Genomic DNA, 57,671 nt, shown 5'->3' with positions numbered 1-57,671 from the left:
CTGGATCAAATTGTACACAAGAAGCTATTAAACGTACACTATACGTCCAATCTTTAAATGTAGATGCAGCATTAGTAGTTGTACCATACTATAATAGACCAAGTGATGAAGGAATATATCAACATTTTAAAGCAGTACACGACGCAACTAATATTCCTATTATTATATATAACATACCTAAAAGGACTGCTGTTGACGCAAATGATGCACTACTTGCACGAATTCTATCTTTACCAAGAATCATAGGCATTAAAGACGCAACTGGAGATATAAGCAGACCACTCAATTTAAAATCACTAATAGATAAAGAAGTTGTTTTATTCACAGGTGATGATGCTACGTGTTTGGGCTTTTATGCTCAAGGTTGTACAGCGGGATGTATCTCTGCAGTTGCAAATGTAATACCTAAAATACACTCTGATATGTACAATGCATTTTTTGCTCATAATATAAAAGAAGCAATGAATGCAAATATATCAATATTTAAGCTATCAAAAGTATTATTTTGTGAGTCAAACCCCTCTCCAGCAAAATATGCAATGAGCTTAATAAAAGGCATATCTCCAACAGTAAGATTGCCGTTAGTAGAGCTAACTCAGGAAAACAAATTAAAAGTCGAGAATGCGTTAAAAGAACTAAACTTAATTTAAAACATATGTTTTTACAATCAAATAATATTGTATTTTCAATACCTATATAGTACATTTCTGTAAACATATAATAGAGCAAGCGTTATAGCTTCATATAAATATTTTATAAAAAATCAATTAATATTTTCTATACTTCCACACTGTAACACTTGCTCTAACAATACATACTTACGTACCAAGTAATATTGTTTTTTTAACATATAATATGCTTGACATAGTATATTTTGTATAATATAATTTTGCAAGGGTCACAGCTTTACAAAATACTCCATAAAATTTACTATTATAATATCTTCTATACTTTCTATGCTGTGATACCTCCTAATGATAAATCAAACGGAGCAAACATGACAACATCAATGTTAGAAATTCAAGAATCTTTAAATAATCTTACAGCTTCATGGGAAGAGTTTAAAATTCAAAATGAAAAAAAACTATTAGATATTAGCACAAAAAGTGGAACATACCCTTCTATATTGGAAAAATTAGAAAAAACAGAAAATATATTAGACATACACAACGAAAGATTAGATCAACTAGAAATATCATCACAACGTCCTATTATTTACGATAATAAATATCACAATGAAGACCATAATTACAAGATGTTTACCCAATACCTATGTAAAGGTATTGATGAAACCAAAAGCACCACTGAAGAACCATTAGATGGATCATATTCCGTACCACATAACATCTCATCTTACATAGAAAAAAACTTAACTCAGAACTCAGTAATGCGACAACTATGTTCCATAGAAAAAATATCCGGTGATAGCTTAGATTGCTTTATCTCAGACAATAACCAAACAAACGTTAACTGGAGAGCAAGTAGTCAAGACACAGATGAAACAAAATCACCAAAAATTGATAAAATTACTATTAACTTACACGAATTATATGCTCAACCAAAAATTACAAAAAAATTATTGGAAGACTCTGCAATAGATGTGGCTAGTTGGTTAATTAATCATCTAGTTGACGCATTCAGCAGAATAGAAAACACTGCTTTTATCTCTGGTGATGGAAATAATAAACCATACGGAATCCTAACTTATGCTAAAAAAGAGAATACTATTGAATCCAAAACATTAAATAGCGATACAATTATTAAACTATATTATTCACTTGACGAATACTTTACTACAAAAGCAGCATTTATAATGCATAGAAGTGTATTGGAAGAAATTAGATCGCTAAAACTAACATCTGGACAATACATTTGGCATCCAGGACTAACTCTAGGAAATCCAGATACATTAATGGGATTACCTGTATATCAAACATCTGATATGCCTCAATTAAATAAAAAATCATTGCCAATTATAGCACTTGCAGACTTTAAGAATGCATACAAAATAGTAGAAAACCGTTCTATTAGAACATTAAGAGACCCTTTCACAAGCAAACCATTTGTTAAATTCTACACAACAAAAAGAGTAGGAGGAGCAGTAATTAATGATAATGCTATCAAGTTTCTAAAAATTACAGAATAAAATAAATAAATTTTCAAAAGATACCAACTTCTCTTTACTACTCAAATATAAAAATTACGCAACGCTTACGTTAAACTAATATAAACCGCAATTTGAATTTTAATTCAATTGATTCCATAAACAAATTATCCTTCAGTACTACAGTAATACATTATGAGTAAACTGTATTACAAATATCTTTACATTAAAATCCACACTTTAACAGATCTATTATACTAATATTTTTTATATAATAACTGCAATCTACCTGAAACATTAACAATATACAGAAATCTTTTTAATTATTATATATAACAAAGAGATTTCTGCCATATTGAAAAACATAATGTAATTACTACAATACTTATTATAAAAACCTCAACTTAACACACGCGACAAAACATCATTCTGTTCATTACTATGCATACTTGCATACCCAGCTGCAGTAGCAGCAGAAGCAGTACGAGAAACACATATTGGCCGTTTAGATTTCACATTTATTTCTATCAACACCTTCTCAATATAACTATTAACAAATCCCCATGCTCCCATATTCATTGGCTCCTCTTGACACCATACTATCTCAGCATTCTGATAATGTGTCAATTCATTTGCTAATTGTTCTTCTGGAAAAGGATAATACTGTTCTAAACGTATTACAGCTATATCATATATTTTATGTTTATCTCTAGCTTCAACAATATCAAAATAGACTTTACCACTACATATTACAACTTTTCGCACCTTATCATTACTACATAATGGATACATCTCACCAATGACAGGCAAAAAAGAACTTGTAAAATCAGATAATTTAGATACCGCCATTTTATGACGTAATAAGGATTTAGGAGTAAATACAACAAGAGGTTTACGGAAATCTCTACATATTTGTCTACGTAACACATGGAAATAATTTGCAGGAGTTGTACAGTTTACAACCTGCATATTATCTTCTGCACATAATTGTAAATATCTTTCTATTCTAGCAGAACTATGCTCTGGCCCTTGTCCCTCATATCCATGAGGAAGTAATAATACCAATCCACTACAACGTAACCATTTAGTTTCCGCAGAAGAAATAAACTGATCAACAATAATCTGCGCACCATTTGCAAAATCACCAAACTGAGCTTCCCAGATCACTAAAGTTGAAGTAGAATCAGTACTATATCCATACTCAAATCCCATAACAGCATATTCTGATAATGGACTATTAAATACTTCAAAATTTGCCTGTAGTATGCCTAAATTATTCAAAGGAATATAGGAATTTCCAGTTACCTGATCTACTAATACCGCATGTCTATGTGAGAATGTCCCCCTACCACAATCTTGACCAGACAACCTAACTTTCACATTTTCTGACAATAAAGATGCAAAAGCTAAAGCTTCACCAGTTCCCCAATCAATGTTTTCACCGGAAGACACCATATCAAAACGTGTTGACAATATTTTCAATATCTTTTTATTAACATTAAATCCCTCAGGAACATTTACTAGCGCATGAGCTAATTTTAATAATTTTCGTTCATCCACTCCAGTATCAGACAAATAATCTACAAAATTACCAGGCACAGGTCTTCTAAAGTTAGCCCAGTTACCTTTTAACCAATCAGCATCCTTGGGAGCATACTTTTCAGACTGAACAAACTCTTCATTAAGCATGCTATTAAATTTAGTTTGTAAAACTTTGCATTCCTCTTCTGTAACAACATTTTCACTAATTAACTGCTCTTTATAAAGCCTCATAGGAGTTTTATGTTTCATAATACAATCATACATTACAGGTTGAGTAAATAAAGGTTCATCACCTTCATTATGCCCATAACGACGATAACATACTATATCAATCACTACATCTTTATTGAATTTTTGTCTATATTCTACAGCCAACTCAACAGCAGCAACCATATCTTCAGGAGAATCTCCATTAACATGAAAAACTGGTGCATCTATTAACTTTGCTATATCTGAACAATAAAAAGAAGATCTAGAATCTTTTGGATTTGTTGTAAAACCTATTTGATTATTAACTATTATATGTATGACACCACGAATCCCATACCCTGTTAAATTACTTAAAGTCAATGTTTCAGCAACAACTCCCTGGCCTATTACAGAAGCATCACCATGTACTAATATTCCAACTATAGAAGGCTTATTACAATCTTGTAATACATCTTGCTTTGCTCTAATTTTGCCCATAACAACTGGATTCACAGATTCTAAGTGAGAAGGATTAGGACATAAAGATAAATGTATAACCTTATCAGTAGATAATTGACGATCAGAAGAATAACCTAAGTGATATTTCACATCACCAGAAACATCTATATCTTTTGGATATGCAATTCCACCTTTAAATTCATATATCATAGCTCTATATGGTTTCTTCATCACTTTTGTCAATACACTTAACCTACCACGATGAGACATGCCAATCACTACTTCACGAAAATTAAACACAGTAGATAAATCAATAATCTTTTCTATAGCAACAACTAAAGAGTCTCCACCTTCTATAGAGAATCTTTTATACCCTGGATACCTAGTATGAATGAACTGTTCAAAACATTCTACTTCCATTAAATGTTTTAATATTTTCTTTTTTTCATCATTTGATATCTTGTTACAAACACTTTCAACTTTATTCTGTAACCACAACCTTTCTTCATGATTTTTAATATGCATAAACTCATAACCAAGTTTACCGCAATAAATAGATTTCAAAGTATCAATGATATCATCTAAAGTAGGATTATTTAACCCTAACACAGTATTAAATGTAGTAGAAGGTTTTACATCACTTAAATCAATATACTTATTATAATCTAAATCACCAGTTACTTGTAACTTTAAAGGGTCCAAATCAGCAACAGTATGCCCATAAGATCTAAAAAAATTCAATAACTCTAAAATTTTAGCATTACAACTATCAATGATATTAACACTATTCGACTGATCAGTAGGCTTAACATTTTCCTGAACATATAAACCGCTAGAAAAAAAATTACGCCACCCAGAAGAAACAGAACTACTATCTTTCTGATAACGCTTATAAATATCCTCTATAACATCTACATTATCAGTAAATAAACAAGTCACATCTTTCATGCTTTTACCATTCTAAATTTCAACAAACTCTTTATCGTGCAAGTTCATACTATTTAAAGCACAAACAATACATAGAATTACAGAAAATAACCTCACAGTAATATATCTATCAAATTCAAAAGATAATATCTCAATCGCATTATAACAATAATTCACTAAACTACTAATCATCAACTTATTTACCAACATTATAAATGCTATAATAAACTTGAGAATTACTTATAAATCACCTTATACAACATAAAATTTTTCTTCAACTTTAGAATTAGAATACATATTACATTTCTCAATAATAAAATATGATTTTTTCTCACTCTTTAACATTATGAGCTTTCCAGTAATTATGACATTTATTATTGCTTAAATACACAATAATTCAAAGGTAAAAATTATCATATGATAACTTAATGACCAATAATTGAACATTACAAAAAATAGTTCAATACAAAAGTAAAAATTATTACGTAACAAATTTACCAGCACTATATTTCGAATTAATAAAATATGCTTGATGAAACAATACCATTCTGATATATTTTAAGTGTTCTACTTCAGAAAGTTTTAGTGCTCACTGTAGTGGTTTATTTGTTCATATATGATAAAGATTAACTTTCTAATCAAAAATCTCTCATTAGTTTTCAAAAAACAAGAAAATTCATATTATCAGCATCACGCTACATAAAATTACGCTTACTGAAAATTCTATAATTTTACCTATTACTATACCTCAAAGACATATATGAAAAACATCAATCCTAAATTACAACAACACCTATCATCTGAAATATTAACTATTGCACATTGCATACAAATTACTTTGCAAAACAAAAAAATAATAGGATTAACTAATTTTGACCAAAACTTATACATAGACAATATTACTTATGAAGCAACTTCTGAATTAATCATCGATACATTAAAATATAATTTTACCCATGGTAATAGTACAAAAATAGAAACCACAATAAACAACAATATAATAAAAAAAGAAGAAATAATATCCGGATTATATGACTCTGCTATAGTGAAAATATTTCTTGTAAATTATACAGATCTTACTCAAGGCAGTGTAACACTATTTTATGGCAATATTGATGAGATAATACTTATTAACGATAAACTAATAGCAGAACTTAGTAGCTTATATAACATTTTATCCAGAAACATTGGAGATTCTTTTTCATCCTCATGTCGAGCACAATTCTGTGATAACAAATGCAAATTAAACAAAGAAGAATTTACCAACATTTACAGTATTACCCGAGTAATAAGTAACCAAGAATTCGAATGCATTAACTTGATCAACATTGACAATTATTATACATACGGATTTATTACATTCATAGGAGGAGAAAATCACAATTCTACAGTAGAAGTCAAATCCCACAATCAAGCATATATAAAATTTTATAACACATTACCAAAAAAAATATCAGTACATGACACGTTTTCTATAGTTGCTGGTTGCGACAAAAGCTTCAGCATATGCAGCAATAGGTTTAACAATAGCAAAAATTTTAGAGGAGAACCTCATATCCCTGAAATACATTAAAAATCATAACTCTGATTCTGCTAAATACAATATCTCAGCATCTAAATAACGTTTTTTATTAATAAGAATCAAGTGTTTACACTACAAAGATAAGCATTTTTAGATTGTCACACATATTAGTTGATAAGTATTATACAACAATACTATGACAATAAATTTAAAAGAGATAAGGCAGAGTACAAACATATGTAATTAATTGATAGAGATGAATCTAATGCTTTATTTTTGAAAAAGATAAGATCAAGTAGTATTTTTAGATTTTCGCATAAGTTAGTCGATAAGTACTATACCAACAATACCATGATAATAAATTCAAACGAGATAAGGGAGAGTACAAACATGTATAACTAATTGATAGAATTTTTAGTAATATACTTGTTGCTACTAAATACAATAACGTCACAATAAATTCACACGCTTCTTACAAAATCTTGCAAAATAACTCAAATTAATAATGAAATACTAAATTAAATACTGAAACAAGAACCTCACTTAAATTGCAAATACTCAGCCTGATTCAATATTTATTACCGATACTGTAGAGTTAACTCTTATTAATAATAATACCCTGAACATACAAAACACTGGTGCGTAATAATGATATAAACTCAAGGCTAAGAAAATAGATCATATGCATAGTAAAATTAAATTTACTCATGAAATAAACTGTTAGAAAGTTTTTAAAACAATCAAATACTTAATACTGGTATTTCTGTAAATCAAAACTATCAATTACATTGATACAAAAAAATGAATACTTACCCTCTACAGGTATATTATAAAGCAATACCAACAATAAATTTCTGTTAATAAAATTATGAAAACAACTAAATCTGCTTTTCACACTACCAATATTACGTACTTAAAAAATATTTTTTCGAGTTTTTTCGGGAGTTACACCTATGTCATCAACTATATTATCAACTATTATTAATACAATCAAAGAATCTATAGCAACATTGCTCTCATCAGAGTTAAGTAATATCACAAATCAAGATATACAAACTCATATCTTAGGTAAGAATACCCAAGCTAAACACATACCAAAAATCAATCATTTAAAAATTCAAACATCTACATATGGCAAAATGATACCTATGTTATATGGAAGTATGCGTATAGCAGGAAATATAATATGGATGGACAAAATTAAAATCACTACAGATGAAGAGATAGTAATTACAAATAATCCAAACAAAAAACCTATTACTCACAGCTCTACACAATACAAATACTCTACAAACTTAGCTATAGCAATATGCAAAGGGTATGTAAAAAAAATCTCAAAAATATGGGCTAATTCACAATTATTAGACTTAAATACATTAAAATACAGATTTTATCAAGGTGCAGAAGATCAAGAGCCTGATCCACTAATGCTAAAATTAATGGGTGATACACCAGCATATCGTGGTCTTTCATACATAGTCATAGAGAATTTTCCTCTAATAGAATATAAAATACCCAATTTCACATTTGAAGTAACAGCACATCCTTTCAATGATACTTACCAAGACCATATAACACACAAAATTAAAAGTATACATATTATACCAGGATCTGGGGAATTTGCGTATGATACAAAAATACAAATGAAAGTTCTTCAACAGAAGATTGGAAATCAGTACATCCCTTACGGAGAGGCACAAAAAATTAACAATCATAGTAAACAAAAAAAAGCAGATGCTTTAATCTCATTAGATCAATTACAAGAAACTTTACCAAATGTACAGTGGATATCTGTAATCGTAAATTGGTACACAGATAGCTTAAATATTAAAGATTGCAATATTTATCCAGCTGTTGAATTCAAATTTAATGCTATTACAACGCCTGATAATTGGAATGTCGCAGGAATAAATAGAGCATCAGCAAGGCAACTCTCCTATACTCTATACAGTGTAGGTACAACTAACGATAAATCTTTAGTTAGATATATCAATGAACTAAAAACAAGAGGTTATAAAGTACTATTATATCCTATGCTATTAACAGATATTCAAGACAATCACTGGATAGGTAATTTGACAGGAGATGTAGAACATGTAAACATTTTTTTTAGCAAACAATACAACCCATTCATTAAGCACTACTGTGACTTAACTAAAGATATAATAGATGCTTTTATAATTGGTTCAGGGCTTATTGGGTTAACAAGAATAAAAAATAATCATAACCATTATCCAGCAGTAGAAGAACTTACAAAGTTAGCAAATTATGTAAAAAATAAAATGGGTAATAATACTATTGTAACATATGCAGCAGATTGGAGAGAATACCATTCCCATAATGGACATTATAATATGGATACACTTTGGTCATCAAAAGATATTGATGTAATAGGAATAAATGCATACTTCCCACTTACTGATACTCCTCAACCTACAAATGGATTTACAGAACAAGATATCATAAATGGATGGCATTCAGGAGAAGGATACGATTACTTTTTTACTGATCCAGAAAAAAAACAAGGTAAAATACCATACACTGAAAGTAATAACCAATATTCTTGGAAAAATATAGAAAAATGGTGGAATCAATACCACATTAATCCAGACAATACCATCACCTCTTGGATTCCAAAATCAAAAAAAATATGGTTTACACAATATGGATTCCAAAGTATAGATAACTGTACAAGTCAACCTAGCATATTTATAGACCATCAATATAACAAAAAGCCAATCTTTTCAAAAGGACATGTAGACTTTCGAGCACAAAAAATTGCAATAAGTGGTACTATTAAAGCATGGAATAACTCTAACATAGTAGAACAAATGTTTCTTTGGGGATGGGATATAAGGCCATACCCCTATTTCCCTCAATTACAAAACATCTGGAAAGATGCTAAAAATTGGCAAATAGGCCATTGGATACAAGAGAAACTATCACTGCTTGAAATATCTAATATAATCTATGATTTATTAAAAAACATAGGATTAGAAAATAATCAAATAAATATACAAAACTTACACAACGAAATAGATGGATATGTAATTACTGATATACAAAGTGCAAAATCCATACTTAACTCATTAAAAGACTTATATGATTTTGAAATAGTAGAACAAGATAACAAGTTATCAATCATTCAGGAAAATCAACTAATACAACACAATATACCATCAGATGACATTTTAACTAACAATAAAAACAATACACAAAAACTTACGAAAACAAAGCCATTTAATCTAGTGAATAGTATTAACTTTATGTACATTAACAAAAACAATGAATACAATATAAGCTCACAGCGAGTCAAAACACATAACTTACAAAATACAATAACACAAACTATTCAAGTTCCAGTTGTCTTAAGTGATCACCAAGCAAAAACCATAGCAGAAAATATTTTAAACAAAAAATCAAATAATAAATACAGCTTTTTTCTTGCTTTACCAATAAAATACGTTTGGCTTGATATTAATGATGTCATACAAGTACAATACAACAACACCTCATACAAAATCAAAATTATAAATATCTATATAAATAACCTGTCAATTAATATAGAAGGCATTCCCTACAATTACACATTAACTAACCACTCTTTTATCCATAGTAATGACTTAAATGATAATCCTGAAAAACAAACTATAGAAACTCCTATACAAATATTTGATCTCCCATGTATTAACAATATAGATAATGTATTATATTTCGCAATCACGAGAATTAAAGGAAATTGGGAAGGAAGTATTCTCTATTCATATGAAAATCAAAATGAACACTACAAAGATGTTTTACCTATAGATACAGAAGCAACCACTGGAATTACGCTATACAGCTTAGGTATAGGACCAATTGCTATACCAGATGAAGCAAACAAAATCACAATCTTTTTGAAAACTGGAAAACTACACTCTATCAAATCTCTATTTGAAAATAACAACAGTAACCTAGCATTAATTGGAAATGAAATAATACAATTCCAAAACGTCACACAGATTACAAAAAACACATATCAACTAAATTATATGCTCAGAGGAAGATTTGGCACAGAGAAACACATCGATAAACATAGAAAAGAAGAACCTTTTATATTATTAGATAGCCTACCCTATCTTAAAACCAATCAATCATCAATAAACAAAGCATTAATGTATAAAGTAATACTCAAAAAATCTACACCTTATATCAAAAAATTAATATATACATATCGTGCTAACAACCTGAAACCATTACCTGTAACACATGTCAAAGGAGAACGTGATATATACAACAACTTAACAATTAGCTGGGTAAGAAGAGCACGTATCAATGGAGAATGGGAAGATGACATTGTTACACCTATAGATGAAAAATTTGAAAGTTACGACATTGAAATCCTAGACAATCAAAATATAGTAAAACGTACAATTACAATAAAAGACAATTCAGTATTTATATATTCTGTTATACAACAACAACAAGATTTCAAATTCATACAAGAAAAAATTAAGATTAGAATATATCAAAACTCTAATATAATAGGTAGAGGAATAGCTTACGAAACCACTTTATAAACATAATTCAATAAGTGATAGATAATCTACTGCAAGAAAAACACTTAAAGAACTACTCACTATCAATATCTCAGACAAAAATCTTATTTTCCATAACACTGACACAAATATAGAAAATTTTTAGTAATAAGTTTTCAGTAATCTATAAACAGAAATATTAGAAGTAGATTAAAACCCTGAATAAACCAAAACACAAATACGTGATGCTATCTGCTATAACTATACTAAGCACAGCAACTTTTTATAAACATTCAACAATTTAACAGAATAAAAATTATTGTTTTGATTCATTAATCACTATATGCTTAATAGAGTACAAGAAGTCTTATCTATACGCTTAATGAAGGGTTTATATATTAAGTCATACGGCTGTCAAATGAACGTCTATGACTCTCTAATTATGGAAAATATCATCAAACCGCTTGGCTTTACTGTAGTAAGTGAACCATCAGAAGCAGATGTTGTCATATTAAATACTTGTCATATTAGAGAGAAAGCATCTGAAAAGCTATATTCAGAACTAGGTAAAATAAGAAAAATACAAGAAAATAAAGACTTAACTATAGTAGTTGCTGGATGTGTAGCACAAGCTGAAGGAGCAGAAATATTTGAGAGAAGTCCATTTGTTGATATAGTAGTAGGTCCACAAAGTATACATACACTTCCTGAACTTCTTGTAAAAGCCCACAGAATAAAAAAACAAGTTATCAATATTGATTTTCCTGTAATATCAAAATTCGACGCAATACCAGTAGAAGAATATACAAAAAATCAAGAAACTTCTGCTTTTATTTCAGTACAAGAAGGATGTAATAAGTTTTGCACATTCTGTGTAGTACCTTACACACGTGGTGAAGAATACTCAAGGACAGTAGAAGCAATATTCAATGAAGCACTTGTCCTAGCAGACTCAGGCATAAAAGAAATAACACTAATTGGACAAAATGTAAACGCATATCATGGAACATACAAAGGATGTGAATGGGATTTAGGTCAATTAATCCAACACATTGCAAAAATACCAAATATAGAACGCATAAGGTATACTACATCACATCCAAATGATATGCACCAATCTTTATATGAAGCACATAGGATTGAAGCAAAATTAATGCCATTTGTTCATTTACCAGTACAATCTGGGTCAAACAGAATTCTAAAAAAAATGAATAGAAAGCATACTGCAGAAGAGTATATAGATATCATTAATCACTTAAGAAAACAACGCCCTGACATTGCTTTTTCATCAGATTTTATAGTTGGGTTTCCAGGAGAAACAGAAGAAGATTTTGAAAACACAATAAAACTTGTAGAAAAAGTAAAATTCTCACAAGCATATAGTTTTAAATATAGTCCAAGACCAGGAACACCTAGTGCAGAGTACCCAAATCAAGTACCAGAAGAAATAAAATCTGCACGTCTTCTTAAATTACAAAAGCTATTAAGAGAACAACAACTTACTTTTAATAGAAATATGATTGGAGAAACTTGTTCTGTATTGTTCAGTGGTAAAAAAGGAAAATTTGATAATCAAATCATAGGTAAAACCCCATATATGCAATCATGTTATATTAACACAGACAATTCAAGTCAATTTTATAACAGCATATCATCTATCAAAATAATAGATGCACACCAAAACAGTTTAACTGGTGTCGTCTGCTAAATGCAGTAATAATACAGCTTTTGCACATAATTATTTGAGTGATAACATTAAAAAATTCTACTTTCAATATGCTTAAATATACACTTATAAAAAACATTCTACTATTTAACACACCAAAATATTTTATCACTATACATTGCAAGATTCAACACCTATACACTAACCAATACTTTCAAGCATTATAGCACTAGAAAATTTAAAAAATATAAGATCGTTATGAGACTAATGACAAACAATACTTCACTAAAATACACACTAAGATAACACTTTTACATTTTTAAGAAAAACTATCTAACTACAATAAAAAATATATGGCTTGATTATTAACAGCTTGATCAAACACTCATCAACAACTTTAAACACTCTATCCAAGTTTTATTCAACTTAAAAACCTTTTCTATATCAACCAACTTAATAACTTCAGTACACACCATAAATTCACATATCAAATGAAAACCATCTATTTACAGTCTATGTGAGGCATATTTAGTAACACACTACATTTTACAATAAATTTTATTAAGCAATTTATCAATAATTTCAAACTTTGTTACTAAACTTTAAAACCGGGAAAACTCCACTTAGAAAACATCTAAAAAAACAATAATCAAGTAATTTAATAAACCACAACACATTCCATATAAATTATCATTATTTATTTTCTAGACTCCTACATCAAAAATATCAAACTATAAACAAAATTTTCATATAAAGCTTACACATACAAACCACAGCATGAATTCCATTAAAAATAGCCTTACAATAACTTTAAGTATTGTATTCAAATACATAAAACATCATTTCATAGAGAAAGTATCACGACAAAAAAATAATACACCAAATGATAGAAAAATAAGTATTGGCATAAACAAGCTTATATGTACTATATCATATTTATCCTGATACTCCAGTGCAAGTCCTACTAAAAACATAATCACACCACCTACAATACACATTAATCCATTGATAATTGAACAAACAGTTCCTACTTTACTTTCATCTACAACATCTGTACTAATAGAAAAGTTTAACATATGACCACCAGATGCACACCCAAAAATAAATATTAAAAAGCACAAAAGGTAAACATTATGACTATATAGCAATAAAGTCAAACTAACACATTGTAGTAAACTAAACCCCATAAATACATATTTTCTATTTTTCAATGCATTAGAAATCTTATTTACTAAAGGACATCCAATAGCAAAACCTATCCATATTATAGAATGTATAACACCAGAATAATGGCTACTTAAATTCATAGCAATCAATAACTTTTGCCCCCATAATATAGCTATCGATAAAAAAACTCCAAACATTAAGCTACCAACTATTGTAAATAGCCATATATTTTTTACTCGTATTACTTCAACAATATGTTTAAATACTTGTAATAAAACCTTGCTTATACTCAAACTATTATCTTTTAAACATATTGATTTTTTACCATTCCCTAGAAATAAAGTTAAAATAAGTACAATAATCTCAGCATATTCTATATACCTTATTATATCTCTCCAAGCTAACCCTGATGAAGTTAAATATGTATAGGTATATTCCATTAATAAAGAAGATAAACTATATACTGTTTGAACTAGACCAAACATTATTCCTGACTTTAAAGGAGAAAAGAATTTATAGCTAATATAACCTGCACCTACAAAACCGAAAGACGCACCCAATCCTAAAAAAACCTGTGATATAAAAAAACAAATCGTATAATCTGAATAAGAAAACAAGAAAGTACCTATAGCCGTTATTACAATAGATATTGGTAGTACTTTTTTAGCATCACAATAATCCAATACTGACCCAGTAAATAGTTGAAACACAGAAAAAGACCACATATGAATTGATGCTGCTAATGCAGTTTGCGCAATATTTAAATTCAAATCTTCACTTACATATGGATGTATTACAGAATAAGCAATTTGAAAATTACTACCACAAACAAGTACTAATACACCTATAATCCAATTAAAAATAGGATAAAAACACATTATAAATATCCAACAATATTAATTAGAATATTAAGAAATATTCCTCAAAATTTATCAACAATTATTACAAATCCGATACTCATTATGATAATTCCTATGAAAACAATACAAAATAACAAATTAAAGCAAATAACATACACAGAAACCCAGACATTTATTACTTCATGTTACTGCCAAAGCAAGATCTTAGTTACAATATACACTGAAATCAAAAGAAACATAATGTAAAGACTACTTTAGCAAGCATATTAGAAAGATTCAAGACAATACATTAAAATTACCTTCATTACACAAAAATAGCCTTAAGGCTTCTTCTTTATGTTTGCTATTATAAAATTTTAAAATAACTATTTTAACTCACCAACAACTCAATATATTCAAACAATTTAAAACTCATTATCTACTAGCCAATTAATACACATATCACTAATACAGAACATCACTTACTATCAATAAAATACCAGATTATCATTAAGTACTTTGCCTATAATTACACACAATACATATAATAAATCATCCTATAATTAGTTTAATAATTAAACCTCCAGCTATTAATATCCAGATAATATCTTTTAATACCAGTTTTTGCTTTACTCAGTTCTTGATAACTACATCTAGATTTTTATCAATCTTTTTTATAACTTAACTCAGTAATTACTTCACATATTCAATAACTAACAACATAAAATTCCATTAGCTAATACCAGTTAACATACCTTCAATATCATATCTCAACTTACTATTGACTAAAATACCAATTACTATTAAGTACTTTACTTATAATTACACACAACACATATAATAAATCATCCTATAATTAGTTTAATAATTAAACCTCCAACTATTAATGCCCAAATAATATCTCTATTAATACCAGTTCCTGCTTTACTTAGTTCTTGATAATTACTAATTACATCTAAACTTTTATCAACTTTTTTCATAAATGAAGGTATATCATTTATAGTTTGACATATATAAGACTTTTTTAACTTTTGAACATACTTATTTTTCTCAATAGAATATTTTTCAATCCATAATTCAGCTATTTTCCACATATTAATTTCAGGACATAATTGCCTACATACACCTTCTACCAATACTGTAGTTTTTTGTAATAGAAAAAGCTGAGGCTGTAATTTCATTTCAAAATCACTAGTAATTTTAAATAACTGAGTCAACAACATTGAAATAGATATATTCTCTGCATTTTTACCAACTATAGGTTCACCTATGGCACGACACGCCGTAATAAAACTACTATACTTTGCATCAACATATCCCGCTCTATAATGAATATCCGCGACATATTGATAATCTCTTTTTAAAAAACCTACAAGTATTTCCGTAACATACATGCAGGTAGCCTTATCTAACCTTCCTACAATACCAAAATCTATAATTACAATTCTTCCTTTCGTATCTATCATAAGATTACCAGGATGCATATCTGCATGAAAGAATCTATCCCTATACACTTGATTACAAAAACAAAATATCAAATTCCTGACCAATATTTCGCAATTTTTCGACTTATAAACACTATATATTGGTACAGCGTCTACCCACTCTAAAGTTAAGACACGTCTAGTTGTCTTAGTCCAATCCACTTCTGGTACATAACATCCGTCATCATCTTGAATATTAGATCTCAATTCCTCAGCATTTGCAGCTTCAAAACGCAAATCTATTTCCATTTTACAGATTTCATTAAACGCTTGTACAAGTTGTAATAATTGAAATCTTCTGAATTTATTAAAGTGCTGTGCTAATTTTGCAAGCCAAAACATTAGTTTAATATCTCTTTCAAAAATTTTTTCAATTTTTGGTCTCAAAATTTTTACAGCTCTCACATTTCCATCAATATCCTTAGCTTTATGCACCTGCGCAATCGATGCAGCAGCAATTGGCTTTTGCTCAAATTCACAAAATACATCACCTATATTACATTTAAAATCTTCCTCTACAATTCTTACAACATCTGCATAAGGAAAAGCTGGTAACTTATCACATAAACACAACAAATTATTTGCTATCTCTTCTCCAATAATGTCAGCCCTAGAAGATATAGATTGACCAAATTTAATAAAAATTGGCCCAAGCTTTTGTAAAGCCATAGTTATTCTTTCCCCTCTGCATTTTCTTCTAATTGACCTGTTAGCAAAAAAATAGGTATAAGGTAATACGTTATACCTTATTAAAATACTCAATATATTAAGCAAGGAAATTATACTAGAGAAAATACTAAGCATAAGATGAAAACATTTTTAAGAACTTTTCATTTTTCACAATTTCATTTGGCGACCCTTCGCAATAAACACTTTTATTAATACATATAACACGATAGGAATTTGACATTACAAAATGCAAGTCATGAGATGTCATGATTACACTTAAGTGATATATAGAAATTAGTTTATTGATTAACTTATAAAAGCTATCTTTTGCATTAATATCCATACAACTTACAGGCTCATCTAAAATTATTAAATCAGGATTTAACATCAAACACCTTGCAAGTAAAACTAATTGTAGCTCTCCATAAGATATTTCTGACATTTGCCTATCCAATATTCTCTCAATATTAACATCCTTTAATACATCACTAACTCCTAACTTCCTTTTTCTATTAGTATAACTAGAATTCAAAAAATACTCTACTGTCATTGGAATCAGAGAATTAACACTAAAATGTTGCGGTAAATACCCTATAGTAAAATCTTTTGCATATTCCACAAGGCCTACATAATTTTTATATATCCCAACCAAGATACGAATTAATGTCGTTTTTCCCCCACCATTTGGTCCTAAAATTGTAATAATTTCACCAAATTTCACACGAAAACTAATATCATCTATCACTTTTTTTTTAGAATAAAAAAATGACAGATTTTTCACATTTATAATATAGTCGTTGACTGATTTATCATCACATGCAAGAATTTTACTTTTACTTAACAACTTATGAAACATATAGCCTTTCTCTTATTTTTTTATACATTACTACACTCTACTATAGGATATTCTGTACCAAGAATTATAGCAACCATAAACCCAATATATTCACTAGTTAATGCTGTTACTAATGGTGTAACAAAACCCATCCTCTTAATCAATGAATCAGTGTCTATACATGACTACATGTTAAAACCATCAGACAAAAGGAAATTACAAGATAGCGACATTATATTTTATGTAGACGATCACCTTGAAACTTTCATAAATAAAATACATAACAAAAAGTTAGTTAGGCTTTCAGAAGTAGTAGAACTGTTACCATCAAGATATGATGCTAATTTTTCTTATAAAATCCACACAACATCAAATGATTTACACATTTGGTTAAATCCAGAAAATGCAAAAAGTATAGTAAAGCATATAATGTTAGTTTTATGTCAAACGGACCCAGAGAATGCAGAAAAATACACTAATAACGCAAACTTAACGCTCATACAAATTACTCAACAAGCAGAAACAATAAGTAATACACTCAGTTCTATAAAAGCAAAACCTTATATAGTGACTCATGATGCATATCAATATTTCGAAAAATATTTCAGACTGAATTTTATAGCAGCACTTTCTTCAAGTCATGACACAAATATTAGTGTAAAAAGACTAATGCACATAAAAAAAATTATTACTCAAAATAAAATAAAATGCATTTTTTCTGAATCTCCAAATGATAAAGTAAAGAATTTATTTTCAAAATATCAAGTAAAATTTCAAGTACTTGACCCTATAGGTAATACATCAGAAGATAATGCATACTTCAAAATCATGCAAAACATTACAGATAATTTAGTACATTGTTTATCACAGGAATAGCTAAAATTTATAGATTATAAACACAGATCCATTATATAAGGACTTTATTAAAAAAAACAAATTTTAACTTTTAAGTAACACAATAAAGAATAATCTCGTGTTTTCTACATAATTACACAAACAAACTTTTTGATATACAAGCTATTCTAATTCAAAATAAGCTTATCCATTTCAAAGTGCTTTCACCAAAATAATCTGTTTCTCTAATTATAGATATATTACAGCTACCCTAGTTACCCTAATACTTTTAATTATTGAGTTATATTAAGCTTATCTACCTAAGACATAACATAATGGGAAGACAAAACCGCACTTAAAGCGCCTTAGTTTAAGCATTACCTATCAGGTATATCACACGATAACCCAGTTACCTTAATACTTTTAATTATTTGAGCTATAACTTATTTATCTAAGATATAACATAACGAGAAGATAAAGCCGCATTTAAAGTACCTTCATCTAAGTAATCTATTTCTCCACCCATAGGTATACCACAGGCTAACCTAGTCACTTTAATACCTAACCCCTTCACTATCTGAGTTATATAATGAGTAGTTACCTGCCCATCCATTGTATTACCTATACCTATTATTACTTCTTTTATATCGAACCTTTTTATCCTTTCTACAATATTATCTAGATTCAATTGATCAGGCCCTATACCATAAATTGCAGATAAAGTCCCCCCTAACACATGGTATACTCCTTGATATATTTTTCCTTTTTCAAATGCCCACAAATCTCCTAACTCTTCTACTATACATAATAATTGATGATTACGTTTAGAATCAGAACAGATACCACAAGGTGATTTTACATCTATATTAAAACACATAGAACACTCTTTAGTCTGAAATGCCAAATCCTGAATTGCAGAAGCCAAAGGCAACATTATCTCCTCTTTATTTCGAAGTAAATGCAGCACAATCCTTCTAGAAGAAGATGGACCAAAATTAGGTAATTTTGCAAACATATTAATTAACTTATTAATATCCATGCCACCTCCCTAGCACTCAATAGCCAAACAATCTGCGTAAATATATGCACAAACATTAGCTAATTTTATACAGATTCACAATAAATGCATATTAAAAAACCTGAAAAATAACAACACACCCTCTACCACAAAATAAAGGATCCATGATATACATAAATATAAAAAGTTAATGGCTATAAAACCTATGTGACAAATTATATCAAGAATAATCTACGCAATAAAAAATTCCACAACCCTAGCTAACGATTTGGCTCATCCTCAGTTGATGCTAACTTATTATCTTTCAGTTCTTGTTTTAAATTACGAATACCCTTGCCTAAATCACTCATAACATCTGGTAATCTACCTGCGCCAAAAAGTACTAAAATTATTAATAAAATTAAAAAAATTTGCCATGGACCTAAAGTCATAATAAAACTCCTATAAAATATAAAACTATACCTTAAATAATAAAATTTTATTTAAGTCAAGCAAGATAAATATAGTATCACCAATCTGTGGTAAAACTACATTAGCAAATCTCATCCAATATAAACAATCACCTACACAAACACAGACCATATTATTAAAAAATTTTATCTGCTTTACTACAGCTTTTATCCCATTATTCGAATGAGAAATTATTGCCTCAGGTCTTATACAAACTACTACTTCTTCCCCATTAGCGAAAGATTGCGCTGGTATTTTCCCTATTGGTAATTCTATACAATAATCTTTTACTGTACAAACAAAATGATTAATCTCACCAAAAAATTGCGCTAACATATGATCCTTAGGGTTATAATATATTTCATATGGCGTACCATGCTGAATTATATATCCATCACGCATAATATATACTGTATCAGCAACTTCAAGTGCTTCCTCTGGATCATGAGTAACAAGCAATACAGTGATTTTTTTAGACTTCAATAATGACAATACATGCCTTCTAATATTAATTCGTAATGCTGTATCAAGGCTAGAAAATGGCTCATCCAATAATATCACCTCTGGTTTTTGAGCAATCACTCTAGCAATAGTAATTAACTGCTGTTGTCCTCCAGAAAGCATATCAGGATACATATCTTTATATGCAACCATGTTAATAGACTGTAATACATTCAATGCAATATTAAACTTTTGTGTTTTTGAAGAATCTTTAACAGCAAACATTACATTTTCAATAACAGTCTGATGTGGAAATAGAGAAGGATGTTGAAATATTAAGCCAACATTACGTTTTTCAGTAGGCATACAGAAATTACTGTCAACTACAACCTTATCATTTATACATATAGACCCATATTGTAAATCTTCCAACCCAGCAATTAGTTTTAGGATTGTAGATTTACCACATCCAGAAGGACCAAGAAGACAAACAACTTCACCTTGCTTACAATTTATATTAATGTCATTTAATAAAAATTGACCTTTTTTATATTTGTAAAAGACATTTTCTAATCGTAAACCTACCATCAATAGACCTTTAACAAGCTAATGCCATATAGTGAATTATGTGACTGCAACTCATGTAATCCATGAGCACATTTCACAAAATAAATGCCAAGTACTTCATTTAGATGTTAATCTTTTTTTCCACGCTATGCAAGTAATACAAAAGCAATTATATTAAACATCCTTTACAAATACAAAAATCCCTTTGGTGCTTACAATCAATTAATATTAAAAAATGACAATAAACAAAATTAATGATTTTATACCATAATACATGTATACTAAAGAAAACAGTATAGGCTGCTTGTTATAGGTCAATAGTTTAGGAGTATCATGTTAAAATTCATCCTAACAATTCTAATAACATTATTCATAACAAATGAGTGTTACGCAACAAATGTTACACATCCAGTAAATATGAATTTATTTATAGGATCCTTAGATATGAAAAATAAGACAATTGAAGCAGCGATTAAAGTCACAATACAAAATGGCTGGCATATCTACTATCATACACCAGGAGATCTTGGGTTACCAACAGTCTTTCAGTGGCAAGATGATATATTTAAAAAAGTAGACATACATTGGCCTAAGCCATTACAACATACAGATACTGTAAACAACAATACATTTCATAGCAATATTTATAAGGACCTTGTAGTATTCCCCATATCATTAGTATTTAAAGACAGTAAAGAATTAAATACCACTTTACGTATCAGGTATGCAGTCTGTAAAGATGTATGTATTCCACAAGAAAAGGTAATCATACTAAATCAGATTTTACAAGACTATTACAATCAACAAGCCATTCAGATAATTAATTTCTGGAAAACAAAATAATAAGTGCTTGGTCAAACTTTCTTGAAAACACTTACCAAAATTAGATAAGTATAGTAGAATCACAAATAATTTTACACTAAACTACACACAATAAAAAACTAATACACCCAAAACACTCTAATATCTAGCATAAATACAAAAAACTTGCTCAGGTTTGAGTATGCAATTCATATAAACCTTCTAACAACACTGTTTAAGAATTCCTATCAAGTAAAATATAAATAACTTAAACTAAACTCTGCATACAATAAAAAAGATCAACATATATAAAATAATTGTAAAATATCAACTATAAAAATAAAACTTATTCTATTTTAGATCTTTATTTAATTGAATAGTCAACTTTTCAATTATACAATTTAAGTATTCCTACAAAGCACTGTAGTAAAATCATAAAGAACATTACATTAAACTCTATAAGTAATAAGAAAATCAACATATCCAAAAGAAAATAACTGTAATTATTGAGTAATATACAAAAAAATTTCATATTTAATTTTACAAATAATGAAGTTTAAATATTACATTGCATGAGATTACTAAGTCTGTTATAAATTAAACCACTTGTATACATGCAACTTACTATGGATACACTATACCATTTTCCACTTTGCCCATTCTCTAGAAAAGTACGTATCTTTCTTAAAGAAAAGAAATTTAATTTCCACCAAATAGAAGAAAATCCTTGGAAAAAGCGTGAAGGATTCATAAAGATCAATCCTGTATGCCAGGTTCCTGTATTAATAAGTGGACAACATGTAATAGCAGATAGTCAAGCAATTTGTGAATATATTGAAGAATTATATGACAGTGCATCACTACTTGGAAATTCACTATATACAAGGTCAATAGTACGTAAATTAATATATTGGATTGATTATAAGTTTTATCATGAAATTACAAGATACATAATAAATGAGAAAATATCAAAGTATTATATAAAAAATGCAAGTCCAGATTCTAGATTTATTCAAGCTGCAAGACAAAATTTACTTCCGCATGTTAGATACATAGAACGGTTACTTAATGCTAGTAGTTGGATTGCTTGTAATGAATTTACACTAGCAGATATAACATTAGCTGCTCACATATCAGTACTAGATTTCATGAATATTTTTCCATGGCATTTAACAGCTACATTAAAAGAATGGTACTCTGTAATAAAATCCAAACCATCATTTAGTGATATACTAAACGATAAAGTAATTGGAATGACTCCTCCAGTACATTATAATAAACTAGATTTCTGAAGCTACACATTATTTCTTTAGTTAATGAACTAAGCAAATTTAAAAGACATCAGAGTTTAGTACAGGGTTGTTATTCCTCTATTCAATATTACCGTACATCCTTAAATATTAAGCCAAAATGTTTTTTCTACAATTTAGGCAATAAAATTCACGACACATAATGTTATTAACTATATACTTGAACACAAAGTTTATAATGTACTAGAACTTTTACAATATGAAGTCAAATATTAACTTACCAAATGGATATTCCTTAGAACATCATAAAATTTTATATAGCACAAACTACGAAGCAATTAAACTTGCAGAATGTGGAGCTGAAGATGGTACAATAATTATGTCTGATGAACAAATTAAAGGACGAGGCAGATATGAACGCATATGGCACTCTCCCAAAGGCAATTTATACTTCAGTATTATCATCACAAAATTTGCAGAAATATTTCCTATAACATTTATTGCAGCATTATCTGTTGGAAAAACACTTGAAGAAGTACTAGGAGATAAAGAAATTTCAAAAGTACAATATAAATGGCCCAATGATATACTAATAAATAGTAAGAAAATATCAGGGATATTATTAGAAAGTAAAACACTAAACAATGTACCACAAAAGTGGGTAGTAGTGGGCATAGGAATTAATATGTATAAAGCACCAGAATATGCAACAACAATTAAACAACACAATATAAACTTTACTTTATCTAATTTAGAATTGCTAGAAAAAGTAATTAATCATTTTAACAACTTGAGAAAGTACTACATTAATTATGGATTTACAAAGATAAAAAATCTATGGCTTAAACAAACATGCCATTTAAATAGCAAAATTACCGTCAAAAGCTACAACAACACTTACACAGGGAAATTTGTGACAATAGACATGAAGGGCAACATGATAATGCAACAAGAAGATAAAACAATATGCATCACATCAGGCGAAATATTCAACATTACATAAAGTTAATTATAACTTACATAATACTTACCCATACCACCAATTATTAAAACCACACACCTTAAAAAATAAAAATGCTAAGCTAGTTATACTTAATATAACATAATATTATAACAAGTTCAACTAAAAACAATTAAACAGAATCACATATCATTGTTAAATAGTAATCTTTACACTAGCACAATATATTAATATTCACTTATTTCAAACAACCACAACACATAACATCACATAAAATGATATATCATATAAATAATATAAAAGCCACTAACACCATACCATGTTGAATTAACACAACTGCTTCTTATGCCATAATAAAAATAATATTGACTACAATAATATCACTGAGATATAATATGTGAGCTTATAATTTAATGAGTAAAAATACTAAACATGTTAACGTGGCGCTTTCTTTAATAACTTAGTGTTGAAATGCTAAGCTAGTTATTTGCAGGTATTTTGACTAATGGTATGTAGTAGAGTAGTGGTCCAGTAACATTCTAAAAACTTCTTTCTTGCAATAGGCCTAAGTGAAAAAAGTTGAGTTTTATACATTACTTTATTCAAACATAACATAGTATCTGCTAAATCAAAAGTATATTAGCACTACGCTTGTACCTTTTGTAACTTACATAATTCATTGCTGAATGTATGTGCACTACAAATTAAATGGTCAACTAATTAAAGAATAAACATGAGAAACAAAAAACTACTTACTAACAATCAACAAAAATTTTACGAGGCACTACTTAAACTCATAAGACAGTATCGGGCCACATTTCGAACTCTTCGACACAGTCCATTTAGATATTGTATAGATCAGATAAGGTTTCTTGCATTTAACAGGAAAAATACCTCACATGAAAGTTGTTGCATTATTACTGAAAAAACTACCGCACAAGTAATTTTAAAGTCAATAACATTTGAGGACTTTGCGGCAGCACTAGAAGCAATTGAAATTGATTATCACAATACACTAGAAGAACAAGGAGTACGCCATTTATTCACACTTTATTACAAGTTAGTAGAACATATATCAAACCAAATGCTTGAAACTGGCGAAGCAATAGGTACTTTGTCCGATATTCTAAGCATATTAACGTTACGTCCACAATTCTCAAGGACTTTTGATCCAAGCAACATTGGATGTTACGAAAGGTTTGTATCTCGTTTAATAAGACAAGAGAATTTTAATCTCGAAAGACTAGCAGAAGAAGCAAGAATTGTGTTGAGTACAGACACAGTACTTTGCATGGAAACAATACTCATGAGAGGGCTAGCACATACTATTCGCAGAATGTACAACCCTGAATCATTTGTAGATCATGGTGTACAGATTGAAGTAGAAGCCAGGACAGGTATTAGATTATCAGTAACAGCTGCATCATATGAGTACAGAGAAAGAATTGTATCTCAAGCAAACGCAGCATATGCTACAGCACATCCATATCGTTATAGAATCCTTGCAATAGCCTTATATTTCTCCGCACGTCTTGGATTTCTGGCACCAGCATATGTTGTCGGCGTACTATCAACTTTCGATACACGTGTTTTTAGTGAGTTCGCTTTTAATAGACTAATATTAGATGTAGAAGGTGCACTGAATAATAGTCTATGTAATAGTAATATCACTCTCCATTTAAATAGAAATGTAACATACAACAACACATTAAATCATCTAAATTACAACAACACATTAAATCATCTAAATTACAACAACACATTAAATTATCTAAATCACACCAACACATCAAATACTCTAAATTGCAACAACACATTAAATTTCAACAACACAAATATAAATATAACAGTTTTCGCACCTCAGCACTCTTCTGAATATTTTCCAGAATATGCAGGCATATTTAATGGTTTTCCTTCCTACATAACAACTCTTTTAGCTTTCATACAATTAGCTTGTGCATTACCTCCTACAATTATTGGTGCACATAAAAGATGTTTCATGCTTAATTATCTTGAAAACTATGTTCCAACACCAGAAGAAGCAAGAGAGAATCTTCAATTCTCAAGTATAGTACTGTTCCGCTGGTTTAGTAATGTTGCTCTGCAACCTGCTGACTGTATACTTCATCCGTACAAAGACGCATTTTTTAAATGGAGCATTTTTAGATTCTTTTCACCATGCACAGCAATAGAAGAACCTATGAAGTTTTCACGTGTACACAATACTTTAAATAGGTTCAGTTATCGTAATGAGGCAAATTTTAATCCATATTCTAGAGTTTCTTTTTTAACTGCCGCTATTATAATTTTTTGTGAATATTTTGATACAGCATATTTTCAGCACAAAAAAATTGCATTCTCACTCTTTACAAAATTCCTGAGAACTGCTTCAGTATTAAGACCACTAGTACAGAATAGAATGCATGGTAACATGCTTTACCATCCAGATTTTGAAAACTTAGTACTCTTAAACTTGAGTAGAATATTATTGGCAACACCATTACTACCACTCTATGATACTGTAGGAGATAGATTAATTTATATGAATCTACTCACAGGAATAGATGTACTCGCAACTGCAAATGTTGATACATTGTCATCACGAATACTTACTGAGGTTAATACAATAGAAGAACACCTAGCTGCAATTGAAGATATAACACAAAACGCTGTTGAAAATAGAGGAGCAATGGCATTGTTTGCTCCAGAACTCCAAAGAAGATTTACCCATACACGAACCCTCATACCACTAAGTATGATTTTAGCAGAAGATCATTATGACGCTCAACAGCAACGTGAAAATCAAGAAGAAGAAGAAGAAGAGGTATATGTACATAAACATGCACCAAAAAAGCTACTAGCAAAAGAAATGCTGCTTGACGACTCCGAAGAAGGAGTAAGATTGGTAGGTGTAAAATATCACAAATCACATCAACCCACAAGTCAAGATGTAGATCAAACTCATAAACATTTGCATCAACACATTCTTCTTCATCAAGGTCATCAAGATTTCAAATCAACACCAGAAAAAAGGAAAACACGTAAACCAATACATAAAAAACAAAAAGACTCAATATATACTCAAGAAGATGTTTCACAAACTCAACAAAAAAGCAAACAGAAAAAATCGCAAAAACCTGAAGAAAAAAATGTAACATTATTGAGTCATACACAAAGTACAGATCATTTTCAAAATGAAGATGAAACGTTTACAACGCCAACACCACCACAACCACAAGTACCTGCCCCAACACCTAGGTTACGTAGGTTTCTTGAGTTTGCACAAGCAGATTTAGACGCACTGGAACAACAGCAGCAATTCTCAACAGACGCATATCGTCGCACGCACAGAACAAGAACAACACAAAGTGTTACTGCTGCTACAGAGTACTATGACAATATCTTACAGCATAGATCAAGAATAGAATATTTGGAGTACACACGGGGGCAACAGCATAGACAACAACCATCCATGCATCACAGTACACAAGTAGCTACACATGACTCAAATAACATAACATTAACATCTAGGAGAGACCGTGGCAGTACTGAGAGCGTTCATGCTGTACCTCCTATATTTATACAACAAAGTACTGGTAGCACCGGTGGGGCTACAGAAGATGATGCTGATCCAAGTACAAGTATTACACATACAGTTGCAAGCGCTTTCGATCAAAGTCATATGCAACAACCAAAACAATAAAAAACTTGACATATCTGTAATAGTATAAAGGTAAATGCAGGTTTCACACAACCTGCATTAGTATACTGATAGTGCTCCTTTACTTCCCTGTATCTTATATCACAATAAATAGTCATTCGAATGGAATATAGGCCTAATGTCCAAATGTTTTACTTGCACAGCAACATTAGTGAAAAACATGCTCAACAGCATAAAAATACAGGTTTCACACAAACATACATTGCCTTGTAGTATAATGGTGCTCTTTTACTTTCCTGTTTATATAACAACAAGTAGTCATTCAAACGGAATATAGACCTAATGTCCAAATGTTTTACTTGCACTTACCAGCAACATTAGTGAAAACCATCCTCAACAGCATAAAAATACAGATTTCACACAACCCGCATTAGTATACTGATTGTGCTCTTTTACTTCCCTGTATCTTATATCACAACAAGTAGTCATCCGAACGGAATATAGGCCTAATATCCAAATGTTTTACTTGCACAGCAACATTAGTGAAAAACATGCTCAACAGCATAAAATAGTATAAAATGTTAGAATTGTAGCCACCATGTAGTTTTTTATATAATTTTATATAACACTTAAAGAAACTGATATATAAAAGCTTTAATGCACTTAATTATAATATACTTTTTACTTTGTTGTATCAGTATTACTTATTAAAAAATTTAAAACTTCTATTAACTAATAAAAAAAACAAAAGATCTGCATTTCAGTAATACATTACCAAATTTCATTGTAATTTTTTATTATAATACAACACCTCAACAGTAGAACAAATAATTTAAAAACACTTACGTATGGAGCGGGAGAAGGGGTTCGAACCCTCGGCCTTTACCTTGGCAAGGTAATGCTCTACCAACTGAGCTACTCCCGCACAGTATATGATCACTTGAGCTTAAGATGATAAGATAATAACCATTACAGTGCAAGAAAATTATAACAATCTTTTTTTCATAGTATACCAATAATTATCGTAAAAACACATCACTAAAAGAATGCCTAAACATCAACAATTACAAAATAAAAAATAATGCACTAAAAATACAAACTGATATACCATATAATCATAAAATATTACCAAGTGCTTGTATATCTATCACAAAAAATAATATTTAAGTACTTACGATAAAAAATTGAAATCTTGGAGATAAAAAAAATGATCAAACGTTACAGCAGACCTAAAATGTCATCAATCTGGGAAGACAACAATAAGTTTAAAATATGGATGGATATAGAATATTACGCATGTGAAGCACAAGTAAAATTAGGTACAATACCTAGCTATATACTTGATAATCTAAAAAATAAAACTGAACATTTTGATATTAATCGCATAAATGAAATAGAAGCAGTAGTAAAACACGATGTTATAGCGTTTTTAACGTACATAGCAGAATCTACTAACTCAGACATAAGATATCTACACTATGGAATGACAAGTTCTGACGTAGTAGATACATGTTTATCTGTACAATTAAAACAATCTTGTGAGTTACTATTACATAATATAGAAGTTATACTAAGTATTCTAAAGCAAAAATCCATAGAAACAAAATATATGCTGTGTATGGGACGTAGTCACGGTGTACACGCAGAACCAATAACATTTGGTTTAAAACTTGCAAGATTTTATGCAGAATTTAAACGTAATTATAACAGATTAAAAATAGCTCAAGATGAAATATCAGTATGTAAGATCTCAGGAGCTATGGGCAATTTTGCCAACATTGATCCATTCGTTGAAAATTACGTAGCAAACGCATTAAACCTTAAATCAGAATCTATATCTTCACAAGTAATACCAAGAGACCGTCACGCAATGTTTTTTGCAACTTTAGGAGTTATTGCATCTTCTATAGAAAATATAGCAATAGAAATTCGGCACCTACAAAAAACAGAAACGCTAGAAGTAACAGAATATTTTTCAAGTGGGCAAAAAGGAAGTTCTGCAATGCCTCACAAAAAAAACCCTATATTAAGTGAAAACCTAACAGGTCTTGCTAGAATGATACGCAGTTATGTAGCACCAGCATTAGAAAATGTTGCCCTATGGCATGAAAGAGATATATCACATTCTTCAGTAGAAAGATGTATTGCACCAGACGCTTGTATAATAGCAGATTTTGCACTAGCAAGGTTAGCAGATTTACTGAATAATATGATTACATACCCTAATAATATGGACAAAAACCTAAAACAATCCAAAGGTCTGGTATTTTCGCAAAGAGTATTGCTTGAACTAGTGAAACAAGGACTAAATAGAGAAACAGCTTATAAAATAATTCAAGAAAGAGCACTAAAAACATGGAATAACAATTCTAATTTCCTAGATGAACTTAAAAGAGACACACAAGTATTAAAATACATAAATAGTAAAAACTTAGAAGATTTGTTCAACTTTAGCTACTACACACAACACATAGATATGATATTTGATAAGGTTTTTCAAGATCAATAACTATTTTCAACTCAGCTTTTAATATTAATTAACATATGGTGTCATTGGGTTATTAATTTTTTAATGATAAGTAAAAGAAAATAGAGATTTTATTAAGTAAACTATTAACTGATTAAAAAAATAATTAAATAAAATATGAATAAGATAATTTTATATTAAAATAATAAATAATTATTATTGACTATTTATTATTTTTTAATTATAATCCTATTATATTAATTAAGAAGATTAATAAATACGGTCCTACCTTACTATCAATGCATAACCATTAGGTAACACACACTTTATCTTACAAAAGTAAGGCAGGGCCTCCGCCTAATTTAGACACAAACTAGTTTAACTACACACATATCTCAATTTTATACATTTCTTTAATTGATTGCAAGTGGTTTTTATACAACGATAAGTTATCATCATCAAAATTAAGTAATTGTAAATAAAGAAAAAAACATCAGTTTACTAAATATTATATAAATACTAACCAATTATTTGCAAATATTAACTACATCACTACTCATTGTTTAGCAAAATTACCACATCCCACCTAGTTTTTTACAGTTCACCAACATATATTTAACAAAATGCAACATGTAAGCTAACATAAAATTTCTGTAGTGTTAATATGCTTATCTACTTACTAAACAATAACATATTTATAATGATCTTTGTCCAAAACACTATGGCTTTTAATCAAAACTATCACATTTCTTCTAGCTTTCTCTTATTTAACACAGCACACTCATCTAAATTGATCAACAACAACAATACGCTATTGAAAGCTCTACACACTATGTGAAATAATTGCATGCACGTAAATCAGCACAATTTAACATTAAACCTTTTTATTAATATCCTGACATATAATCCCAGTAATAACATCAACATGTATCCTTTAATGAAACTATTATTCCTTTTCAATAAATAAGTTCAAGTGAATATAACACACGGCTTAGCAATGCTACTCAAATTCTGAAAAACAATGCGCAATACTAAGTTAGAAATTTCTAAAGCTCACACATCCAATAATATAAGCTTTACTCATAATACATAATTTAACATTACTTCAATGTTAGTAATGTTACTCAAATCCTGAAAAATAATGTGCAACATTGAGTTAGAAATTTTTTATTTGACCCACCGAATAATATTTCAATACTAAATAAATACCACAACCACTTAATAACTGCCCATTCACCATCTTCTTCATGATAATATTAAGTTACTAGCAGCTTAATATTACGCACCACTAGGTGAAACTATACAATACTTCATAAGTAATATAAGTTTAAAAACACAATACACATAAGACTAAAGCTTACTAATATTTCACCTCACCCTAGTAATATTATTAATAATGTAGCAGATATACTTTAAATAGAATACTATACATCCAAAACCACCAAGCTTTGATTACTTAATTACAGAAGTTAACTACAATATTAATCTTCAGCATTAAACTTATATACTAGAAAGAGTATTATTGATACACCTTGACTAAAACATTATTCATTCTTTCAGCAAAATTACTAACATCTTGAAGCTCTTCTCCTTCAAGAATACATGCTTGGCCTAACAATAAATGTAACATGTTATCTAAAATCACATTTTCCCCGACATTAGTATATTCATCTATCATTTTACTAACAATAGGATGCTTAGGATTAATTTCTAAAATCTTTGTACTTTTATAATTCAGCTGCTTCTGCTCTCTTAAAAATCTCTCCATTCTAATATCCATAGAACCATCAGCTACAGCCAAACATACTGGGCTATTTGTTAATTTCTTTGAAACTCTAACTCCACTAACTAATTTATCAAGCACTTGAATTGCATATTTCACAAATGCATCTACCTTTTCTTTAGCATCAGAATTTTCATCTTCACTTTCTTTAACTTCTTCATCTTTTTCAAGATGAGCAAGTTTCTCCAAATCTTCATCTGCCTTAATAACCGACTTTAAAGATACTTTTTGATAATCAATCACCACATTTGTCCAAAAATCATCAACAGGATCAACTAACAATATAACTTCTATACCACGACTTACAAAACCTTCCAATTGAGGACTTTTTCTGATAGAATCTAAATCATTACCAGTTAAATAATAAATATTATCCTGACCTTCTTTCATTCTTTCAATATAATCCTCAAGACTAATTAATGAATCATTGCTATAGGTACTATAAAAACGACAAGCAGACATTAATTCTTCTCTAAACTCAGTATTCATAGACTCACACAAACCTTCTTTCAATACTGACCCAAAATTTTCCCAAAATTTTTTGTAATCATTAATATCATTCTCAGCTTTCTTCTTAAGTTCTGATAAGACCCTCTTCACTATGGATTGTTTGATTTTCTCAATAATCTTATTATTTTGTAAAGTTTCACGACTAATATTTAAAGGTAGATCTGAAGAATCTATTATACCTTTTAGAAATCTTAAATATTGAGGTATAATCTGTACATTATCTTCAGTAATAAATACCTTATTAACGTATAGCTTTACTGAACATTTTCTATCAGGGTGAAACAAATCAAATGGCTTAATAGATGGTATATACAACAAATTAGTATATTCTATTACACCTTCATTCTTATTATGCAATATCATCCAAGGTTCACCGCCAACATGAGCTACACTACGGAAAAAATTCTGATGTTCTTGTGCAGATATTTCATCTTTTGACTTTGTCCAAATCGCAGCATCACTATTTAACTTTTCTTCTTCTCCTGCATCATTTAAGAAATAAACTGGGTAATTAATATGATAAGAATATGTAGTAATAATATGCTCTATACGAAATTTATCAACAAACTCAGATTCTTCAGGTTTTAATATCAAAGTAATCTTAGTACCACGAGGACATTGATCATCTTCTAGTTGAGAAATGATAAATTCACCATCCCCAGAAGATCTCCACTGGTACCCTATAGATTCTCCAGCTTTACGAGACTCAACTATAACCTCACTTGCCACCATAAACGCAGAATAAAATCCTACACCAAACTTACCTATTAATTCAACAACACCTTGAGAAGAAGTTTCACTATTTATCGCATCCAAAAATCTTTGCGTACCAGAATGTGCTATAGTACCTAAATTGTCTATTAGGTCTTGCCTATTCATTCCAATACCATTATCAGATATATACAATCTGTTTTTATCCTGATCTACACTAATCACAATCTTAAAATTAGTATCTCCATCTATTAAGTCTTGATTAGATAAAGATTCATAACGTAACTTATCACACGCATCTGAAGCATTAGATATTAATTCTCTCAAAAAAATATCTTTATTAGTATAAAGAGAGTGTATAACAAGCTTCAATACTTTGCCCACCTCGGCATCAAACTTTAATTTCTCAGAATTTACAACATCTTGCATATCAACCCTCTCAAACTACTATAAATAAATAAGTAATAACTACAGTAATAATTTTCAAGCTCCGAAATTATTAATTTTCATAAATTTGTAGCAAATCCATCGCATTTTTATATACAATAGGTTCAGAATCTGCACTAACTACTATTTCCTTTATTACTCCAATGGCACCACTTATATCATTATTCCTCAACATAGACACCGCGATTGCTTCTTTTATGGATGATGTGTAAACTTCAGATTTTTTAGATAAAAACTGTTGAATTTTGTTTTTCAATAAATCCAAATTATTTCCTTTAAGCAATGCTATTACCTCTAAATACTCTGCCAATTCTCTTAATTCAGGAGTCAGACGTTTATCAGCAGCCAAATCAGCATATATTGATTGTGCTTCTTGTGTTTTATCTTCACCATACATGCTTGCTAATTTAAATTTAGCTAAATATTGGTAGCTAGACTCATCACTTTTAGCAACATCGTTCAATATTTTTATCATTTCATCATCGCTAATTTCATTCATTAACGCATCATACATCATATCACCCATGTGTTGTGATATCTTTTCATGATGATTATTTATCCATGAAACCATTCCAGCAAATACTATTAATGACACCACTGCAACAACACATACCCATTTCAACTTTGAGAGAGTCTTAACTAAGTTTAATCTCATAAAATGTCCAACAAACTACCAAGATGGTATCACTGTAAGAAAATAAATGTACACAGTCAATCATTTTAGGCAAAAATAACAAATACTGACATACCTCTCACTATCAATTCATTCAAACACAACAACTTTTATTTCCATACTCACACAAATCTTTAACGATACACTGATCACACAATGGTTTCCTAGATTTACATATATATCTCCCATGTAATACCAACCAATGATGTGCATATAATAACCACTTCTTTGGTATGACATTTAACAATGCATATTCTGTTTTTAATACATTATTTTCATTTACCAACCCTATTCTATTACTTACTCTAAATACATGAGTATCAACAGCAATAGATGACAATTTTAACCATGTGTTTAAAAAAACATTTGCACTCTTTCTTCCTACACCTGGTAATTCAATGAGCGCATCAAAATCTAAAGGGACAGTACCATTATATCGATTGACAATAATTTCGCTTAATGCAATTATATTCTTAGATTTCGCATTATATAATCCTATTGTGTTTATATAACTTTTTAGCCCCTCTTCTCCAAGATCTAACATTTTCTTTGGAGTATCAACAACATCAAATAATTTATCCGTAATCTTATTTACACTAACATCAGTAGTACGGGCAGATAAAACTATTGCTACCAACAAAGTAAAATCATTAGTGTACCTCAACTCTATCTTTGGGTGAGGATTATGCTCTTGAAATTTAGAAAATAGTAAATTTATCTTCTCCTGATTCATTGATCTGCATACATAACTTATACATCATCATCAATCTCAGAATTATCCTTAGCATCAATTATTTTTGCTACAGAAACAACTTTCTCATGTTTCTCAGTTTTAAACAAAGTAACACCCTGGGTACTTCTACCAATAATTCTAATATCACTGACAGCAATACGGATTAACTTACCTTTATCCGTAATTAACATTATATGGTCATTAGATTCAACGGGGAAACTAGCCACTACATTCCCATTTCTTGTAGTTGTTAGGATATTAACAACACCTACTCCACCCCTTAAAGTAGTACGATACTCATACGCAGAAGTTCTCTTTCCAAAGCCATTTTCAGTCACTGTCAAAATAAATTGTTCATTTTGCACCATATTCATAAAAATATCTTGATCTAGCCCAAGATCAGCCAACATTTTTACCATTCCTGTGCCAATAACACCTCCTTCTTTAACAGCCATACGCTTATCTAAAGGTACTTTTAAATATAGATCTTTCTTTTCAGAATCTATATCCATAGCTAGCAATACTGACATAGAAATTACATTGTCCTGCAAAGACAATTTAATTGCTCTAACACCATCAGACATTCTACCTTTAAATTGGCGAACATTACTTACAGAAAACCTAATACTTTTTCCTAGTCTTGTAGATAACAACACATGATCTTCTTCTTTACATACTTTAACAGATATCAAAGTATCACCTTCATCAAGTACCATAGCTATTTTACCATTGCTAGGTACATACTGAAAATCTGCAAGTGCATTACGTCTTAAATTACCTGAAGCAGTTGCAAACATAATATTTAACGCTTCAGCATCTTCTACATTATCAGGCAGAGGCATTACACTAGTAACTGCTTCATTTTCACTAAGTGGAAAAATATTTACCAATGACCTACCACGTGATGTAGGTTCACCTAAAGGAAGCTTATAAACTTTTAATTTGTATACTCTACCAATGTTAGAAAAGAAAAGTACACTAGTATGAGTATTAACTACAAAGAGGTTAGTTATTACATCTTCTTCTTTGATAGCCTGCCCTATTCTTCCTTTCCCACCCCTTCGTTGAGCACGATAATTTGAAAGTTTAGCTCGTTTAATGTAACCACTCATAGTTACAGTAACTACCATGTCTTCCTTTGGGACAAGATCTTCAACATCAGTTTCAAAATGTGAGTAATCTATAGTAGTTCTCCTAGGCACAGCTAGCTTAGTTTTAACATCCACTAACCCATCCTTAATAAGCTTTAGCAAAGCTTCCTTGTTCTTAAGAAGTTCAGTATATTGTCTAATCATGGACACCATTGACTTTAAGTCAAGTTCCAATTTTTCCTTTTCTAAATTCGTAAGACGTTGTAACTTCATTTCCAATATTGACTTAACTTGTACTCCTGTTAATTGACATACATCATCAACCACAAGGCTCTTAGTATCAGCAACAAGTTCTATCATCTCTCTAACAGATGTTAAAGCATCCCACTTACATTCAAGTAATCTTTTAGTAGCCTCTGCTGTATCACGAGATGACCTAATAATAGAAATCACTTTATCAATATTTAATACAGCAATATACATTCCTATATACAAGTGAGCTTTTTCTCGAACTTTCCTTAACCTAAATTGCGTACGACGAGTTAGAACTTCTTTTCTATATTTAACAAATGTAGATATAATGTCCAATAATGACATTACCTTTGGTTTATTATTATCTAATACAAGTGTATTAATACTGAAAGTCGTTCTCAGTGGAGTTAATCCCAAAATTTGATTCAACACCACCTGATAAGATACTTGCTTCTTTAGTTCAATTGCAACTCGGATTCCCATTTTATTAGATTCATCTCGTAAATCTAATATTCCCTCTATTTTTTTTTCTTTAACTAATTCATGGATACGCTCAATAAGCTTTGCCTTATTGACCTGATAAGGAATTTCATCAATAATTATAGCTTGTTTACCAGATGGCAAATCTTCTAAATGAGTTTTACCCTGAACAATAATCGTTCCCTTACCTGTCATAAAAGCAGAACGTATACCAGCATCACCTAAAATAGTACCACCAGTAGGAAAATCAGGACCACGAACTATATTAATCAACTCATCAAAAGTAACTTCAGGATTATCTATATATGCTATACAAGCATCTATTACTTCTCCCAAATTATGCGAAGGAATATTAGTCGACATACCAACAGCAACACCACCAGCACCATTTACTAATATGTTAGGAAATTCTGCAGGTAATACTACAGGTTCTACTTCATTTTCATCATAATTAGGACGAAAATCTACAGTATCTTCATCTATATCATTTAATAAAAAATGTGCAGCTCTTGCCAATCTAGCTTCTGTATAACGCATAGAAGCTGGAGGATCACCATCTATAGATCCAAAATTACCTTGACTATCAATCAATGGTAATAATAAAGAAAAATCCTGAGCCATCCTTACTAACGAATCATAAATCGCTGCATCTGCATGAGGATGATATTTCCCCATCACGTCACCAACAACACGTGCAGCTTTTTTATATGGCTTACCATAATCATAACCTGATTTATACATAGAATACAAAATTCTTCTATGAACAGGTTTCAATCCATCTCTTATATCAGGAATTGCCCTACTAATTATCACGCTCATTGCGTAAGATAAGTAAGAATCTTCTAATTCTTGTTCTATAGAAACCGGTATGACATTATTGAGATCACTCATCTAATACTTATTAACTAACATTAAAAATATATCAAACATCTTAATTCTCAAGCACATCAAGGTCAAGTAATTGTTTATAAAACAAACAACCAATAATTCTTATCAAAAGGTAAACTCAGTATTAAGTACAATCACACTAAACAATTGTATTAACAAATATGCTTACAATTCCAAAGTTGAAATTCAAGATGTAGCAAACAAAAAATTATATCAATCTAAAATTCATTCTTAATAAAAAGTATTAATTTTTTAGATAAATATATAGCTTTTACATGACAACACAAAATATATATAATTTCATCACTTTGCAATAAACACATTTTACAGTCTACTATCTGTTACATTCTACTATTACTAGAAAATCTTTCATAAATACAATTAAGATCTTACTTTGACTGTATAAGAAAAAGAATATAACATACTCAAAATAACCATGAATTTATTGCATTATGGAAGATTACATTACTTCACTTAATGAAGATCAAAAAGAAGCTGTTATTAACATAAACGGTCCAATATTAATATTGGCAGGAGCAGGTACAGGTAAAACTAGAACTGTGACCTCAAGAATAGCGTACATAATCAATAATAATTTTGCATTACCTAGCCAAATACTAGCAGTGACATTCACCAACAAAGCAGCAAATGAAATGCTTGCTAGGATTAGTGAAATGACTCCTGTATATAATATTTGGCTAGGAACTTTTCATGCAATAGCAGCAAAAATTTTAAGACAACATGCTGAAACAGTTGGATTAAAAAATGATTTTACAATCATTAATACAGATGATCAGCTACAAGTAATCAAAAATATTGTCAATGACATGCACCCTGAATATGGATCAGATGCTCATAAAATTATATTAAATAAAATACAAAGATGGAAAGATAGGTCTCTTACGGCAAATAATATAACCGAAACAGAGTTATACAAACCTATCAATACGGTTGCATTAAGTACATATCATGTCTATCAAGAAAGACTAAAATTTTTAAATTGTGTTGATTTTGGAGATTTACTACTATATAACATTCAAATATTTACTACACAACATGATATATTATCTTACTATCAAGAAAAATTTAAATACATAATGGTTGATGAGTATCAAGACATCAATACAATTCAATATCTATGGTTAAGACTATTAGCACAGAAATATAAAAACTTATGCTGTGTTGGAGATGATGATCAATCAATATATAGCTGGCGTGGAGCAGAAGTAGGAAATATTTTAAAATTTTCTGATGATTTCCCAAACGCAAAAGTTGTAAGACTAGAGTGCAACTATAGATCAACATCTAATATCCTAAATGTCGCTACAGCAATAATAAACAACAATAAATCACGGTTAGGAAAAAAATTATGGACAACAAATGAGAAAGGACAAAAAGTCAATTTAATGAAATTTTGGGATAACAAAGCAGAAGCACAGTATATATGTGAGTACATTAAAAATTTACATGATTATCAGTTCAATGAAACAGCAATTTTAGTCAGAGCAGGATTCCAAACAAGAATATTTGAGGAATATTTTATCAAGTACAACATACCATACAAAATAATTGGTGGCACAAGATTTTACGACAGACAAGAAATTCGAGACATTATTGCCTACTTAAAAATAACAGCAAACCCCAACAACGACATTGCTTTCGAAAGAATAATTAATAAACCTAAACGTCATATAGGAGCATCAACTCTTAATAAAATATATTTATGTGCTAAACAAAACAATACATATTTTCTAAATGCTGCAAAACTTTTAGTATCAGGCAATCAATTGTCTGATAAAGTTTCTAGGTCTTTAAATCACTTACTCAATAAAATTGATTCTTGGAAAGAATCCTTATTATCTGATTCAATATCAAATACTGTTAAAATGATAGCCTACGATTCAGGGTACATAGACATGTTAGAAAATGAAGGTGAAAATGGGCTGGCAAGAATAGAAAATATAAAAGAACTTTTTTCTGCACTATTAAGTTTTAATGATGTAAAAGAATTCTTAGAACATATCAGTCTTGTGACAGAAATGGATTCATTAGATTACAATGACAATTACACATATATTATGACATTACACGCAGCAAAAGGCCTAGAATTCCCTATAGTATTTTTACCTGGGTGGGAAGAAGGAATATTTCCACACGAAAAATCTTTACAAGACAGAACAGGAGAAGCACTAGAAGAAGAAAGAAGGTTAGCTTATGTTGGAATAACACGAGCACGTGAACAACTATTCATATCATGCGCAGCAGTACGAGATATCAACAACTGGCGCCAACAAATGAAAATATCAAGGTTCATTAAAGAATTACCTGCAGAACATGTACAAGTTATAAAGAATATTTCAAGTTATTACTAACATCATTTAATTCACTACCATACCTCATAGAATAACATTAAACCATCACTACAATAAATACCTAAAATTGAATATGCTATAACAACTGCATTAACATGTATGCAAGTACCACCATAGATCATACAATCACCTAGTAATACTTTTAACGCTTCATATTATACAACAAATAATTGTCTTAATCATTTATATAAATTCTACAATAGAATTTATTAACTATTAAATAGTTACACTTAAAATGTTATACGTATTATAAATATTTCAACTATTAATAGAATCCTTATGTTAAGTCAATTCAGAATTATATGGCAAAGGTTATCTACGCCATCATTTATGAGAGCATTAGATGGCTTTAGTATCCAAAAAATTAGAAATACAAAATACGATGTCTGTAGAACAGGTGAACAAACCTGGAAAGACATGCAAAGAGACAGACTCTTGATAAACTACTTATCCATTGACTTCAATAAATTGATTGAAGATTTCAATAGAAGTAACACAACACCACTACAAGACGAGGAATATCGTATAGTACTACATTCAATATTTAATTCAACATTTAATACTATCGCTGGAAGACGAGTTCATCCACTTCTTATAGATGAATGTATAACAATGATGAATCAAACATCATTACATGGTTCGTTATGTACAGAGCTAATGCGTTATGTTGGACAAGATATACAACAAAGAATATTTCCTGAAAATGCCATTCTCCCAGCTGCACAAAATTTTGACACTAAAATTCAAGTAATCTCAGATACACAATTAAAAATAGAATACACAGAAGCCATGAATTTCAGAGACGTAACATCAGGAGATAGTGTTTGTAGTGCAAATGGAACATTTGACTTCTATATTAATGTGAATCCGGACAATTCAATAACATATAATAATCCTAAAATAAAACTTGAGTTACCAACACAAATATCATCACAGATATTCAGTACTAGGATGGTCATGATAAGAAATATGTTTTCTCCATTGCGTAACACAGTTCGCAGAATATTATCATTCATCACTAGAAGTAGCTTTAATAGCATAAAACAATATAAAATAACAGATGCAAATGAAATATCGACTATAGAATACAATGTACCAGGGCATACTTGTACACCAGTATTACTAACACAATATAAACTAATAAATACAATAGAAAACACCAAAGAAAATACCACAGAAGAAACACCAGAATCACAAAGACGCAACACAGAACCTCAAGATCATACTCCAGAAAATAATCAAATTACCGTTTCTGCAATGGTTCATGCTGAACCAGCAATACTACCTATAACAGAGACAACCAATGAACTAAAGGACACTCAGCAATCAGGCAATACACAGCAAATATTAACTTCAGCATCTGAAATAGGTTATCAACAAACAGGTAGTGAATTTCATACACAGTTAGATCAAGCAACAACACAATCATTTGGTGATGGAAAATCTACTTCATCTCGTTCCTTATAATAAAATACACATTTTATATAACAGATTTATACCTGATTACATGCCAGTATTATCATATTCTTATACTTAAAAATTTTTATACAGTAAAGCATAGAAATTTTCTTACATAGCAAAATTACTGTGTAATAGGAAGTATTTAATATAAGCAATAACTTTCTATACATTTAAAAGCTCATCTTAACATACTTGTCTTTTTGACAATTTTTATATAAATATAATTTATATTATATGGCAAGATAAACATTACATTGTCACAAGATAAAATATTACAGGTTATAATCTTGTATGTAGACTAACAAACCACTATAACATGTTTCACACCTTGAAACTCTTTAATAAATAACAATAAAAAACACATTAGTATACAAAGGTTACAGACCTGATATTCAATTCATAATAAATCATCATGCAATAAAAAATATAAACTTTAGTGATATCACATCAAAACCACAAACTACTTTAATACACAATTCAGAAACAGGAAAATCAAACATATAAATTGAATATCACAATAACAACACCATTCTTACTTCTACAATATGGCATTTACAGAACCACTATTACAAAATATTACATTTATACAGCATATATTGTACCTTAACAGTCTAAACATTTAATCATTAAACAATAACTATACAAATAAAATATCCATAAACTACAAGTATTTTACCATATACTATAGAAAGCATTTAAAAACACTAATGTTTCAGAAATATAAAATTTATCCTATAACATTGCAAGATTAGTACCATTAAAAAAACGTTAATAAATATGTGCTATCGATAACTTATTAAGCAAATTTATATTCAGTTCAAAATACTAGATACTTCATAATAAATCAATAATACATATTTTTTACAACATAGAATATCAATTTATTAGATAAATTTATTCTATTTTTATATTATAATATATAGATTTTAAAGAAAAGAATTAATTTATTAGAGATATTATGATAATATACACATAAAACATACTGATAGTATAGAACATGCATAATATAATTTTGATAATCAGCATCACTATAGCATTAATCATGCTAATAATTATGCTGTTATTTATTAAAAATATGAGTAAAAGATCTAACAAACTATTTTTTGATAAACAGTTAACTAATATATCTAGAGATTTTATACAAACTATATTTTATCCAACAAACCATGAACAACAAAATATAACAAACCCATTCCACAATATTTTTGCAAAGAAATTAAGTATAAGTATACATGATCTAGACGATAAGTTATTTGAACAATTCCCTCAAGTACTACAATCTTATCAATTAAAAAATACATCTAATCCATACATTTATAAACATTTTCAATATATATCACAGGTATTAAAAATAAGAAAAACTGATAACAATTTTAAACAATACCGCCACATAATAGCTCTAGCTGCAACTTTAGATGAGATGTTTGTAAAATTTAATAATGCAGAAATTCATCCAGATATAATACATGAAATAGTTTATCACTTCTATCAAAACACATATGAACAAGCAACAACAAGAATATTAAATAATATTTTTAACGTAGAAAAAACACTGACCCACATTATTAAAGCAAAATCTACACATATACTATTTAGAATATATAATGATAATTTAATAAATATAAGTATAAATACTCACATTTCATTATCTGAAGCTATGACACCCAACAAAACACATAATTTAAACGCTATACTCTCTTTTGATATATCACGCACAACAAACTCAAAGGTATCCGACAACACCTTATCATACAATTATACATATCTAAATTTATTCATCCCTAATAGTATGAAGCAATATACTACACAAGAAAAAATCACAGTAGAAGATGTACTATCTTCTAACATAATACAAAATCCTAATCATGCTATATTAAATCACAACAACCAATATGAATACAATCCTGATATTCTTTTATTAAATTATTGCATACCAAACCCAACAGCTAAATCTTTATTTAAAGATAAATCACAAGCAATATAAAAATGCTTCAGATATTTTTAATACTATTCATCACATTTCATGTCATCAACTATTGTGTATTTTTATTCGCAAACCAGCATACAAACTAATATACTCAAAAATAATTATGATCAGGTAACTTATATATTTAATTTTAAATAGTATAAATACACTATAATTATCACATTATTAACAGAAAACTTAAGTACTTAATAAAATTAAAAATATTTAGTAAATAATAGAAGCATCACATGCAGCTCAATAAAAAATAACTTTAATTATTTTTAAATATAGATTAACATTTTTATAAGTTAATTTTTTAACAAAGAATATATGGATAATAATATCCAATATGCACTAGCAGCAATAATCTTACTACTAATATTGTTTTTAGTAGTATTGATTACCTTAGTTTTCAGAATGCTGCATAATTACAATTATCATAAATTGCACCAATACAACACATTACATCAAGATAATACAATAAATATATCTCCAAAAAATATATCAAGAAGCTTATTACAAAACATAATCTCTATAGCAGATCACCATAAACAACAAGTTATTACAGGAGAAGCACTAGTGCCATATGTTACATTACAAAGTAATGGACAAACACCATGTGACCAAGCAATAAAACTTCACATTTCAATACATGACACTCACTATAAAGAGTACTCATATTTTCAGAACGCACACGAATTATTCCTTGAAAATACCAGAAAATACACTAGTTATTTATTCAGGGTATTAAAGATACCAGAACAATATTCTACTACCCATTTCAATAAAACATATCATCATAGAATTGGATGGTCAGCAATCCTTGATACGATGTTTACAACGTTTTGTAAAAAATCAACAGACAAAAATTTCCTTCCACCTAGACCAGAAATAATACAGGAAATCATAACTAATCTTCGTTGGGATGGTTATAATATACTAGCATATAAAATTCTTTATCACATGCTATACAAAACACCAAATACCACACAAATAAATATTTCTCAAAACTCTAACATTACAAAATTAAACTTCACATTAACAAATACACGCTATAGAATTAAAGTTGATATTACAACAAAAGTGTTAATATCTAGAACTGAGGCACCAACTATAAAATATCCAATTGATATAACACTTTCTTTTTATATATCATGTACAAGTCAAGGAAATGATCATTCTATATGCTATCAAGATACAAATCTCAAATTGCATATTCCCACAAAATTAGCAGATTGCATAAACACAGGTCCTATTATTAACGATATACCAGAGGATCCTAACTATGCAATGTTATTCAAAAAACAACAAATATCTGGTACTCACCTCTTGATAGAATATAAATTACCAAATCTTGTAATTACACCATTATTGCAAAAGCAAAATTATCACTATTTAGAATCACAAGCACAAAAAGTGCAAGCAGGAGAACAAACAACAGAAACAAAACAAGAAGTAAGTACCAGAAATAAAACATCCAACACTCAAGATATATTAAAAGATCAACCATTAAATGGTGTAACTACACCATTCCTACCACAGCAAAATTATCAAGGATCACAAAAACAACAAGCAGTAAATACTATACAAAAGTCATTACAAGTTTTAGGTGATGCCTCATCTTACTTTATAAGACAAGATTGTAATTATTCTTCACAACAAAAGAGACAAGCAAAAAAACAAAAAACAGAAATAAAACAAGTAGCAAATGTTGCAAAAAAAATGTTATTACAACCTTTTGGTGATGCTTATTCTTACTTTATAGTTAACAATAGATAGCTTGTAAATATTTTTAATTAATATTAAAAAAATATTTTATATAAGATTTTAATAATTATTAGAGTAAATACTTTTATATTTATAAATTGTACTTAATAATATTAAAATTAATTATTATTCTCTATAAATATTACATATGTATACTTTAGGAATTTAACCATGAATGATAATACTAAAATAATAATTGCTGTGTTAACAACAGCATTCTTAATATTTATTGCATTGTTAATATATATTATAATTAAATTTCTAAAACATCATCACAACATTCCATTTGACGTATGTATTAATATATCAGAAGAAAGTATAAAAAAATCAATGTTCGCACTTACTTGTGACGATCAACCAAACACTACTGCTATAAGATGTAGTACATCACATCGAGACTTTAGTGGTATAAAATATCATATAAATGACATACCAATCAATATAAATGACTTTCCCAACAACACTCTTGTGTTAAAAAACATGTTAGAAAATGGTACAAAACAAACAGATAACTTATACTATCAATTAATAATGAAACATAAAGCAGCTATAATACAAGCGTTAAACATAAGTGATAAAACATGCTATGAAATATTCCAGGATAGGATAATTATGGCTGCAATTTTTGAAGCTGCATTTAAAGGTATTACTAATATAACACCCAGTATCAACATAATACATGAATTAGTAAGTCACTGCAATCAGGCAGGTAACTTCATCATGCCAGGAGAATTTTTAACAACAATCTTTAAAGAACATAAAAATTTTTTCCCAAGTACACATTCCAAAAATAACAAAGCATTATTCACTATAGAAAATGCAGAAGAAATAACATGTTGTATTGTTTCAGATATTGCAATGTATAAGTACACAAATACTAAAGAAATTAGTGAATCTCAATTGTCTTATTTCCAATCTAAGCTAACATTTACTATATCATCAAAAGACTGTCCTAACTTTTCTTATACACGTTATAAAGATATTACTTTAGAGATAATAGTACCTGAAAAAATGAAAAAGTATATTACAACTTCAGACATCACTGATGAATCTTATAATAGTAATATTACATTAATTAATAGGACAAAAACTGTAGATAATGAAACACGCCTTATATATTCATTACCAAACTTTAATATTCCTTCATTAATAAATAGAGAAAACTTAGATGCTATGTCTCGTAATAGTTCAATTTCTATTGAATGCTGTAGAACAGCAAAACAACACTAATATTATAAATAAGATTTGCAACATTTTAGTAAATAATACAACTCATATTAATTAATATATTTACCAAACTAGCGCAAGGAGATATAATATTATTAATTTTCACTAACACAATATATTAAGCAACAATTATTTAACCTGAGCAATAGCTTCTATATTGCATAAAACTTCATGGAAACTTTTTATGTATGAGACAATCGCTATATCAATTGCTTTAGTAGCACTATTTATACTCTTTATATCAATGCTAATCATAATATCTTTATGCCTTAGCAAAAACAATAAAACTGAAAAACCAGAAATTTTTCAACAGTATTTTTCTTCCCTCACAGTAGAAGATATGCCAAAACTTATGCTTTCCATTTCAAATGATGGAAAAAACGATACTACATTCGATATAATCACTGGCACAACATTTCTTACTGATCTTCATCGAACTGACATTAAAATTCAAAACCAACAAACTGATAGAAATGAAATAAAAAACATGTCCTTAAGCTACACATACAGTCAGCAACAAGACCCATTTACAGATATGTACTTATCATACCTATCAAGTATAAATGCACATGATGCACAAAAAAGTATCTTAAATTTATCAAATAGAATTCATGGAGCTGCGATTTTAAATAACATTTTCTCAAAAATAGATGGAAATATAGAAATCCAACAAAATATTATACATGAATTAGTGACACACTTTCATCAAGGAGGATATTTAAGTACTGCATATAATATAATAAATAACATTTTCAATCCAAATCTAAAAGTAAGTGATTATGCAATACAAGGAATCAATACTATCACATCTATAAACTTAATAAATAATTATACAATAACACAAAATATTGAAAATTATATAGTTGTAACACATATAAATGACATCGACAATACTGATGCACTAAAATATAAAATCAAATCTCAATTAACCTTTTCAATGCTATCAACCCCAAATAACATTTATAGTCCTATTTCATACGAAAATATAAAATTAACATTACATTTTCCTGAAAATATGAAACGATATATTATAAGGACAAAACCAGTCAAATACTATAACAAAAATATAACAAATGCCATACTAATAGAAAAAAGCCACAATAGAGTAGTATACCAACTACCAAATTTTATATCATATAACATATTACAACATTGTGGACAATATTTACAGAATGTACAGAGTACCACAGTAGCATACACACATAACAACAAATAAAATATTTATCACTATTTCTTCATAAAAAATAAAAAGGATAAAGATACATTAGCACGTCAGTTACTAAACTTTAGACTTCATAATATATTACATATTTAATAAAAGTATTCACATGCATAAAAAAATCCACAGTTATTATCTAAGAACATATATACTAAAACATTACTAAACTTTTGAAATATTTTACATACTTTATACATGTCATTGATTGTAGCTTCTAAGTAACTTAAGATAACAACATAATAAAATCAAAACACATAACAAATGGTGTGCAATACTATTAAGCCAGTACAGATCTTAGTTCATTATCATTGTATTACAACACTTTAGATAAAATTAGCAATATCATAATAATATTAATAAGATTTCAATATGAAATTACATACCAAATTAATCATTATTAGAAAAATAAAATATGTTACTTTTCAAACAACTTATACAGTCATCTATAGGATACTCATCCAATTACTTATACTTAACACCAAATAATCCTCCAGCTATTAGGAGATTTAACAATATAGAATTTCTACATACTAAAAGCATACTCACAGAAGAGATAGAAGAAATTATAAAATCAATATTAAAAGCAGAAGAATATAAGATATATAAGGCCCAAAAATTTTTTAATACTACACTTAACTTTAACGACTCCCATCAACTATACATATATATTTCACATACTAGTCAGTCTTGCAAAATTACAGTTGACATTATAATAAATGAACTTACACTGGCACCAGAATTTGAAAAAGAACTTAATAGAATAATTAGCATATATTCAAAAGGTCTATTATTATTTACTGGTAACATATGTAATACAAATACTTTATTATCCATTCTACATCAGATTAATAATAACCAGAAAAAACACGTATTGGTTTTCAGCAATAACCAAATGTCAATTCAAAAAGCCAATAAATCACTAATCAGCATATATAATTTATCACAAGCTGAACCTACATTCATAAAAAATCAATCAGCTGACATTGTACTTTTCAGTAATTTTAATAATATTAATTTAATAAATACAGCCATTATGTGTATTAACATGGGATTATCAGTTATAGCATTTACTGATACCATTTCATGCTCATGTGCTTTAGAAGGAATTTCAGCATTATTTCCACACAAAAAATCAATTTTAAAAATACTTTCAACACATCTAGTAGCAATAATTACACAAGTTTTTATAAATAAAGTTTCTACTGATAATTTACATCTATATGAAATCATAGAATGCGATACCACAACACAACAATTCATTAGAGAAGATAATCTTTCAGAAATTAAAAACTCAGGTATTATAAAAAATATCAATGAGCTTATAGAAAAACATCAAATACACTACCATGATGTACACAACATATTAAAGAACTTATCAGACACTAAATTATATACTGAACCTGATCTCAATGATCTTTTCTAACTGTTATATAAAATCAATGTTTTGCAATGTCACTTCATAAATTTACATATATAACATTTATTCATACATAAATTCACAGCATCAACCAGCTATACAAAGTCACATACGCTAAAATTATACATTACAAAAATATAAAAATTATTTTCACAATACAGCTATATCTAAAATAACATACTGCACAAATTCACTAAACAATACCAAATATGCTTCAAATTTATCAAAATTTTTAAATTATATTACACAATATAAAATACAACACCCATAACACAATAACACTTAAAATAATGCCCTTAACCAATCATTACAAATTTATATCTATGATAACAACCTCACAAAAAACACATCAACAACATCAATACAGAAGCTATTCAAAAAAACCAATACATCACTTCATTAACAAGATAATTACATATTTCACATATAAAACTTACATGTTATAATGAAAAAAAGATATTTCATGAACAATGCTTGATGACTTTAAAATAGATCAACTCGTTAAAAATAAGTCACCTTCATCAACAACTGTAGTTGTCGCTATGTCTGGTGGTGTTGATAGTTCAGTAGCAGCAGCATTACTTCATAAATTAGGGTACAAAGTTATTGGCATTACTTTACAACTATACAATAACACTAGTGGGAAAGGAGGATGCTGTGGCAGCAGAGATACTCAAGATGCAAAACAAGTAGCATCAAGTATGGGTTTCCCACACTACACTCTCAATTATGAAAAAGTATTTAGAGAAGAAGTAATAGAAAACTTTATAGACACATATGCACAAGGAAAAACGCCTATACCATGTGTAAAATGTAACCAAGTTATCAAATTTAGAGATCTACTCAATACGACTAAATCATTCGGTGCAGATGTTCTAGTAACTGGTCATTACATTAGAAAAGTAGAGCAAGATGATGAGATATATGTATACTCAAGCAAAGACACGAAAAAAGATCAAAGCTATTTTTTATTTGCAACTACAATAGAACAGCTAAAGTTTCTTAGGTTCCCACTAGGAAATTTTCATAAAGATAACATAAGAAAATTAGCAAAGTACTTTAACCTGTCAGTAGCAGCCAAACCGGATAGTCAAAACATATGTTTCGTAACAGACACATATAAAAACACAATTTCACACCTAAGGCCACAAACTGTAAAAAAAGGTCACATTATAGACATTAACGGAAACATATTGGGAGAACATAATGGTATAGTAAACTTTACAATTGGACAAAGAAGAGGTATTGGATTAGCATCCAAAGAACCATTATACGTTACAAAATTAAACCCAGATACCAATGAAGTAACAGTAGGTCCAAAATCTGCATTATTGCGAAACAAATTACACATAGAAAACATAAACTGGCTACTTAAAGATAAAATTCCATGTAATGGACTAGGTGTAAAAGTGAAATTAAGATCATCTCACTCCGGTAGTACAGCAATTATCTATCCAAATGATATAAACAAAGCAACCGTACTATTACAAGATACATATTGTACAGTAACTCCTGGACAAGCATGCGTTATATATGATGGAGACAGAATGCTCGGTGGTGGATGGATATGTTAAGAATGCAAAAATATTTTATAAATATCTACCTAAAAAATTACAAGACAAAGCAACATAGACATAATTTCACATTAATCTTACGAAAAACCCACTCTTAACCAGAGTATTATACATATTGCCACATATCCTACAGTACGATTTATCAACAGACTGTTCTAATAGATTACTTTTTGCAACATATTGTTTCACAAATAATTGTTTCATAAATAAATGCATACCTAATGTAAAATACAGCACACAATATATATCTGCCATAAACAACCATATAAATACAACACCAGGACAAACACAGGATACTATCAATCCAGTAAAAAACTTTGAATATCATTAAAATAAAGATTGTGTATTGTCTATACGCCACACAATAGGCAAGATTAACAAAAGCAAACAATACATTCTAAAATATTTATGTCAAAATATTAATGACTTTTTATAAAACACAACAAAAAAATTACTTATACACACAACAAGACCCATATAAGTATTTCTATAAAATAACCTTATTTATTTTAAAACGTCACACTTAGCAGCATTGTATCAATTACATTTTACACAAACCATTATCAAAGCAGATGCATATATAATAATACTACACACATTCCTTTTTTTACATACAACCTTTACTATATTTTCAACATGTCACTTTATATATTCTAGACAATAACATATCATCATTATATAAAATACAAAAGTATCTTTGCAGTAGTAAATGAATACTCTTTATTTCCTAAATTAGCAGATAATTAATATATTACAAAAACACATCAGAACCTTTATTTAACATACTTCAAATAGTTCACTTTCTGTTGTTTATTTCAACACATTACCACATTTTAAGTAAAACTACAGTACCATATAACTCAGAAACACACTCATAGAATTACAGAAAAAAAGACAAGATATTTATGTGTCACTAGAATCATGATTCCCATTTTACACTCAACAGTAATATTAATTATTATATATCCAGCAACATTACAGTTTTAAAACTCTTGAGATACTTTGTAAGTATAATAACCACGTGTTGTTTATATTCAAAACAACACCAATGGCTATAGAGAAGGTAAATAATTTACATAACATTATAGTACATTTACACTAAGTGAGTATCAATCAATATTATCAAGAGCTATATAACTTTAGAAATACAAATAGCAACTTTACATGCTTTCTTTATAAAAAAAGATAAGATATTATAGTTACCAGCATTACCAGAATTATGACACATGGCAGTATCATGATGTTCTATTTCTTCATTACGAAATTGTATAATCTTATCTTTCAACTCACTATCATCTAAAGTAGTAATTTGATCTTGATAATGATCACTTATTACTTCCTCTACAGCAACAGTACATGCCATAGCAGCATCTTCACCCATTAAAGCCGTAGTAACACCTAACATTACTCCCATAACATGCCATACTGGTAAAAAAACAGTAGGACGTATTTTTCTATCTTTCATAACAGAATCAAAATAATTAAAATGCTGCTGCTCCTGTTTTTTCATCTCTGAAATTTTCTGACCAACAGGCATTTTACGAAAAACTAACTCTTGACCAGAGTATATACAGACTGCTCCATATTCTCCAGCATGATTTACACGAATAGACTGCTCTAATAGATTATTTTCCTGTAACATATTGCTTCACAAATAAATGAATACCTAATGTAAAACATAATACACAATATATAAGATTGCATTCTGCAATAGATAACCCCATAAATACAACACTAGGACGAGCACAGGATACTACCACATTCACATCTAGTAAAGAATTTTTAATATCATCAAAACTCAAAGATTGTGCATTGTCTGTACATCCTACAATATCTGCCACCCACCCATGCTCGAGAGCAACATGATAACCTGAAATGAATATATTACACATATAACATAAACACATGACAAAAAACACTATTTTGGAAGGCTTAAATAAATAGACAACAAACAACCCAATATTAATAAAGTACGGTATACGTTCATATAAACACAATTTACAAGGAAGCATACCAAACAAATATTGAGCTATATATGCTACAGACAGTGCAACAACACTTGCTATAAAAAGTAAAGTTACATTGTAATTTTTTATTATACCCATCATTTTACCTGAATTTCATCAAAGTAAAAATATATTCATTTAGTGCTACTGCATCATGAATAGTTAAGTCAAAACATATAAATGCAGCAAGATACATTACTAACAATGTGTAAAGTACTAATATCAACCCTTCAGATACTATAGAAAAACAATTATTATATGATATTTGAAAATTAGAGATAGGCCAAGGTTTTATTATCTCAATTATATTAAAAAAGACAAATGGTATCAAAAAAAATATTAAAAAACGCATAAATTCATTAAACCAAGTAGGACATATAAAAATACTCTCACATATTCTTCCATAAAATACAGACAAGTAGTTATACACTGCAATTATTGCAGGCATAGCTAATGCAACAACTAAAAGTTGTCCTAATGCTATTTGTACTACTATAATATCACTTCTACTATCAGTAGAATTATGAGATTGAAAAACAAAGATTGATATTATAGACACTACAACAAGTACTAATGATATTTTCAAAAAAAATGCAGCTATTAAAGCACTTGTGACTAACAACCCATACGATACATAATACATTCCATATATCAAATAAAATAATATATAAGCCAGTATTAAAGATAATACTGCAGCCCAATGACTTTGCCATGCTGGTAAATATCCTGTACCCAAAAAAGTGCTTATTAATCTAGTTGGTAATATTTTACCTATAATTTTAACCAAGATTTGAAGCCAAGAAACTAACATAAACAAACACTACTAGTTAAAGCTAAAATTCTATATTTTAACTGATAAAAAGAAAATACAAAATATAATTAACGTTGATTAATATCTAATATCACTAACAAAAAATAGTCACTTGACTAGTAAGTAATTTATTAATATGCTTAGGAGGTTATTACTTAAGTTACTTGTTGTTTATGGCTAAAAAAGGTTCTACTTTACTTGTGAAACTAGCAAGCAGTGCAAAAACTGGTTTTTTCTATGTAAAAAAGCGCAATCCTAAAAAGTTAATTAACAAGCTCTCTTTTCGCAAGTATGATCCTGTAGCAAGAAAGCATGTACTGTTTAGTGAAGAGAAGCTAAAGTAGTGCCATTTGCACATTGTTCTACTGATTTCACAGAAGGTGAAACTTGTGTGTGTATTAATCGATCTGGCCTTTTAGCTGCTATACTATGCCTTCTCTGTGAAGTGTTACTCCTCATTTGTGATCTTTCTGATGTTTTGTTGATAACGTCTTGATTTACATCTATCATTACATCTTGCATTTTCTTATCACCACTTCCTTCAGTAGATGATGCCGAAGATAATATTTTATCACTAATATTTGTGCCCACGTATCCACTACTAACAGAAGCAGAAGAAACTGAATTATTGTCAGATGTAAAAAAACGTGTATCACTAATTTCAAGACGCAACAATTTTTCATGTTCCGTCAATTTAATATGATACATACCAAGTAGACAACAGCCCATACAAATTATAGCTAGTAAAAAAACAGTAATAGCAATAAAAAATATTTGTGTATTGCCACCTATGCCAAATGCATTTTGTAGTTCCTTGTTATATTTCAGAATACAAAATATTGCAATACATGTAATTAGTACAAAAGTTAATATGAGAGATACACCTAATTTAGCATAACTACATCTCTCCTTTTTTAAGCACCTATTCTTAATAATTTGATAAACTTCTTTTGTTATTAATCCTCTGTGCATTAATTTTATTACATAACTATTATCATTATCAAAAATCAAATTTTGCCTACTATCTTTAATTAGAAGACTTATAACCTCAGCATTACCAGTTTTTATCGCTACATCTAACGGAGTTTCATTATCTTTATTTGCATGCATTAATTTAATATCACGAAAAGATAATATTTTTTTCACTAAAGTAATATTACGTGACGCTATAGCTTGATGTAACAAAGTATTACCATTGCTATCACTACTTTCAAAAATCTTCTTCCACTCATTACCTTTACATTTCAGTTGTTCACACAAAAGCTGCAATAATAATACAGCACACATAACCCTACCATTCGCAATAGCAAGATCAAAAGCAGTCTGACCTGCATTATTTTTCTCTGAAACAATGTGTTGCCACCCTAATAGTAAAGCTTTTGTAAGCAGTCCAACCTTATTAGACACAACACACTGATGCAATAAATTATTACCATTACGATCCACAGTAGTTATTGGAGTATGCCCTTCACTATTCTTAATCGATAAATCTATATCACTACATGATAACAAACAACTTACTACATCTAATTTTCCTTCCTCAATGGCAAAATGTAATGCTGTACAACTCCTACCAGTATTCACCACTTCATCTATTTCACCATCACTATCATATATAGTTGCTTGAGCATTAACATCCACACCAAGAGTCAGACAACATAATATAGTATCAAGAGCACCACCAATAGCAGCATGATGCATAATATTCCTGCCCATACTATCTCTATCATATATAGCACCTGGCTTATGCTTCGCTAACAGCTGCAACACCTCTACTGAATTAGTACTTGCAGCTAAATGAAAAGGTGTTAATTGAGATTTAGAAGGTTGATGAAAAATTTTTGAATCACTCTCTAACAAAAACTTTGCACATTTTTTTGCATTATACAAAGCTGCAAAATGTAGTACTGTATAACCGTAAGCATTTACAGCATTAATATCTAATTTATACTTCTCAAACAGAAGCTTTAATAGACTTATGCTATCTGATCGCACTAATACACAGAGAATATTATCATTATCTGTGCCGTAACGCATATTAACTAGCTGCATATCCTGAACATCACTATGCTGCACTTCTGGCAAATCAGTCTTCGCACATTCTGCTTTAGCTTTTTTTATTCTTTCTAATTCAACTACGCATACAGTCTTTATTATATTTTCATGCGCTGCTTTACATATTCTAGACAACAATGATTCTTCATCACACACAACACGAGTAAAGTCTTTGAACATTTGCGCAATGTTTTTATTTTCTTTAGCATCTAAATCAAAATCTTCAACTTTGGCTTCTAGAATATGATTAACGCACTCTAAAAAATTATCAGAAACATTATTTCTTTGCTGTATTACTTGCAGTAACGCACTTTTTATTGCTTTTTCCAAGATACTATTGCGTTTTTCAAGTCTGTTTAAAACACGAGACATCACTTTAACTGCTAGGACATCTTCATGTTCTAACGCATACCACAGTGATTCTCCATTCAAACTTACATCAGTATACTCTATAACATCTTTACTAAAACACCTGACTCTAAGTGTACTTATTTCAGTACCTTTTTTACTAAAAGTACTATTAAAGACTAATGAAAGAAAAGCTTCTCTTTCTACTGAACCATCAGGAAATACCAACGCTAAACTACAAATATCACATATATAAACATGACCTTGTAAAACTTGGTTTTCTAAAGCATAATTTGAATGTATTGACTCAATGCTATTTACAATACTGTAACGTCCTTTTTCATCCTGAAATACAATAAACTGCAAATCTTGTTTTATCTTCTTTTTTTTCCTACACCTTAAAAATGATAAAAGTTCATTAAAAACAGAGGAAAAGTTATTAGCTAATGAAGCATCAGTTAACAAACTGTTTATAGCAAGCAATCGATCAGGAGGTATTCCTTGCGTCCTCACTTGACTTAATTTTGCAATATCCGATTCGGACAACACAAGTTTAGTATCATTAACGTTATTATTACCAGATAAACCTAACTGCTCATCATCTATCACTTCATCACTTTCATCTTGCAATATACTAGTACCGTTATTCAACATGTTAACTATCTTCATCTTAACTATGAGCTATATTTAGTAAGTTAACACTATGAAATATATCTTAATAATTGCGTTAAAGTAGAAATCATCGATTTTAAGTAATCATACTAAATTAATATTTTGTCACAACCCGACACAAAAATGAAAAAGTAAAGTTTAAAAAAACACTTAATTTATAGAAAACAAATAGTAGAAACAAAATATTAATAAATTATATTAATTACCTAAGTTCTTAGTATAGTCACATATTTATTAACTATTTTTATAGAAAAAGGTACAACTTATTAATATTGACTAATTTTTTTATAAATGTTAGACTATTAATGAAAATATTACCCAATATTTAAAAAATCTTAACATATTGGTACACGCTTAATTATTGTATTAATGGAAGAAATATTATGCCAAATAGAACACAAAACAATAACACTACACAAGAAACCCCAGTGACTAGTAACACATACAGTACAGAAGAAGAAAATATGATCAATCTTAATATTGAAGAGCAATTAATTAATAATCCAGAAATACAAGTAAATCCAAATATTCAAATAGAGCCAACTATTGCCGATGCAATGCAAGAACCAGATAATTCAAATGCTCAGATAGAAATAGCTAACACCAATGCAGAACAAGAAAATATTCTTAACAGTACTACAGAAGAAAATACGATCAATCTTAATATTGAAGAGCAATTAATTAATAATCCAGAAATACAAGTAAATCCAAATATTCAAATAGAGCCAACTATTGCCGATGCAATGCAAGAACCAGATAACTCAAATGCTCAGATAGAAATAGCTAACACCAATGCAGAACAAGAAAATATTCTTAACAGTACTACAGAAGAAAATAC

General features: G+C 29.2%; 36 protein-coding genes and 1 tRNA gene (1 of these 37 running past the window's edge). 21 read left to right on the top strand and 16 right to left on the bottom strand.

Annotated features, from left to right (window positions below; genetic code table 11):
• Both dapA and DRF75_RS01325 read left to right on the top strand, forming a co-directional pair.
• Nucleotides 1-650, top strand: partial view of a 4-hydroxy-tetrahydrodipicolinate synthase gene (dapA, locus tag DRF75_RS01330; RefSeq protein ID WP_045170610.1) — the 3' portion only. The gene continues 235 nt to the left of window position 1, outside the view; the window shows 650 of its 885 coding nt (coding positions 236-885); the start codon falls outside the window, past its left edge; it ends in the stop codon at nucleotides 648-650.
• Between the two features lie 347 nt (nucleotides 651-997).
• Complete coding sequence (locus DRF75_RS01325) at nucleotides 998-2,146, top strand: phage major capsid protein (RefSeq protein WP_045170617.1); 1,149 nt, start codon at nucleotides 998-1,000, stop codon at nucleotides 2,144-2,146.
• A gap of 357 nt (nucleotides 2,147-2,503) precedes the next feature.
• On the opposite strand, the gene DRF75_RS01320 is transcribed toward DRF75_RS01325, so the two are convergent.
• A complete protein-coding gene (locus DRF75_RS01320; protein WP_129992530.1) occupies nucleotides 2,504-5,242 on the bottom strand; it encodes a 2-oxoglutarate dehydrogenase E1 component in 2,739 nt (912 codons plus the stop codon).
• A 739-nt stretch (nucleotides 5,243-5,981) separates the two neighbouring features.
• Here DRF75_RS01320 and DRF75_RS01315 point away from each other — a divergent pair.
• The 3 genes from DRF75_RS01315 to miaB all read left to right on the top strand — a co-directional run bounded on the left by DRF75_RS01315 (nucleotide 5,982) and on the right by miaB (nucleotide 12,968).
• Nucleotides 5,982-6,794 carry a DUF2163 domain-containing protein gene (locus tag DRF75_RS01315; protein WP_129992529.1) on the top strand — a complete coding sequence of 271 codons (813 nt, stop codon included), beginning with the start codon at nucleotides 5,982-5,984 and terminating at the stop codon, nucleotides 6,792-6,794.
• A gap of 902 nt (nucleotides 6,795-7,696) precedes the next feature.
• Nucleotides 7,697-11,302, top strand: coding sequence for a glycoside hydrolase/phage tail family protein (locus DRF75_RS01310; protein WP_129992528.1), 3,606 nt, complete (start codon nucleotides 7,697-7,699; stop codon nucleotides 11,300-11,302).
• 340 nt (nucleotides 11,303-11,642) lie between these two features.
• Nucleotides 11,643-12,968 carry a tRNA (N6-isopentenyl adenosine(37)-C2)-methylthiotransferase MiaB gene (gene miaB / locus DRF75_RS01305; protein ID WP_045170608.1) on the top strand — a complete coding sequence of 442 codons (1,326 nt, stop codon included), beginning with the start codon at nucleotides 11,643-11,645 and terminating at the stop codon, nucleotides 12,966-12,968.
• Between the two features lie 797 nt (nucleotides 12,969-13,765).
• On the opposite strand, the gene DRF75_RS01300 is transcribed toward miaB, so the two are convergent.
• The 3 genes from DRF75_RS01300 to DRF75_RS01290 all read right to left on the bottom strand — a co-directional run bounded on the left by DRF75_RS01300 (nucleotide 13,766) and on the right by DRF75_RS01290 (nucleotide 17,941).
• A complete protein-coding gene (locus DRF75_RS01300) occupies nucleotides 13,766-14,971 on the bottom strand; it encodes an MFS transporter (RefSeq protein WP_129992527.1) in 1,206 nt (401 codons plus the stop codon).
• A gap of 806 nt (nucleotides 14,972-15,777) precedes the next feature.
• Complete coding sequence (ubiB, locus tag DRF75_RS01295; RefSeq protein WP_045170602.1) at nucleotides 15,778-17,220, bottom strand: 2-polyprenylphenol 6-hydroxylase; 1,443 nt, start codon at nucleotides 17,218-17,220, stop codon at nucleotides 15,778-15,780.
• Nucleotides 17,213-17,941: a metal ABC transporter ATP-binding protein gene (locus DRF75_RS01290; RefSeq protein ID WP_045170601.1), complete on the bottom strand. Its 729-nt coding sequence runs from the start codon at nucleotides 17,939-17,941 to the stop codon at nucleotides 17,213-17,215. Before DRF75_RS01290 ends, ubiB begins: the two co-directional genes overlap by 8 nt.
• Here DRF75_RS01290 and DRF75_RS01285 point away from each other — a divergent pair.
• A complete protein-coding gene (locus DRF75_RS01285; protein ID WP_045170600.1) occupies nucleotides 17,933-18,796 on the top strand; it encodes a zinc ABC transporter substrate-binding protein in 864 nt (287 codons plus the stop codon). The genes DRF75_RS01290 and DRF75_RS01285 overlap by 9 nt on opposite strands.
• 409 nt (nucleotides 18,797-19,205) lie before the next feature.
• On the opposite strand, the gene recR is transcribed toward DRF75_RS01285, so the two are convergent.
• The 3 genes from recR to DRF75_RS01270 all read right to left on the bottom strand — a co-directional run bounded on the left by recR (nucleotide 19,206) and on the right by DRF75_RS01270 (nucleotide 21,251).
• Nucleotides 19,206-19,793 carry a recombination mediator RecR gene (recR, locus tag DRF75_RS01280; RefSeq protein ID WP_045170599.1) on the bottom strand — a complete coding sequence of 196 codons (588 nt, stop codon included), beginning with the start codon at nucleotides 19,791-19,793 and terminating at the stop codon, nucleotides 19,206-19,208.
• A 239-nt stretch (nucleotides 19,794-20,032) separates the two neighbouring features.
• The gene (gene tatA, locus DRF75_RS01275) at nucleotides 20,033-20,203 is read right to left on the bottom strand and encodes a twin-arginine translocase TatA (RefSeq protein WP_045170598.1); all 171 of its coding nucleotides are present in this window, start codon (nucleotides 20,201-20,203) and stop codon (nucleotides 20,033-20,035) included.
• Between the two features lie 25 nt (nucleotides 20,204-20,228).
• The gene (locus tag DRF75_RS01270; protein ID WP_129992526.1) at nucleotides 20,229-21,251 is read right to left on the bottom strand and encodes an ABC transporter ATP-binding protein; all 1,023 of its coding nucleotides are present in this window, start codon (nucleotides 21,249-21,251) and stop codon (nucleotides 20,229-20,231) included.
• A gap of 312 nt (nucleotides 21,252-21,563) precedes the next feature.
• Here DRF75_RS01270 and DRF75_RS01265 point away from each other — a divergent pair, with 312 nt between their 5' ends.
• The 4 genes from DRF75_RS01265 to cpg1 all read left to right on the top strand — a co-directional run bounded on the left by DRF75_RS01265 (nucleotide 21,564) and on the right by cpg1 (nucleotide 27,945).
• A complete protein-coding gene (locus DRF75_RS01265; RefSeq protein ID WP_045170596.1) occupies nucleotides 21,564-22,073 on the top strand; it encodes a protein-disulfide reductase DsbD domain-containing protein in 510 nt (169 codons plus the stop codon).
• Between the two features lie 584 nt (nucleotides 22,074-22,657).
• A complete protein-coding gene (locus tag DRF75_RS01260) occupies nucleotides 22,658-23,323 on the top strand; it encodes a glutathione S-transferase family protein (protein WP_045170607.1) in 666 nt (221 codons plus the stop codon).
• Between the two features lie 217 nt (nucleotides 23,324-23,540).
• Nucleotides 23,541-24,284: a biotin--[acetyl-CoA-carboxylase] ligase gene (locus DRF75_RS01255; RefSeq protein WP_129992525.1), complete on the top strand. Its 744-nt coding sequence runs from the start codon at nucleotides 23,541-23,543 to the stop codon at nucleotides 24,282-24,284.
• 691 nt (nucleotides 24,285-24,975) lie between these two features.
• On the top strand, nucleotides 24,976-27,945 hold the full coding sequence (cpg1, locus tag DRF75_RS01250) for a Cpg1 family polymorphic protein (RefSeq protein ID WP_129992524.1): 2,970 nt from the start codon (nucleotides 24,976-24,978) through the stop codon (nucleotides 27,943-27,945).
• Nucleotides 27,946-28,752: 807 nt separating this feature from the next.
• Here cpg1 and DRF75_RS01245 read toward each other — a convergent pair.
• A tRNA-Gly gene (locus DRF75_RS01245) sits at nucleotides 28,753-28,828 on the bottom strand.
• Between the two features lie 282 nt (nucleotides 28,829-29,110).
• Between DRF75_RS01245 and purB the strand changes: the two genes are divergently transcribed.
• Nucleotides 29,111-30,412 (top strand): adenylosuccinate lyase, encoded by a 1,302-nt coding sequence (purB, locus tag DRF75_RS01240; RefSeq protein ID WP_045170590.1) that lies wholly within the window; start codon nucleotides 29,111-29,113, stop codon nucleotides 30,410-30,412.
• A 1,477-nt stretch (nucleotides 30,413-31,889) separates the two neighbouring features.
• Here the strand turns inward: purB and htpG are convergent.
• The 4 genes from htpG to gyrA form a co-directional block, all read right to left on the bottom strand.
• The gene (gene htpG, locus DRF75_RS01235; protein WP_129992523.1) at nucleotides 31,890-33,803 is read right to left on the bottom strand and encodes a molecular chaperone HtpG; all 1,914 of its coding nucleotides are present in this window, start codon (nucleotides 33,801-33,803) and stop codon (nucleotides 31,890-31,892) included.
• A gap of 70 nt (nucleotides 33,804-33,873) precedes the next feature.
• Nucleotides 33,874-34,476, bottom strand: a complete 603-nt coding sequence (locus DRF75_RS01230) for a hypothetical protein (protein ID WP_045170771.1) — start codon at nucleotides 34,474-34,476, stop codon at nucleotides 33,874-33,876.
• 112 nt (nucleotides 34,477-34,588) lie between these two features.
• On the bottom strand, nucleotides 34,589-35,227 hold the full coding sequence (gene nth, locus DRF75_RS01225; protein WP_045170770.1) for an endonuclease III: 639 nt from the start codon (nucleotides 35,225-35,227) through the stop codon (nucleotides 34,589-34,591).
• 17 nt (nucleotides 35,228-35,244) lie between these two features.
• Complete coding sequence (gene gyrA, locus DRF75_RS01220) at nucleotides 35,245-37,941, bottom strand: DNA topoisomerase (ATP-hydrolyzing) subunit A (protein ID WP_045170769.1); 2,697 nt, start codon at nucleotides 37,939-37,941, stop codon at nucleotides 35,245-35,247.
• Between the two features lie 449 nt (nucleotides 37,942-38,390).
• Between gyrA and DRF75_RS01215 the strand changes: the two genes are divergently transcribed.
• From DRF75_RS01215 to mnmA, 8 genes are all read left to right on the top strand, one after another.
• On the top strand, nucleotides 38,391-40,310 hold the full coding sequence (locus DRF75_RS01215; RefSeq protein ID WP_129992522.1) for an ATP-dependent helicase: 1,920 nt from the start codon (nucleotides 38,391-38,393) through the stop codon (nucleotides 40,308-40,310).
• 279 nt (nucleotides 40,311-40,589) lie between these two features.
• Entirely contained in the window at nucleotides 40,590-41,777 is a 1,188-nt protein-coding gene (locus DRF75_RS01210) for a hypothetical protein (protein ID WP_129992521.1), read from the top strand.
• Nucleotides 41,778-42,846: 1,069 nt separating this feature from the next.
• Entirely contained in the window at nucleotides 42,847-43,755 is a 909-nt protein-coding gene (locus DRF75_RS01205; protein WP_235424707.1) for a hypothetical protein, read from the top strand.
• A 312-nt stretch (nucleotides 43,756-44,067) separates the two neighbouring features.
• Nucleotides 44,068-45,516 (top strand): hypothetical protein, encoded by a 1,449-nt coding sequence (locus tag DRF75_RS01200; RefSeq protein WP_045170766.1) that lies wholly within the window; start codon nucleotides 44,068-44,070, stop codon nucleotides 45,514-45,516.
• 159 nt (nucleotides 45,517-45,675) lie between these two features.
• Nucleotides 45,676-46,734: a hypothetical protein gene (locus tag DRF75_RS01195; protein WP_052453668.1), complete on the top strand. Its 1,059-nt coding sequence runs from the start codon at nucleotides 45,676-45,678 to the stop codon at nucleotides 46,732-46,734.
• Nucleotides 46,735-46,915: 181 nt separating this feature from the next.
• Nucleotides 46,916-47,947, top strand: coding sequence for a hypothetical protein (locus DRF75_RS01190; protein WP_045170765.1), 1,032 nt, complete (start codon nucleotides 46,916-46,918; stop codon nucleotides 47,945-47,947).
• A 415-nt stretch (nucleotides 47,948-48,362) separates the two neighbouring features.
• Entirely contained in the window at nucleotides 48,363-49,373 is a 1,011-nt protein-coding gene (locus DRF75_RS01185; protein ID WP_045170764.1) for a pilus assembly protein PilT, read from the top strand.
• A gap of 464 nt (nucleotides 49,374-49,837) precedes the next feature.
• Nucleotides 49,838-50,941 (top strand): tRNA 2-thiouridine(34) synthase MnmA, encoded by a 1,104-nt coding sequence (gene mnmA, locus DRF75_RS01180; RefSeq protein ID WP_045170763.1) that lies wholly within the window; start codon nucleotides 49,838-49,840, stop codon nucleotides 50,939-50,941.
• A gap of 1,129 nt (nucleotides 50,942-52,070) precedes the next feature.
• On the opposite strand, the gene DRF75_RS01175 is transcribed toward mnmA, so the two are convergent.
• Genes DRF75_RS01175 through DRF75_RS01165 form a run of 3 tightly spaced genes read right to left on the bottom strand, consistent with a single transcriptional unit; the run spans nucleotide 52,071 to nucleotide 53,758 of the window.
• Nucleotides 52,071-52,583 (bottom strand): demethoxyubiquinone hydroxylase family protein, encoded by a 513-nt coding sequence (locus DRF75_RS01175; protein ID WP_045170761.1) that lies wholly within the window; start codon nucleotides 52,581-52,583, stop codon nucleotides 52,071-52,073.
• A complete protein-coding gene (locus DRF75_RS01170; protein ID WP_235424706.1) occupies nucleotides 52,567-53,046 on the bottom strand; it encodes a disulfide bond formation protein B in 480 nt (159 codons plus the stop codon). Before DRF75_RS01170 ends, DRF75_RS01175 begins: the two co-directional genes overlap by 17 nt.
• Before the next feature lie 4 nt (nucleotides 53,047-53,050).
• A complete protein-coding gene (locus DRF75_RS01165; protein ID WP_045170759.1) occupies nucleotides 53,051-53,758 on the bottom strand; it encodes a phosphatidylglycerophosphatase in 708 nt (235 codons plus the stop codon).
• A 173-nt stretch (nucleotides 53,759-53,931) separates the two neighbouring features.
• Here DRF75_RS01165 and rpmG point away from each other — a divergent pair, with 173 nt between their 5' ends.
• A complete protein-coding gene (gene rpmG / locus DRF75_RS01160) occupies nucleotides 53,932-54,102 on the top strand; it encodes a 50S ribosomal protein L33 (protein WP_045170758.1) in 171 nt (56 codons plus the stop codon).
• Here rpmG and DRF75_RS01155 read toward each other — a convergent pair.
• Nucleotides 54,080-56,830 carry an ankyrin repeat domain-containing protein gene (locus DRF75_RS01155; RefSeq protein ID WP_235424705.1) on the bottom strand — a complete coding sequence of 917 codons (2,751 nt, stop codon included), beginning with the start codon at nucleotides 56,828-56,830 and terminating at the stop codon, nucleotides 54,080-54,082. The two genes, rpmG and DRF75_RS01155, sit on opposite strands and share 23 nt — an antisense overlap.
• Before the next feature lie 386 nt (nucleotides 56,831-57,216).
• Between DRF75_RS01155 and DRF75_RS01150 the strand changes: the two genes are divergently transcribed.
• A partial coding sequence (locus DRF75_RS01150; protein ID WP_205745102.1) for a hypothetical protein occupies nucleotides 57,217-57,671 on the top strand: 455 nt, incomplete at its 3' end.

Origin of the sequence: Ehrlichia minasensis (genome assembly GCF_004181775.1) — a bacterium.
Lineage (GTDB): Bacteria > Pseudomonadota > Alphaproteobacteria > Rickettsiales > Anaplasmataceae > Ehrlichia > Ehrlichia minasensis.
Note: the sequence above shows the minus strand (reverse complement) of the source record. Positions and strands in the feature narration are given on the sequence as shown.

Excerpts from the sequence above, each read along its gene's own strand:
- DRF75_RS01265 (WP_045170596.1), top strand. The coding sequence starts at position 21,564 with ATGTTAAAATTCATCCTAACAATTCTAATAACATTATTCATAACAAAT.
- DRF75_RS01155 (WP_235424705.1), bottom strand. The coding sequence starts at position 56,830 with ATGAAGATAGTTAACATGTTGAATAACGGTACTAGTATATTGCAAGAT.
- DRF75_RS01270 (WP_129992526.1), bottom strand. The coding sequence starts at position 21,251 with ATGGTAGGTTTACGATTAGAAAATGTCTTTTACAAATATAAAAAAGGT.
- DRF75_RS01205 (WP_235424707.1), top strand. The coding sequence starts at position 42,847 with ATGAGTAAAAGATCTAACAAACTATTTTTTGATAAACAGTTAACTAAT.
- DRF75_RS01185 (WP_045170764.1), top strand. The coding sequence starts at position 48,363 with ATGTTACTTTTCAAACAACTTATACAGTCATCTATAGGATACTCATCC.
- DRF75_RS01165 (WP_045170759.1), bottom strand. The coding sequence starts at position 53,758 with ATGTTAGTTTCTTGGCTTCAAATCTTGGTTAAAATTATAGGTAAAATA.
- DRF75_RS01255 (WP_129992525.1), top strand. The coding sequence starts at position 23,541 with ATGAAGTCAAATATTAACTTACCAAATGGATATTCCTTAGAACATCAT.
- DRF75_RS01230 (WP_045170771.1), bottom strand. The coding sequence starts at position 34,476 with ATGAGATTAAACTTAGTTAAGACTCTCTCAAAGTTGAAATGGGTATGT.
- DRF75_RS01260 (WP_045170607.1), top strand. The coding sequence starts at position 22,658 with ATGGATACACTATACCATTTTCCACTTTGCCCATTCTCTAGAAAAGTA.
- DRF75_RS01320 (WP_129992530.1), bottom strand. The coding sequence starts at position 5,242 with ATGAAAGATGTGACTTGTTTATTTACTGATAATGTAGATGTTATAGAG.
- purB (WP_045170590.1), top strand. The coding sequence starts at position 29,111 with ATGATCAAACGTTACAGCAGACCTAAAATGTCATCAATCTGGGAAGAC.
- DRF75_RS01200 (WP_045170766.1), top strand. The coding sequence starts at position 44,068 with ATGGATAATAATATCCAATATGCACTAGCAGCAATAATCTTACTACTA.
- cpg1 (WP_129992524.1), top strand. The coding sequence starts at position 24,976 with ATGAGAAACAAAAAACTACTTACTAACAATCAACAAAAATTTTACGAG.
- DRF75_RS01325 (WP_045170617.1), top strand. The coding sequence starts at position 998 with ATGACAACATCAATGTTAGAAATTCAAGAATCTTTAAATAATCTTACA.
- mnmA (WP_045170763.1), top strand. The coding sequence starts at position 49,838 with ATGCTTGATGACTTTAAAATAGATCAACTCGTTAAAAATAAGTCACCT.
- DRF75_RS01170 (WP_235424706.1), bottom strand. The coding sequence starts at position 53,046 with ATGGGTATAATAAAAAATTACAATGTAACTTTACTTTTTATAGCAAGT.
- DRF75_RS01210 (WP_129992521.1), top strand. The coding sequence starts at position 40,590 with ATGTTAAGTCAATTCAGAATTATATGGCAAAGGTTATCTACGCCATCA.
- DRF75_RS01310 (WP_129992528.1), top strand. The coding sequence starts at position 7,697 with ATGTCATCAACTATATTATCAACTATTATTAATACAATCAAAGAATCT.
- DRF75_RS01195 (WP_052453668.1), top strand. The coding sequence starts at position 45,676 with ATGAATGATAATACTAAAATAATAATTGCTGTGTTAACAACAGCATTC.
- htpG (WP_129992523.1), bottom strand. The coding sequence starts at position 33,803 with ATGCAAGATGTTGTAAATTCTGAGAAATTAAAGTTTGATGCCGAGGTG.
- DRF75_RS01285 (WP_045170600.1), top strand. The coding sequence starts at position 17,933 with ATGAAACATATAGCCTTTCTCTTATTTTTTTATACATTACTACACTCT.
- gyrA (WP_045170769.1), bottom strand. The coding sequence starts at position 37,941 with ATGAGTGATCTCAATAATGTCATACCGGTTTCTATAGAACAAGAATTA.
- DRF75_RS01175 (WP_045170761.1), bottom strand. The coding sequence starts at position 52,583 with ATGTTACAGGAAAATAATCTATTAGAGCAGTCTATTCGTGTAAATCAT.
- rpmG (WP_045170758.1), top strand. The coding sequence starts at position 53,932 with ATGGCTAAAAAAGGTTCTACTTTACTTGTGAAACTAGCAAGCAGTGCA.
- recR (WP_045170599.1), bottom strand. The coding sequence starts at position 19,793 with ATGGATATTAATAAGTTAATTAATATGTTTGCAAAATTACCTAATTTT.
- DRF75_RS01290 (WP_045170601.1), bottom strand. The coding sequence starts at position 17,941 with ATGTTTCATAAGTTGTTAAGTAAAAGTAAAATTCTTGCATGTGATGAT.
- DRF75_RS01300 (WP_129992527.1), bottom strand. The coding sequence starts at position 14,971 with ATGTGTTTTTATCCTATTTTTAATTGGATTATAGGTGTATTAGTACTT.
- miaB (WP_045170608.1), top strand. The coding sequence starts at position 11,643 with ATGAAGGGTTTATATATTAAGTCATACGGCTGTCAAATGAACGTCTAT.
- DRF75_RS01190 (WP_045170765.1), top strand. The coding sequence starts at position 46,916 with ATGTATGAGACAATCGCTATATCAATTGCTTTAGTAGCACTATTTATA.
- DRF75_RS01315 (WP_129992529.1), top strand. The coding sequence starts at position 5,982 with ATGAAAAACATCAATCCTAAATTACAACAACACCTATCATCTGAAATA.
- tatA (WP_045170598.1), bottom strand. The coding sequence starts at position 20,203 with ATGACTTTAGGTCCATGGCAAATTTTTTTAATTTTATTAATAATTTTA.
- DRF75_RS01215 (WP_129992522.1), top strand. The coding sequence starts at position 38,391 with ATGGAAGATTACATTACTTCACTTAATGAAGATCAAAAAGAAGCTGTT.
- ubiB (WP_045170602.1), bottom strand. The coding sequence starts at position 17,220 with ATGCTTAGTATTTTCTCTAGTATAATTTCCTTGCTTAATATATTGAGT.
- nth (WP_045170770.1), bottom strand. The coding sequence starts at position 35,227 with ATGAATCAGGAGAAGATAAATTTACTATTTTCTAAATTTCAAGAGCAT.